The 56,587-nt window shown below is 52.1% G+C and carries 54 protein-coding genes, 2 tRNA genes, 4 pseudogenes and 1 other annotated feature (2 of these 61 cut by a window edge); of the genes and pseudogenes, 35 read left to right on the top strand and 25 right to left on the bottom strand.

The genetic code is table 11. From position 1 onward, the window contains the following. The 8 genes and pseudogenes from HVY19_RS11015 to HVY19_RS10980 form a co-directional block, all read left to right on the top strand. Positions 1–996 carry the 3' portion of an NAD(P)-dependent oxidoreductase gene (locus tag HVY19_RS11015; protein WP_181680640.1) on the top strand. The gene continues 21 nt to the left of window position 1, outside the view, so 996 of the gene's 1,017 nt are visible here — the last part of the coding sequence; the start codon falls outside the window, past its left edge; it ends in the stop codon at positions 994–996. Continuing rightward, entirely contained in the window at positions 974–1,780 is an 807-nt protein-coding gene (locus HVY19_RS11010) for an MBL fold metallo-hydrolase (protein WP_181680639.1), read from the top strand. Before HVY19_RS11015 ends, HVY19_RS11010 begins: the two co-directional genes overlap by 23 nt. Continuing rightward, complete coding sequence (locus HVY19_RS11005; RefSeq protein ID WP_181680638.1) at positions 1,777–3,063, top strand: F390 synthetase-related protein; 1,287 nt, start codon at positions 1,777–1,779, stop codon at positions 3,061–3,063. Before HVY19_RS11010 ends, HVY19_RS11005 begins: the two co-directional genes overlap by 4 nt. After that, complete coding sequence (locus tag HVY19_RS11000; protein ID WP_181680637.1) at positions 3,060–3,677, top strand: phosphatase PAP2 family protein; 618 nt, start codon at positions 3,060–3,062, stop codon at positions 3,675–3,677. The genes HVY19_RS11005 and HVY19_RS11000 overlap by 4 nt, the downstream gene beginning before the upstream one ends. After that, positions 3,670–4,797: a sterol desaturase family protein gene (locus HVY19_RS10995; RefSeq protein WP_181680636.1), complete on the top strand. Its 1,128-nt coding sequence runs from the start codon at positions 3,670–3,672 to the stop codon at positions 4,795–4,797. Before HVY19_RS11000 ends, HVY19_RS10995 begins: the two co-directional genes overlap by 8 nt. Continuing rightward, entirely contained in the window at positions 4,784–5,896 is a 1,113-nt protein-coding gene (locus HVY19_RS10990) for an acyl-CoA desaturase (protein ID WP_181680635.1), read from the top strand. Before HVY19_RS10995 ends, HVY19_RS10990 begins: the two co-directional genes overlap by 14 nt. Beyond that, positions 5,893–6,294: pseudogene (locus tag HVY19_RS10985) on the top strand (NAD(P)-dependent oxidoreductase); the annotation flags it as partial. The gene HVY19_RS10990 and the pseudogene HVY19_RS10985, both read left to right, overlap by 4 nt. Positions 6,295–6,296: 2 nt before the next feature. Next, positions 6,297–6,827, top strand: a pseudogene (locus HVY19_RS10980) (nucleotide disphospho-sugar-binding domain-containing protein); the annotation flags it as partial. A gap of 329 nt (positions 6,828–7,156) precedes the next feature. Here the strand turns inward: HVY19_RS10980 and HVY19_RS10975 are convergent. From HVY19_RS10975 to HVY19_RS10960, 4 genes are all read right to left on the bottom strand, one after another. Continuing rightward, a tRNA-Tyr gene (locus HVY19_RS10975) sits at positions 7,157–7,241 on the bottom strand. A gap of 34 nt (positions 7,242–7,275) precedes the next feature. Further along, positions 7,276–7,360, bottom strand: a tRNA-Tyr gene (locus tag HVY19_RS10970). 159 nt (positions 7,361–7,519) lie between these two features. Next, complete coding sequence (gene purU / locus HVY19_RS10965; protein ID WP_181680632.1) at positions 7,520–8,362, bottom strand: formyltetrahydrofolate deformylase; 843 nt, start codon at positions 8,360–8,362, stop codon at positions 7,520–7,522. A gap of 54 nt (positions 8,363–8,416) precedes the next feature. Further along, positions 8,417–8,872 (bottom strand): YchJ family protein, encoded by a 456-nt coding sequence (locus tag HVY19_RS10960; protein WP_181680631.1) that lies wholly within the window; start codon positions 8,870–8,872, stop codon positions 8,417–8,419. A 109-nt stretch (positions 8,873–8,981) separates the two neighbouring features. On the opposite strand from HVY19_RS10960, the gene rssA reads away from it, so the two are divergent. The 3 genes from rssA to galU all read left to right on the top strand — a co-directional run bounded on the left by rssA (position 8,982) and on the right by galU (position 12,106). Continuing rightward, positions 8,982–9,890 carry a patatin-like phospholipase RssA gene (gene rssA, locus HVY19_RS10955; RefSeq protein WP_181680630.1) on the top strand — a complete coding sequence of 303 codons (909 nt, stop codon included), beginning with the start codon at positions 8,982–8,984 and terminating at the stop codon, positions 9,888–9,890. A gap of 92 nt (positions 9,891–9,982) precedes the next feature. Further along, positions 9,983–10,996, top strand: coding sequence for a two-component system response regulator RssB (gene rssB, locus HVY19_RS10950; protein WP_181680629.1), 1,014 nt, complete (start codon positions 9,983–9,985; stop codon positions 10,994–10,996). A gap of 201 nt (positions 10,997–11,197) precedes the next feature. Next, entirely contained in the window at positions 11,198–12,106 is a 909-nt protein-coding gene (galU, locus tag HVY19_RS10945; RefSeq protein ID WP_181680628.1) for a UTP--glucose-1-phosphate uridylyltransferase GalU, read from the top strand. 137 nt (positions 12,107–12,243) lie between these two features. Here galU and hns read toward each other — a convergent pair whose 3' ends face one another. Further along, entirely contained in the window at positions 12,244–12,657 is a 414-nt protein-coding gene (gene hns, locus HVY19_RS10940; RefSeq protein WP_012132196.1) for a histone-like nucleoid-structuring protein H-NS, read from the bottom strand. A gap of 603 nt (positions 12,658–13,260) precedes the next feature. Between hns and tdk the strand changes: the two genes are divergently transcribed. Continuing rightward, positions 13,261–13,878: a thymidine kinase gene (gene tdk, locus HVY19_RS10935; protein WP_181680627.1), complete on the top strand. Its 618-nt coding sequence runs from the start codon at positions 13,261–13,263 to the stop codon at positions 13,876–13,878. 104 nt (positions 13,879–13,982) lie between these two features. Here tdk and adhE read toward each other — a convergent pair whose 3' ends face one another. Continuing rightward, positions 13,983–16,658: a bifunctional acetaldehyde-CoA/alcohol dehydrogenase gene (gene adhE / locus HVY19_RS10930; RefSeq protein WP_181680626.1), complete on the bottom strand. Its 2,676-nt coding sequence runs from the start codon at positions 16,656–16,658 to the stop codon at positions 13,983–13,985. Between the two features lie 559 nt (positions 16,659–17,217). Here adhE and ychE point away from each other — a divergent pair. The 6 genes from ychE (at position 17,218) to oppF (ending at position 24,352) form a co-directional block, all read left to right on the top strand. Continuing rightward, on the top strand, positions 17,218–17,865 hold the full coding sequence (ychE, locus tag HVY19_RS10925; RefSeq protein ID WP_181680625.1) for an NAAT family transporter YchE: 648 nt from the start codon (positions 17,218–17,220) through the stop codon (positions 17,863–17,865). Between the two features lie 756 nt (positions 17,866–18,621). Continuing rightward, entirely contained in the window at positions 18,622–20,250 is a 1,629-nt protein-coding gene (gene oppA / locus HVY19_RS10920; protein ID WP_181680624.1) for an oligopeptide ABC transporter substrate-binding protein OppA, read from the top strand. Between the two features lie 231 nt (positions 20,251–20,481). Beyond that, entirely contained in the window at positions 20,482–21,402 is a 921-nt protein-coding gene (oppB, locus tag HVY19_RS10915; protein WP_181680623.1) for an oligopeptide ABC transporter permease OppB, read from the top strand. A 15-nt stretch (positions 21,403–21,417) separates the two neighbouring features. Then, complete coding sequence (gene oppC / locus HVY19_RS10910) at positions 21,418–22,326, top strand: oligopeptide ABC transporter permease OppC (protein ID WP_181680622.1); 909 nt, start codon at positions 21,418–21,420, stop codon at positions 22,324–22,326. Between the two features lie 11 nt (positions 22,327–22,337). Beyond that, entirely contained in the window at positions 22,338–23,351 is a 1,014-nt protein-coding gene (locus tag HVY19_RS10905; RefSeq protein WP_181680621.1) for an ABC transporter ATP-binding protein, read from the top strand. Beyond that, positions 23,348–24,352 (top strand): murein tripeptide/oligopeptide ABC transporter ATP-binding protein OppF, encoded by a 1,005-nt coding sequence (oppF, locus tag HVY19_RS10900; RefSeq protein WP_181680620.1) that lies wholly within the window; start codon positions 23,348–23,350, stop codon positions 24,350–24,352. The genes HVY19_RS10905 and oppF overlap by 4 nt, the downstream gene beginning before the upstream one ends. Before the next feature lie 107 nt (positions 24,353–24,459). On the opposite strand, the gene HVY19_RS10895 is transcribed toward oppF, so the two are convergent. Both HVY19_RS10895 and cls read right to left on the bottom strand, forming a co-directional pair. Continuing rightward, positions 24,460–24,789 carry an HI1450 family dsDNA-mimic protein gene (locus HVY19_RS10895; protein ID WP_042283511.1) on the bottom strand — a complete coding sequence of 110 codons (330 nt, stop codon included), beginning with the start codon at positions 24,787–24,789 and terminating at the stop codon, positions 24,460–24,462. Between the two features lie 34 nt (positions 24,790–24,823). Continuing rightward, positions 24,824–26,284 carry a cardiolipin synthase gene (gene cls, locus HVY19_RS10890; protein ID WP_181680619.1) on the bottom strand — a complete coding sequence of 487 codons (1,461 nt, stop codon included), beginning with the start codon at positions 26,282–26,284 and terminating at the stop codon, positions 24,824–24,826. A gap of 141 nt (positions 26,285–26,425) precedes the next feature. On the opposite strand from cls, the gene HVY19_RS10885 reads away from it, so the two are divergent. Then, a complete protein-coding gene (locus HVY19_RS10885; protein ID WP_181680618.1) occupies positions 26,426–26,599 on the top strand; it encodes a YciY family protein in 174 nt (57 codons plus the stop codon). 38 nt (positions 26,600–26,637) lie between these two features. Here HVY19_RS10885 and HVY19_RS10880 read toward each other — a convergent pair whose 3' ends face one another. Then, complete coding sequence (locus HVY19_RS10880; protein WP_181680617.1) at positions 26,638–26,934, bottom strand: YciI family protein; 297 nt, start codon at positions 26,932–26,934, stop codon at positions 26,638–26,640. Positions 26,935–27,156: 222 nt separating this feature from the next. Here HVY19_RS10880 and tonB point away from each other — a divergent pair, with 222 nt between their 5' ends. Further along, positions 27,157–27,867 carry a TonB system transport protein TonB gene (tonB, locus tag HVY19_RS10875; protein ID WP_181684266.1) on the top strand — a complete coding sequence of 237 codons (711 nt, stop codon included), beginning with the start codon at positions 27,157–27,159 and terminating at the stop codon, positions 27,865–27,867. A gap of 82 nt (positions 27,868–27,949) precedes the next feature. On the opposite strand, the gene yciA is transcribed toward tonB, so the two are convergent. The 4 genes and pseudogenes from yciA to HVY19_RS10855 form a co-directional block, all read right to left on the bottom strand. Continuing rightward, positions 27,950–28,351 carry an acyl-CoA thioester hydrolase YciA gene (gene yciA, locus HVY19_RS10870; protein WP_181680616.1) on the bottom strand — a complete coding sequence of 134 codons (402 nt, stop codon included), beginning with the start codon at positions 28,349–28,351 and terminating at the stop codon, positions 27,950–27,952. A gap of 63 nt (positions 28,352–28,414) precedes the next feature. Continuing rightward, positions 28,415–28,954 (bottom strand): septation protein A, encoded by a 540-nt coding sequence (locus tag HVY19_RS10865; protein ID WP_181680615.1) that lies wholly within the window; start codon positions 28,952–28,954, stop codon positions 28,415–28,417. Between the two features lie 55 nt (positions 28,955–29,009). Beyond that, entirely contained in the window at positions 29,010–29,753 is a 744-nt protein-coding gene (locus HVY19_RS10860; protein WP_181680614.1) for a YciC family protein, read from the bottom strand. Positions 29,754–29,781: 28 nt separating this feature from the next. Continuing rightward, a pseudogene (locus HVY19_RS10855) lies at positions 29,782–29,868 on the bottom strand (YkgJ family cysteine cluster protein); the annotation flags it as partial. Between the two features lie 244 nt (positions 29,869–30,112). Here HVY19_RS10855 and ompW point away from each other — a divergent pair. Further along, a complete protein-coding gene (gene ompW / locus HVY19_RS10850) occupies positions 30,113–30,751 on the top strand; it encodes an outer membrane protein OmpW (protein WP_181680613.1) in 639 nt (212 codons plus the stop codon). 50 nt (positions 30,752–30,801) lie between these two features. Here ompW and HVY19_RS10845 read toward each other — a convergent pair whose 3' ends face one another. From HVY19_RS10845 to HVY19_RS10835, 3 genes are all read right to left on the bottom strand, one after another. Further along, positions 30,802–31,308: a ferritin-like domain-containing protein gene (locus HVY19_RS10845; RefSeq protein WP_181680612.1), complete on the bottom strand. Its 507-nt coding sequence runs from the start codon at positions 31,306–31,308 to the stop codon at positions 30,802–30,804. Positions 31,309–31,363: 55 nt separating this feature from the next. Next, positions 31,364–31,864 carry a ferritin-like domain-containing protein gene (locus HVY19_RS10840; RefSeq protein WP_181680611.1) on the bottom strand — a complete coding sequence of 167 codons (501 nt, stop codon included), beginning with the start codon at positions 31,862–31,864 and terminating at the stop codon, positions 31,364–31,366. 85 nt (positions 31,865–31,949) lie between these two features. Continuing rightward, positions 31,950–32,132 carry a general stress protein gene (locus HVY19_RS10835; RefSeq protein ID WP_181680610.1) on the bottom strand — a complete coding sequence of 61 codons (183 nt, stop codon included), beginning with the start codon at positions 32,130–32,132 and terminating at the stop codon, positions 31,950–31,952. Between the two features lie 464 nt (positions 32,133–32,596). Here HVY19_RS10835 and HVY19_RS10830 point away from each other — a divergent pair. Then, positions 32,597–34,068: pseudogene (locus HVY19_RS10830) on the top strand (GGDEF domain-containing protein). A gap of 30 nt (positions 34,069–34,098) precedes the next feature. On the opposite strand, the gene trpA reads toward HVY19_RS10830, so the two are convergent. The 5 genes from trpA to trpE are packed head-to-tail and all read right to left on the bottom strand — an operon-like array spanning position 34,099 to position 40,629. Further along, positions 34,099–34,905 (bottom strand): tryptophan synthase subunit alpha, encoded by an 807-nt coding sequence (gene trpA, locus HVY19_RS10825; RefSeq protein WP_181680609.1) that lies wholly within the window; start codon positions 34,903–34,905, stop codon positions 34,099–34,101. Beyond that, entirely contained in the window at positions 34,905–36,098 is a 1,194-nt protein-coding gene (gene trpB / locus HVY19_RS10820; protein ID WP_181680608.1) for a tryptophan synthase subunit beta, read from the bottom strand. The genes trpA and trpB overlap by 1 nt, the downstream gene beginning before the upstream one ends. 11 nt (positions 36,099–36,109) lie before the next feature. Further along, positions 36,110–37,468 (bottom strand): bifunctional indole-3-glycerol-phosphate synthase TrpC/phosphoribosylanthranilate isomerase TrpF, encoded by a 1,359-nt coding sequence (gene trpCF / locus HVY19_RS10815; RefSeq protein ID WP_181684265.1) that lies wholly within the window; start codon positions 37,466–37,468, stop codon positions 36,110–36,112. A 3-nt stretch (positions 37,469–37,471) separates the two neighbouring features. Continuing rightward, the gene (gene trpD, locus HVY19_RS10810; RefSeq protein ID WP_181680607.1) at positions 37,472–39,067 is read right to left on the bottom strand and encodes a bifunctional anthranilate synthase glutamate amidotransferase component TrpG/anthranilate phosphoribosyltransferase TrpD; all 1,596 of its coding nucleotides are present in this window, start codon (positions 39,065–39,067) and stop codon (positions 37,472–37,474) included. Next, positions 39,067–40,629, bottom strand: coding sequence for an anthranilate synthase component I (gene trpE / locus HVY19_RS10805; RefSeq protein WP_181680606.1), 1,563 nt, complete (start codon positions 40,627–40,629; stop codon positions 39,067–39,069). The genes trpD and trpE overlap by 1 nt, the downstream gene beginning before the upstream one ends. 23 nt (positions 40,630–40,652) lie before the next feature. Then, positions 40,653–40,748, bottom strand: a sequence feature (Trp leader region). A 158-nt stretch (positions 40,749–40,906) separates the two neighbouring features. Between trpE and rnm the strand changes: the two genes are divergently transcribed. The 3 genes from rnm (at position 40,907) to rluB (ending at position 43,384) form a co-directional block, all read left to right on the top strand. Then, entirely contained in the window at positions 40,907–41,788 is an 882-nt protein-coding gene (gene rnm / locus HVY19_RS10795; protein WP_181680605.1) for an RNase AM, read from the top strand. Then, positions 41,785–42,405, top strand: a complete 621-nt coding sequence (locus HVY19_RS10790) for an L-threonylcarbamoyladenylate synthase (protein ID WP_042283457.1) — start codon at positions 41,785–41,787, stop codon at positions 42,403–42,405. The genes rnm and HVY19_RS10790 overlap by 4 nt, the downstream gene beginning before the upstream one ends. Before the next feature lie 100 nt (positions 42,406–42,505). Beyond that, on the top strand, positions 42,506–43,384 hold the full coding sequence (rluB, locus tag HVY19_RS10785) for a 23S rRNA pseudouridine(2605) synthase RluB (protein WP_181680604.1): 879 nt from the start codon (positions 42,506–42,508) through the stop codon (positions 43,382–43,384). Between the two features lie 82 nt (positions 43,385–43,466). On the opposite strand, the gene cobO is transcribed toward rluB, so the two are convergent. After that, positions 43,467–44,057, bottom strand: a complete 591-nt coding sequence (gene cobO / locus HVY19_RS10780) for a cob(I)yrinic acid a,c-diamide adenosyltransferase (protein ID WP_181680603.1) — start codon at positions 44,055–44,057, stop codon at positions 43,467–43,469. Next, the gene (locus HVY19_RS10775; RefSeq protein WP_181680602.1) at positions 44,054–44,812 is read right to left on the bottom strand and encodes a YciK family oxidoreductase; all 759 of its coding nucleotides are present in this window, start codon (positions 44,810–44,812) and stop codon (positions 44,054–44,056) included. The genes cobO and HVY19_RS10775 overlap by 4 nt, the downstream gene beginning before the upstream one ends. A gap of 214 nt (positions 44,813–45,026) precedes the next feature. Here HVY19_RS10775 and sohB point away from each other — a divergent pair, with 214 nt between their 5' ends. Further along, positions 45,027–46,073 carry a protease SohB gene (gene sohB / locus HVY19_RS10770; RefSeq protein WP_181680601.1) on the top strand — a complete coding sequence of 349 codons (1,047 nt, stop codon included), beginning with the start codon at positions 45,027–45,029 and terminating at the stop codon, positions 46,071–46,073. A gap of 47 nt (positions 46,074–46,120) precedes the next feature. Here sohB and HVY19_RS10765 read toward each other — a convergent pair whose 3' ends face one another. Further along, positions 46,121–46,372 carry a YciN family protein gene (locus tag HVY19_RS10765; RefSeq protein ID WP_181680600.1) on the bottom strand — a complete coding sequence of 84 codons (252 nt, stop codon included), beginning with the start codon at positions 46,370–46,372 and terminating at the stop codon, positions 46,121–46,123. A gap of 393 nt (positions 46,373–46,765) precedes the next feature. Between HVY19_RS10765 and topA the strand changes: the two genes are divergently transcribed. The 6 genes from topA (at position 46,766) to acnA (ending at position 54,221) form a co-directional block, all read left to right on the top strand. Continuing rightward, positions 46,766–49,363: a type I DNA topoisomerase gene (gene topA / locus HVY19_RS10760; RefSeq protein WP_181680599.1), complete on the top strand. Its 2,598-nt coding sequence runs from the start codon at positions 46,766–46,768 to the stop codon at positions 49,361–49,363. Positions 49,364–49,578: 215 nt separating this feature from the next. Continuing rightward, positions 49,579–50,553: an HTH-type transcriptional regulator CysB gene (cysB, locus tag HVY19_RS10755; RefSeq protein WP_181680598.1), complete on the top strand. Its 975-nt coding sequence runs from the start codon at positions 49,579–49,581 to the stop codon at positions 50,551–50,553. Positions 50,554–50,856: 303 nt separating this feature from the next. Beyond that, on the top strand, positions 50,857–50,988 hold the full coding sequence (locus HVY19_RS10750) for a YmiA family putative membrane protein (protein WP_220132924.1): 132 nt from the start codon (positions 50,857–50,859) through the stop codon (positions 50,986–50,988). After that, on the top strand, positions 50,989–51,159 hold the full coding sequence (locus tag HVY19_RS10745) for a hypothetical protein (protein ID WP_181680596.1): 171 nt from the start codon (positions 50,989–50,991) through the stop codon (positions 51,157–51,159). Positions 51,160–51,285: 126 nt separating this feature from the next. After that, positions 51,286–51,381, top strand: coding sequence for a small membrane protein YmiC (ymiC, locus tag HVY19_RS20765; RefSeq protein WP_249419072.1), 96 nt, complete (start codon positions 51,286–51,288; stop codon positions 51,379–51,381). A gap of 164 nt (positions 51,382–51,545) precedes the next feature. Next, a complete protein-coding gene (acnA, locus tag HVY19_RS10740) occupies positions 51,546–54,221 on the top strand; it encodes an aconitate hydratase AcnA (protein WP_181680595.1) in 2,676 nt (891 codons plus the stop codon). 56 nt (positions 54,222–54,277) lie between these two features. Here the strand turns inward: acnA and ribA are convergent, their stop codons facing one another. After that, a complete protein-coding gene (gene ribA, locus HVY19_RS10735) occupies positions 54,278–54,865 on the bottom strand; it encodes a GTP cyclohydrolase II (protein ID WP_181680594.1) in 588 nt (195 codons plus the stop codon). A 194-nt stretch (positions 54,866–55,059) separates the two neighbouring features. On the opposite strand from ribA, the gene pgpB reads away from it, so the two are divergent. From pgpB to lapB, 3 genes are all read left to right on the top strand, one after another. After that, positions 55,060–55,824, top strand: a complete 765-nt coding sequence (gene pgpB, locus HVY19_RS10730; protein WP_181680593.1) for a phosphatidylglycerophosphatase B — start codon at positions 55,060–55,062, stop codon at positions 55,822–55,824. Positions 55,825–55,974: 150 nt separating this feature from the next. Beyond that, positions 55,975–56,283: a LapA family protein gene (locus HVY19_RS10725; protein WP_181680592.1), complete on the top strand. Its 309-nt coding sequence runs from the start codon at positions 55,975–55,977 to the stop codon at positions 56,281–56,283. A gap of 6 nt (positions 56,284–56,289) precedes the next feature. Continuing rightward, positions 56,290–56,587, top strand: partial view of a lipopolysaccharide assembly protein LapB gene (lapB, locus tag HVY19_RS10720; RefSeq protein ID WP_181680591.1) — the 5' portion only. 872 nt of this gene lie beyond the right edge of the window; 298 of the gene's 1,170 nt are visible here — the first part of the coding sequence; the start codon lies at positions 56,290–56,292; the stop codon falls past the right edge of the window.

Here is a 56,587-nt window from a genome sequence, read left to right as displayed (position 1 = left end):
GCGACCAGCGGACTGGGGCGCAACGCGGTACAGTCTCTGCTGGAATCTGGCTACACGGTAGTCGCTACCGGGCGAAACCTGACGCAAGGTGAACGGCTGAAAAATGCGGGCGCGACCTTTGTTCCTCTCGATCTGACACAGGCAAGTCCGGAAACCTGCGCCAGACTGATGGACGACTGCGAAGCGGTGTGGCACTGCGCTGCAAAGTCTTCGCCCTGGGGAAACCGTGCGTCGTTCTGGCAGGCCAATGTACAGGCGACACGAACGCTGGTTCAGGCGGCGGGCAGCGTCGGCGTGCCGCGCTTTGTCCATATCTCTACGCCTGCGGTGTACTTCGACTTTCAACACCATTACGACGTGCCGGAAAGCTATTTGGCCAGGGCATTTTCCAGCCACTACGCCAGCAGCAAGTATCAGGCCGAGCGCGAAATTGCCGATGCCGTTGCTCGCTTTGATTCAACAACGTTCGTGATTTTGCGCCCGCGAGGTCTGTTCGGTCCGCACGATAACGTTATTGTTCCGCGCCTGATGCAGCAACTTCAACGTGATGGCGGCATACTGTGCTTGCCGCGCGGCGGTGAGGCGCTGTTGGATCTGACTTACGTCCAGAACGTAGTCCACGCTATGGAGCTGGCGACACACGGCAACGGTCTTCGCTCGGGCAGCATTTATAATGTGACCAACCACCAGCCGCAGCGGTTGGCCGATATGCTCGACGCGCTACTGCGCCAACAGTTGGGACTGCGCTATAAAATCCGCTCTGTACCCTGGCCGGTGTTATCGCTGGCGGCACGCGGAATGGAACTGGTAGGAAAATGCATCGACAAGGAGCCACGGGTAACCCGTTACAGTGCAGGAACGGTTTGCTTTGACATGACGCTGAGTGCCGAAAAGGCAATCGCGGATATGGGATACCACCCTCGCTACTCCATGGAGGAAGGAATTTTGCTCACGGGAGAATGGCTGAGGACATATGGCAAAAGTTACCGCATTTGAGGTTGGGTACTGTACCCACATAGGCTGCATGGCACTCAAGGGGGCCGGATTCAGGGTATGTAAATTTCCCTCCCGTGCCTGGTTGCTTGAAGTCGGTTCCCGGCGTTGGCTGTGGGACACAGGGTATTCTTCCTGGTTCGAACACTACACGCGCGACGGTGTTTTTCGCCTTTATCGTCAGGTCACGCCCGTTTATTTCGACCCCAAACAATCCCTGGCGCAGCAGTTACTCGCACAGGGGGTGGTTGAGGGCGATATCACCGCTATCATCCTGTCGCACTTTCACGCGGACCACGTTGCCGGGCTGCGTGATTTCCCGAACATGGCGTGTATTTGCTCTGGTGTTGGCTGGCAGGAGGTGAGAACGTTGCGCGGGTTCGCCGCACTGCGCCAGGCATTTATACCCGGACTCTTCCCGCCGGAGTTTGAATCTTCTCTGCGTTTTATCGAAAGCTTTGCACGCCTGAGGCTGCCAGAAGCGCTGGCACCCTTTGAGTGGGGTTATATGCTTCCTGAAAGCCAGGGTGAAATTTTCCTCGTCCCGCTTCCCGGTCATGCGGCCGGGCATATTGGCGCGTTCGTCCAGACAGACAATGGCTGGACGTTACTGGCGGCGGATGCGGCCTGGTCGCCAGCAAACTATCGTGAGCTACGCGGCCCCTCACGCTTAGCCAATCTGGTGATGTCAGATCCGGCAAACTATTATCGCACCCTCGAACAGCTTAATCGCCTTTGGCAAAAGGGCAGCGTGGACATTCGCTTGTGCCATGAGGGGGATCTGTGAATCTTTTAGCGCTGCTCTGGCGCTATTTCCGAACGCGCAGGCTGCGGTTTACCAACCGCGTAGCGCTTGAGTGCTGGCAAGATCAGAAGCTCAGTGCCTTCAGGCGAAATGTGTTGTCCAGAAGCCCGTGGTTTCAGCGTTATCTTCCGCTGCCGTTCAGCCAGTGGCCAACAATGGACAAGGCGCTCATGATGGCGCACTTCGACGAGATGAACACAGAGGGGCTGAAGCGTGATGTGCTGATGGCCTGTGCGCTGCAAAGCGAACAAAGCAGGAACTTTAAGCCCCGTGTTGGGCGGTTTAGCGTCGGATTGTCGTCGGGTACCTCCGGCAGGCGGGGGCTGTTTGTCGTGAGCCCGCAGGAACAGCAGATCTGGGCGGCGGGCGTTCTGGCTAAAGCGTTACCGGATGGCCTCTTCGCCAAAGAGCGGGTCGCGTTGTTTCTTCGGGCGGACAATAACCTCTATCAGAGCGTAAATAGTCGCTGGCTGAGCCTGGAGTTTTACGACCTGCTCGCGCCGTTTCAGCTACAGATAGCACGGCTGCAAGAACGAGAGCCAACGATCATTGTCGCCCCGGCGCAGGTGCTTCGCGCGTTAGCGCTGGCGGTGGAGGCGGGGAGGCTGACGCTCTGCGTCAAAAAAGTCATCTCGGTGGCGGAGGTGCTCGACGCGCAGGATAAGGCGCTGCTGAGCCGTGCGTTTGGCAACGTGGGGGAAATCTATCAGGCAACGGAAGGGTTTCTGGCCTCGACCTGTGGCTGCGGCACGTTGCATCTGAATGAAGAGTTTATTCATGTTGAGCCTCAGTGGCTGGACGAACGGCGTTTCATCCCAATCATTACCGACTTTACCCGCACGACGCAGCCCATCGTTCGCTACCGTCTTGATGACGTGCTGGTGGCATGTGAACGGCCATGTCCCTGTGGCAGCGCGGCGCGGGCGATTGAGCGCATCGAGGGGCGTCAGGACGATCAGCTACTGCTGCCAGGGGCATCGGGCAAGACTCAGGCGGTTTTTGCCGATCCCTGCAGCCGCGTGCTGGCAATGACGCTGCCGCTCACGGCGGACTATCGGCTGATACAGACGCAGGCGAATGGTCTGGTGCTAACGTCCGATTGCGACAGGGCGACGCTTATCCGCTGTCGCGAGGCGCTCAACGGCCTGTTTACTCAACAGGGTATTGAGACATCGCAACTGGAATGGCGGCTAGAGTCGCAGGCCCTGCCGGATAACTTTGATGCCAAGCGGCGGCGCATCGTTCGCCAGTGGGGCAGAGAATGAGTGAACTGCTGCTGCGCATCAAACACATGCTGTTCGGCTGGGGTGCGGTCGGCGTGGTTTATACGTTTTGCGACCGATTTCAGGGGGAGGGCTATCGCCTGAAGCCACTAACGATCGACTCGCTGATCCCTTTTTCTCCCAGTGCGGTGTGGCTCTATCTTTCGTTTTTTCTGCTCGTCCCGTTGGGATATTTATTGACGCCTCGTTCCCGTTTGCGCTGGCTTACGCGTGCCACGCAATTGTCGGCGCTGGGGGCAGGGTTGGTTTACCTGATCTGGCCGACGACTATGCTGTATCCCCCGTTCACGGATGAAGGTATATCTTCCTGGCTATTGGGATGGCTGGTCTTCGTTGACTCCAGCCAAAACTGCTTTCCCTCGCTGCACGCGGCACTGACGCTGTTGGCCGTCTGGGCGATAACAGTTGGGCGCAGACGCTGGATAGCGGTTGCCAGCCTCGTCTGGGCGTTCGCCATCGTCTTTTCGATTCTTCAACTGCGAAGGCACTTGTTTATAGATTTAGTCGGCGGGGCCCTACTGGCGTTGGGCTGCGGATGGCTTGCAGCGCGTCTGGATAGTCGCGAAAAAAGAAATAAGGACATGACTTATGAGTGAATTACTGGTTCCAGTTATTCTTATGATGGTGTTCGTCTTTGGCGAAGCCTGCATTTTGCAACTGACCGGGAAACAGCGGGTTGACTGGTTCGACGTCATTTTCAACGTTAACTCCGGCCATATCATGCTGTGGTTGTTTCGCTGTCTGGAAGTGCTGTGCTACAGCGTAGTGTTGAGCCGATTTAGTCTGCATCTTTTTGACGGCGTGTCTGCTGTCTGGCTCTGGCTGTTTACCCTGTTAGCGTGGGACTTCGGTTTCTACTGGCTTCATCGTCTTCATCACCAGTTACGTCCGCTGTGGGCGGTGCACGTCGTTCATCATCAGGGAGAGAATTATAATCTTTCGCTGGGGGTGAGGAATTCCTGGTATTCTTCATTAACCTCGATCCCTTTCTTTTTGCTGCTGGCGCTGCTCGGCGTGCCGCTAAGCGTTTTTCTTGCGGTGTCTATCGCGCACTACACTGTGCAATTCTTTAACCACAACGCGTTGACGCAAAAACTGGGCTGGCTTGAAAAGGTATTCGTTACGCCTACCCACCATCGCGTTCACCACCTTAATGAAAAGCGTTATGCTGACACCAATTACGGTGGCACCTTCATCTTCTGGGATAAGCTGTTTGGCACCTTTTCCCCGACGCCTTCCTTGAAGGACGTTGCCTATGGGGTGAAGGGCAGTCGGTTATCGTCCAACCCGATGCGGGAAAGCAATCTGCCTTTTCTGCGGCTGACTGGACTCTCTCAGACTGACAAACCCCGTGAACGCCGCTACGACAGTTCGTCGTTAGTGATTGTGATGGGTGCATTGCTGCTGTTTGCGCTGGTTTTGGGCTATATCCAGCTTTACGGCTACGGTATCGACAACGTCACGGCAGAGCAGACCCTGCTGTTTCTTCTGCTGGTAGCAGGTTCCGTAGCGCTGGGGGGCGTCAGTGACGGTCAGCGCTGGGGCGTTGTGGCCTGGTGTCTGGTCACGCTGTTATTGCCGCTGCTCTTTTTGGGCGTATGGGGCTGGAGCCATCTCTTCTGGCTTATCACTATGCCGGCCCTGGCCGCACACGGCGTAGCGCTGACGCTTGGCCTGGGGCGCAGGCCGATAAGGAGCGTACATGAATCTGTTTAACCCGACCGGGCCGCTGACCTTTGCCGCTGACTCTCCCTCGTTGGTGAAAATGCTGCAGCGCGAAACGCGTCTCTGGCTGGCAGAACACGGCGACCACCGTTATGCAGACGGCCGCATGCTGCTCAAAATGGTGTTGCTGATGGCCGCCTGGCTGGCCTGCTATGTGGTGGCACTGCATCAGGACGGCGTCACGCTCTTCTTGCTGTGGTATCTGGCGATGATAGCCTGCGCGATGCTGTTGGCGGCTAATGTCGTTCATGATGCATCCCACAATGCGTTCTTTCGGGGGAAACGGGCAAACGTGTGGCTCAATCGCATTGTCACCATTCCGTTAGGACTGGATCCCGACTGTTGGCGGGTCCGCCACGTCAGGTTTCATCACGGGTATACCAATATTGAATACTACGATCCGGACATCGCTGAAAACGGCCTCCTCCGCCAGACGCCCTGGCAGCGCTGGCGCCCTTTTATGCGGGCGCAGCGTTATTACTGGCCGCTCGTCGCGGCGTTGACCTTTCCCTGGTATATCTGGGTTGTTGACTGGCTGGACCGAGGTGGATTGACGCCGGTTACGCGACATCTGATCCAGCACGGCGTTGCCGGGTGGGTTGCATTCCTGTTCGGCAAGGTTGCCCATATGGTCTTTTGCCTCGCATTACCCGCGTGGCTGATGGCAGACAGGTTCAGCTTTTTAACCGTGCTAGCGGTTTACACGATCAGCCAGATGATTTGTTCGTTGGTATTAGTGATGCTGATTATCGGTACACACTGGGCAAAAGGGCGCGTGCAACTTCCTCCGGAAGGGGGAAAAATGCCGGAGGGCAGGTTGGCTCACGTTTTTGCCACCACCTTTGACTGGACGACGCAACCCGTCTGGATGGGCTACTGGCTTGGCGGTATTAATCTTCATCTGACACATCATCTTTTTCCGCACTGGAACCATCGTCACTATCCTGCGCTCAGTCGGATTATTGAAGGCGTCGCGAAAAGGGAAGGTCTGGACTATCAACGACTTTCACTGTCGGATTTACTGTCGCTACAGCAGCAATTTCTGCGGCGAATGGGCGAACGCCCCGAACGAACGGAGGAGGCACCGTGAAGGTGCTGGTTACCGGTGCGTCAGGCTTTATTGGCAGCACCTTTTTGCGCCGTTTCGCCGCCCGTGAGGACGTATCTCTGTGTGGCGTTGGGCGACGTGAGCGCATCGATTTGCCCGCATCCGTACGCTATTGCGCACTGGCGCTCGACAGGCTGGATGAGCTGGATTTCGTGCCCGATGTGGTTATCCACGCGGCGGGCAGAGCGTCACCCTGGGGGACACCGCGAGAATACACGCGGGAAAATGTCGAAACCACCCGCCAGGTGATTGATTTTTGTAATCGCCGCAACCATCCCCGGTTGATATTTATCTCCAGCGCGGCGGTCTACTACCGCTTTGCGCATCGACTGAATATTCGCGAGTGTGATCCCATCGGACCTGGATTTACCAGCGAATACGGATGTAGTTTGAGTTTCCACGCACCTGGCCTGCTTCTGTGGCGTTTATCGGCCCTGCTTTGTATACGCCTCCGACACGAGGTGAGGCCCCGCCCTTTATCGAAGGTAAACGGCATGTGCTGGTGACGCTGGGTACGCATCTCGACTGGCATAAGGATGAGGTGGCAAAGGCGGTGATTACGCTGGCACAGGGACTTCCTGACTGGGAGTTTCACTTTACCGACGGCAATCCGGTGGGTAATGGCAGTCTGCGGCAAGGCAACTTCACTCGCGTCGACTGGGTTGATTACGATCGTTGGCTGAGCCGTTATGATGCAGTTATCCATCACGGGGGCGCAGGGTTCATGTGGTACTGCCTGAATAAAGGCATACCTGCATTGGTGTATCCAGTCGATTACGATCAGTTTGACCATGCGGCGAGGCTTGAATACTGCGGCAAAGGAATATGGATACGCGGTGGATTAAAAGAATTAATGCAGGCGGGAGAGAGGATAAAGGCGTTAACGGCAGCCGGTGGATCAATAAAGGCTTGAGAGGAGAAGGGGAAAGAAGACTCTTCGTGTTATTTGCCGGATGGCGGCGTTGCCTTATCCGGCCAACTGTGACGTGTGGGTTTTGTAGGCCTGAGAAGCGAAGCGCCATCAGGCGATTTGCCGGATGGCGGCGTTGCCTTATCCGGCCTACCGTGACGTGCGGGTTTTGTAGGCCTGATAAGCGAAGCGCCATCAGGCGATGAATCCGTTGGCAACGTTCTCTCGCATTCGCTCGAGTCGAACCCTAGTCGAAGCTTCTCATCCTTCCCGCATGGGCAGAACATTTCATACTGACGTTTTGGTTTGGCTGAGGTGCTACAGAGAAGTGATGGTGGTGGGGGAAGGATTCGAACCTTCGAAGTCGATGACGGCAGATTTACAGTCTGCTCCCTTTGGCCGCTCGGGAACCCCACCAGGGGTATATATTGCGAAAACTTACAAGGATGAATGGTGGTGGGGGAAGGATTCGAACCTTCGAAGTCGATGACGGCAGATTTACAGTCTGCTCCCTTTGGCCGCTCGGGAACCCCACCACGGGGTAATGCGTTTTACTGGCCTGCTTCCATTTCGGGAAGCGGGGCGCATCATATCAAATGACACGCCTCTGTAAAGTATTCCGCAGAGAAAAATAAACTGGTTGCCTGATTTTTACGCGTAAAGCCGCAAAGGTAACCAATTCATTTGTTTGTCGATTAAAGAATGATCGTACGATTACCGTACACAAACACACGCTGGGCAAGAACCTGATACAGCGCCCGGCTTAATACATTCTTCTCAACGTCACGTCCGGCACGCATCATATCTTCTGCCGTATAGGTGTGATCGACGTGAATCACGTCCTGCATGATAATTGGCCCTTCATCCAGGTTGTCATTCACATAATGCGCGGTCGCGCCAATAATCTTCACGCCGCGTTCATAAGCCTGATGGTACGGACGCGCACCGATAAATGCCGGTAAGAATGAGTGGTGAATGTTGATAATCATATTCGGGAAACGCGCAACAAATTCCGGCGTCAGCACACGCATGTATTTCGCCAGAACGACGTAATCCGGCTGGTGGGCTTCTATTGCTTCAGCCATTTTCTGATCATGTTCTTCACGGGTTAAGCCTTCATGACTCACCAGTTCAAACGGAATATCGAAACGCTCAACCAGTGTACGCAGAGTTTCATGGTTACCAATCACCGCGGCGATATCAATATCCAGACCGCCATAATTCGCTTTCATTAACAGATCGCCCAGACAGTGCGCCTCTTTAGTGACCAGAATGACCACCCGACGACGTCCGGCCGGGTTCAGTTCACGAACTGAACCTTCAGGCAGGGCGCTATCAAGATCGGCAAGCAGCGTGGAATCGTTAAAAATGCCTTCCAGTTCGGTACGCATAAAAAAGCGGCCGGTACGGTGATCGACAAATTCATTGTTTTGCACAATATTCAGTTCGTGCTTGTAACAAATGTTGGTAATGCGCGCGATCAGACCCTTTTGGTCGGGACAAATAGTACGAAGCACTTTGCGTTGTAATGAATGCATTGCAGCGGTAATCCTGTTGATAATGTTTGCGTGTTTAATACTGTCTGGCATTGATTAGCCGCAGCACTTTTTAAATTTTTTTCCTGAACCGCAAGGGCAGGCATCGTTTCGTCCAAATTGTGGGCGGGTTCCATCGATATAGTACCACTGACCGTTTTCTTTTAAAAAACGGGAGCGCTCAATAATAGCGCCGGTTTTCCCACGTTCAATAAAACGGGCAACAAAGCTGACAAAACCCGTCGCGTCGGCCTCAGACCAGGTATGTTCAAATACCGTCAGGCCCAGCCATTCAGTATCCGCGAATCCTGCGCTAATTTCATCTCTGAATGCGCCTGCCTGGCAGCTCGGATGCCAGGTTTTAATCAAGTAATCTGCGTCTTTCATCACAAAAGCGCAGTAGCGAGAACGCATGAGATGTGACGGATCGGGCGGTACTTGCTTGCCGGACACATATCGGTAGCAACATAGGCTATACTCGACAGCGCTACCACAGGGACAAAGCTTAGTCACGAATAATCTCCCTGAAAAATAAAGGCGTATAAAAAGCCAGGGTAGCCTATGTTAACTGAGCGTGGGAGATGTTGCTACGCCCATAAGCCAGGGGATGTTTGTTGGTCAAATGAGAAAAATGAAAATAGGTCTGGCGCTGGGTTCAGGTGCAGCGCGAGGCTGGTCGCATATTGGTGTCATTAAAGCGCTCCAACATATGGGCATTGAAATCGACATCGTTGCAGGATGTTCCATCGGTTCGTTAGTCGGGGCTGCCTACGCCTGCAATAAATTGCCTGCACTTGAAGAGTGGGTCAGTTCCTTTAGCTATTGGGATGTTCTGCGTTTGATGGACCTCTCCTGGCGCAGGGGCGGACTGCTGCGTGGTGAACGTGTATTCAATCAGTACAGAAACGTCATGCCCGTCGCGGAGATTGAGCAATGTACGCGTCGTTTTGCAACGGTAGCGACCAATTTGAGTACGGGACGTGAAATATGGTTCACAGAAGGCGATCTCCATCTCGCGGTTCGGGCTTCGTGCAGTATCCCTGGTTTGATGTCGCCTGTTGCGCATAACGGCTACTGGCTGGTTGATGGCGGCGTAGTGAACCCTGTTCCTATTTCTCTCACCCGGGCGATGGGGGCGGACATTGTTATTGCCGTTGACCTGCAGCATGACGCGCATCTGATGCAGCAAGACTTACTCTCCCTTAATGTTAGCGATGACAGTGCCGATAATAATGGCGATGGGCTGCCGTGGCACGCGCGGTTAAAAGAGCGGTTGGGTAACATCACCACGCGTCGTGTCGTCACTGCACCTACCGCCATGGAGATCATGACGACCTCTATCCAGGTTCTGGAAAACCGCCTGAAACGTAACCGTATGGCGGGTGACCCTCCTGACATTTTAATTCAACCGTTCTGTCCACAAATATCGACATTAGATTTTCATCGCGCCAGTGCGGCCATTACGGCCGGACAGTTAGCGGTGGAGAAAAAGATGGACGAACTTTTACCGCTGGTGCGTACCGACGTTTGATGCACCTTTTTTAGCTACACTTAAGCAAATTCTGACAGGCGCGAGTGGTCATAGCATGCCACTATTGAGTGAAGCCAGTCAGGGGAGAAAACATGACGCAGCCATTGGTCGGAAAACAGATTCTCATTGTCGAAGACGAGCCGGTATTTCGCTCGTTGGTTGATTCGTGGTTTTCCTCTATGGGAGCAACGACGGCATTGGCAGCTGATGGGATAGAGGCGCTGGAACTCCTGAATAACATTACGCCTGATTTAATGATTTGCGATCTTGCGATGCCAAGAATGAATGGCCTTACTCTGGTTGAGCAGATTCGCAATCGGGGCGATCAGACGCCGATTCTGGTGATCTCCGCCACCGAAAACATGGCGGATATTGCTAAAGCGCTACGCCTGGGCGTCAATGATGTCCTGCTAAAACCGGTAAAAGATTTGACGCGTCTGCGCGAAACCGTTTTTGCCTGCCTTTACCCGAACATGTTTAATTCCCGGGTTGAAGAAGAGGAGCGTCTTTTTCGTGACTGGGATGCGATGGTGGAAAACCCCACGGCGGCCGCAAAACTACTCCAGGAACTCCAGCCACCCGTGCAGCAGACGATTTCGCATTGTCGGGTAAACTATCGACAGTTGGTGTCCGCAGACAAACCGGGATTGGTGCTGGATATTGCGCCGCTATCAGAAAATGACCTTGCCTTTTATTGTCTGGACGTTACCCGTGCTGGAGACAATGGCGTACTGGCGGCATTACTTTTACGTGCACTATTTAACGGCTTACTGCAAGACCAGCTTGCCCATCAAAATCAGCGTTTGCCGGAGTTGGGAACGTTATTGAAACAGGTCAATCATTTGCTTCGACAGGCCAATTTACCCGGCCAGTTTCCGTTATTGGTTGGCTATTACCACAGTGGACAACAAAACCTTATCCTGGTTTCTGCTGGCCTTAATGCCACATTAAATACCGGGATGCATAATGTCCAAATCAGTAATGGTGTTCCGCTGGGAACGCTGGGCAATGCTTATCTCAACCAAATTAGTCAGCGTTGCGATGCCTGGCAGTGTCAAATTTGGGGGGCTGGTGGTCGGCTTCGTCTTATGTTGTCTGCGGAATGAGCAATCGAGGAGGTGAATGCAAAATGCTTTACCCGGCGTCCTTTTCGGGTGTTACTATCTGCGCCAGTTTATTACGTATTTGTCTTAATTATTCAACCACGCATCCTTTTCGGACCAGAGGCTGGTGTCAGTCCTGATATACTCGGATGCGATACAGATTGATGATCACGCTCAATACATGAACAGTCCAGGAGAATTTAAATGGCTGCCATTAATTCGAAAGTCAAAAAAGCCGTTATCCCTGTAGCGGGATTAGGAACCAGGATGTTACCGGCGACAAAAGCCATCCCGAAAGAGATGCTGCCGTTGGTTGATAAGCCATTAATTCAGTATGTCGTCAATGAGTGTATTGCTGCGGGCATTACAGAAATTGTTTTGGTGACGCACTCTTCCAAGAATTCAATCGAAAACCACTTCGATACCAGTTTTGAACTGGAAGCCATGCTGGAAAAACGCGTTAAGCGTCAGCTGCTCGAAGAAGTGCAATCTATTTGTCCGCCACACGTCACCATTATGCAGGTGCGTCAGGGGCTGGCGAAAGGTTTAGGCCATGCGGTACTGTGTGCGCATCCTGTGGTCGGTAATGAGCCCGTTGCGGTTATTCTGCCAGACGTGATTCTCGATGAATATGAATCCGATTTAACCCAGGATAACCTTGCCGAAATGATCCATCGTTTCGACGAGACGGGTCATAGCCAGATTATGGTTGAACCTGTTGCGGACGTCACGGCTTATGGTGTGGTTGACTGTAAAGGAGTCGCACTGGCTCCGGGTGAGAGCGTTCCGATGGTTGGTGTCGTTGAGAAGCCGAAAGCGGATGTTGCCCCGTCTAACCTGGCCATTGTGGGCCGCTACGTGCTGAGCGCAGATATTTGGCCACTGCTGGCGAAAACACCTCCTGGTGCCGGTGATGAAATTCAGCTGACAGATGCCATCGACATGCTGATCGAAAAAGAAACCGTTGAAGCCTACCATATGAAAGGTAAAAGCCATGACTGTGGCAATAAATTAGGTTATATGCAGGCATTTGTTGAATATGGCATTCGACATAATACGCTGGGTGATGAATTTAAGACCTGGCTTGAAGACGAGATAGGTATTAAAAAGTAACCTCACTTTATTATTAACGTTTTGTAACGGCGCTGTTTCATAGCGCCGTTTTTTTATGCGCAGCGTGCCTAAAAAGGGGTAGATTACGCGCAAAAAAATCCCGCCAGCGGCGGGATTCTGTGCAAGTTAATTGCTGATTAACCCTTGATCAGGAAATCATCCAGCTGTTTACCTTGCTCTTCCATTGCTTTTTTGATCACAGCCGGTGTACGACCCTGACCAGTCCAGGTTTTAGTTTCACCGTTTTCGTCAACATAGCTATATTTAGCCGGACGTGCTGCACGTTTAGCTTTGGTGCCAGATTTAACAGCGGCCATGCTATTCAGCAATTCATTCGGATCAATACCGTCAGCAATCAGCATTTCACGATATTGTTGCAGTTTACGAGTGCGTTCTTCAACTTCTGCCGCTGCCGCGCTTTCTTCTTCACGACGCTCGTTTACAACAACTTCTAATTTTTCCAGCATTTCTTCCAGCGTTTCCAGGGTGCATTCTCTTGCCTGCGCACGAAGAGTACGGATGTTGTTCAGAATTTTAAGTGCTTCGCTCATTTTAGTAATCTCAAACTTATATTGGGGTGGTTTGTTACGCTAATAATAGAGCGTTAAATTCAGATGTGCAATAGCCAGGAATGTAAGGAATTCAAAATTCCGCTTTATTTTTTGGATCCAATAAATATCTGAACTTAAATTTTTCTTGAAGGAACACACAGAAAAGAGCTTATTGGCAGAGCGGTTACTCTATTTTTTGTGCTAAGACAGATGGACTTAGGTCACATTTTTTCGTGCAGTAATAGCGGGGCGGGGTAGCAATATCAACCCTTTGTATTAGCTTTGCTGACGAGTTATCTCTATTAGCTGGGTTCGGCGGTGAACGACTGGAACAATAAATCCTGGGTTTCCATTTAGTCACCGTTGATAAGCACTATTGATGAATATCCCGGCGCAATATGGTGAGAAATGAGATTAGTCGCGTGATGTTTGTTCAATTGTTAATACATATTTCCTCAATAACAATGAACGTTGGCGTTACAGGCGGCGGCTGGCAAGCGCCGTACATATACAGGGTAACCCTGGATGCTGGCACGGAAAATCAGAGAAATTATGGTACACTCCGTCCCGTCTTTATTTCACTCTGTTGAGGGTCTGTGGCCAATGGCGCAGCTATATTTCTACTATTCAGCAATGAATGCCGGTAAGTCGACTGCGTTACTGCAATCTTCATACAATTATCAGGAACGTGGGATGCGCACAGTCGTATATACGGCGGAAATAGACGATCGCTATGGCGCGGGTAAAGTCAGTTCACGCATTGGATTGTCTTCCCCGGCGAAACTGTTTAACCAAAATTCGTCCTTGTATAAAGAGATTGAGGCAGAAAACGCGCAGCAACGTATACATTGCGTGCTGGTAGACGAGTGCCAGTTTCTCACCCGACAGCAGGTCTATGAATTATCGGAAGTTGTTGATCAACTTGATATACCGGTATTGTGCTATGGATTACGTACCGATTTTCGCGGTGAGCTGTTTATTGGCAGCCAATACTTACTTTCCTGGTCAGATAAGCTGGTTGAATTAAAAACGATCTGCTTCTGTGGTCGCAAAGCCAGTATGGTATTACGTCTTGACCAGGCGGGAAGACCGTACAACGAAGGTGAGCAGGTGGTGATTGGTGGCAATGAGCGTTACGTTTCCGTGTGTCGTAAACACTATAAGGAAGCGTTGGAGGAGGGCTCTCTGACCGCCATTCAGGAACGCCACTCTCATCGTTGATTTTGCGTTACAGCACGCCTGAGCGTTATCTCCTGTTGCCACAATAGCAATAAAAAAACGGCCTCAATTGAGGCCGTTTTTACTCGCTTTAAACGGGATTCAGCTTAAGCGGATTTTTTCGCTTTTTTGTCAGCTTTTGGTGCTGCGACAACGTCTTTCTTCGCAGGAGTCCCTTCGCTGTATTCGCGGCCGTAGTAAGTATCCAGCAGAATCTGTTTCAGCTCGGAGATCAGTGGGTAACGCGGGTTAGCACCGGTGCACTGGTCATCGAAGGCATCTTCAGACAGCTTATCAACGTGGGCCAGGAAGTCAGCTTCCTGTACGCCAGCTTCGCGGATAGACTTAGGAATACCCAGCTCAGCTTTCAGGCTTTCCAGCCATGCCAGCAGTTTCTCAATCTTAGCTGCAGTACGGTCGCCCGGTGCGCTCAGACCCAGATGGTCAGCGATTTCGGCATAGCGACGGCGAGCCTGCGGACGGTCATACTGACTGAATGCAGTCTGCTTAGTCGGGTTGTCGTTCGCATTGTAACGGATAACGTTGCTGATCAGCAGGGCGTTAGCCAGACCGTGCGGGATGTGGAACTGAGAACCCAGTTTGTGCGCCATTGAGTGACAAACACCCAGGAAGGCGTTAGCAAACGCGATACCCGCGATGGTTGCTGCACTGTGAACACGCTCACGTGCTACCGGGTTTTTAGAACCTTCGTTGTAAGAGGCTGGCAGGTTCTCTTTCAGCAGTTTCAGCGCCTGCAGAGCCTGACCATCAGAGAACTCAGACGCCAGTACAGAAACATAAGCTTCCAGGGCGTGAGTTACCGCATCCAGACCACCGAATGCACAGAGTGACTTCGGCATTTCCATAACCAGGTTGGCATCCACAATCGCCATGTCCGGAGTCAAGGCGTAGTCAGCCAGCGGATATTTCTGACCTGTTGCGTCGTCGGTTACCACCGCAAACGGCGTAACTTCAGAACCGGTACCGGAAGTGGTGGTGACGGCGATCATCTTCGCTTTCACGCCCATTTTCGGGAACTTGTAGATACGTTTACGGATATCCATAAAGCGCAGCGCCAGTTCTTCGAAGTGAGTTTCCGGATGTTCGTACATGACCCACATGATTTTCGCGGCATCCATCGGGGAACCACCGCCCAGCGCGATAATCACGTCTGGTTTGAAGGAGTGCGCCAGCTCTGCACCTTTACGTACAACGGTCAGGGTCGGGTCAGCTTCAACTTCAAAGAACACTTCAGTTTCAACGCCAGCCGCTTTCAACACAGAGGTGATCTGGTCGGCATAACCGTTATTGAACAGGAAGCGGTCAGTCACGATGAGCGCACGTTTGTGGCCATCAGTAATCACTTCATCCAGCGCGATTGGCAGAGAGCCACGGCGGAAGTAGATCGATTTCGGAAGTTTATGCCACAACATGTTTTCAGCTCGCTTAGCAACGGTTTTCTTGTTGATCAGGTGCTTAGGACCAACGTTTTCAGAGATGGAGTTACCACCCCAGGAACCACAACCCAGAGTCAGGGAAGGTGCGAGTTTGAAGTTGTACAGGTCACCGATACCACCCTGAGATGCCGGGGTGTTGATCAGGATACGCGCGGTTTTCATCATCTGACCGAAGTGAGCAACGCGTTCTGGCTGGTTGTCCTGATCGGTGTACAGACAAGAGGTATGACCGATACCGCCCATTGCAACCAGTTTCTCAGCTTTGTTAACCGCGTCTTCGAAATCTTTCGCGCGATACATTGCCAGGGTAGGTGACAGTTTTTCGTGAGCAAACGGCTCGCTTTCATCAACAACTGTAACTTCACCGATCAGAATCTTAGTGGTTTCAGGTACGGAGAAGCCTGCCAGTTCAGCAATTTTATAAGCTGGCTGACCAACGATAGCCGCATTCAGGGCGCCATTTTTCAGGATGATATCCTGAACTGCTTTCAGCTCTTTGCCTTGCAGCATGTAGCCGCCGTGGCTGGCGAAACGTTCACGCACAGCGTCATAAACGGAATCAACGACAACAACAGACTGTTCAGACGCACAGATAACGCCGTTATCAAAGGTCTTAGACATCAGAACAGAAGCGACAGCACGCTTGATATCAGCCGTTTCGTCGATAACTACCGGAGTGTTACCCGCGCCAACGCCGATAGCCGGTTTACCAGAGCTGTACGCTGCTTTAACCATACCAGGACCACCAGTTGCGAGAATCAGGTTAATGTCCGGATGGTGCATCAGCGCGTTAGACAGTTCTACGGAAGGCTGATCGATCCAGCCGATCAGATCTTTCGGTGCGCCCGCAGCAATTGCAGCCTGCAGCACGATATCTGCTGCTTTGTTGGTTGCGTCTTTAGCACGCGGATGCGGGGAGAAGATAATCGCGTTACGGGTCTTCAGGCTGATCAGAGATTTGAAGATCGCAGTAGAAGTCGGGTTGGTGGTAGGTACGATACCGCAAATAATGCCGATAGGTTCAGCAATAGTGATAGTCCCGAAGGTGTCGTCTTCAGAGAGGACGCCACAGGTCTTTTCATCTTTATAAGCGTTATAGATGTATTCGGAAGCAAAGTGGTTTTTAATCACTTTATCTTCGACGATACCCATGCCGGATTCGGCAACGGCCATCTTAGCGAGAGGGATTCGAGCATCTGCAGCGGCCAGAGCGGCGGCGCGGAAGATTTTATCAACTTGTTCTTGAGTGAAACTGGCATATTCACGCTGGGCTTTTTTTACGCGCTCTACGAGTGCGTTAAGTTCAGCGACATTAGTAACAGCCATAATGCTCTCCTGATAATGTTAAACTTTTTTAGTAAATCATCTGCTCGCTTCGAGAGTATAGACTTTACAGTGTCTGTTTGTGTGACTCTCTAAAAATCAATCACTTACTTAACGTCCAGTTTGCTCTGATTTACTAAAAGAGCTTATGCGTTTTCGTCATTTAACTCTAACGCGTTACTTCCAGGTGGCGTAAGCAAGGTTACTCACTTCTGAGTAGTAATTATGTGATCTGGATCAAGATTAAGCAAAGCTGACACCTTTCAGCAGGCCATTTTAGCCATTAACGCTAAGTGTTGATGAATTGTAGTAATGAATGGAATAAAAGTTAACATAGGTAAAATAAATAAGTAACAGAAAATAAAGATGTCTTTTTCGCGCGTCAGCAGGTGAAATGTGCTATGAAAAGGCGTATCTTCGGCACGGTTTTACCCTGTACTTGTAGAGTGTCCGATTGACGGCTTTTGGCCCGTTCTGGCGCGGCGGCAACGCAACTGCACGACACAGGGTACTTTGTCACTGATAACTTTATTTCTATACGGCTAACGCTTCGGAGCTAACCGTGATTCAGACGCTGTTTGATTTTCCTGTTTACTTCAAGTTTTTCATCGGGTTATTTGCGTTGGTTAACCCGGTAGGGATTATTCCCGTTTTTATCAGCATGACCAGTTACCAGACGGCCGTGGCGCGTAATAAAACCAACCTGACCGCCAACCTCTCTGTCGCGATTATTTTGTGGACCTCATTATTTCTGGGCGATGGAATTCTGCAACTGTTCGGCATTTCTATCGACTCGTTCAGGATCGCGGGGGGCATCCTTGTGGTGACCATCGCAATGTCAATGATCAGCGGTAAGCTGGGTGAAGATAAGCAGAATAAACAGGAAAAATCAGAAACCGCAATCCGCGAAAGCGTCGGCGTTGTTCCGCTAGCTCTGCCACTAATGGCTGGGCCGGGTGCCATTAGCTCGACGATTGTCTGGGGAACGCGTTACCACAGCGTGATGTATTTGTTCGGGTTCTTTGTGGCAATCGCCATTTTTGCCCTCTGTTGTTGGGGGTTATTCCGTATGGCGCCGTGGTTGGTTCGCGTATTAGGACAAACGGGCATTAACGTGATCACCCGTATAATGGGTCTTCTGTTAATGGCGCTGGGTATTGAATTTATCGTAACGGGTATTAAAGCGATATTCCCTGGGCTTTTGAATTAATTCACTTTCATATGAAACGGAACCGTCATGGTTCCGTTTGTCTATTATTCATTGTCACCATCCTCACTTTTAGCCTTCTTAGCGTGAAATCGCTAAAACCCTACACTTCTTAAGCAAAATAAAAAATATTGATTTTATTGGTATTTATTAATGTACGTATGCTTTCTGAGCAGTCCTGTCATGTTATTTATCACACATCATTATCCGGGACTTGCTCAAGGTTTGGCGAAATGATATTAGTTAATTCAATGTCATTATAGATGAATGTGCTAAATAATAATCAATTGTTAAATTTTCATAGTCTATAGCGGTTGAGATGTCTTGTGACGCTTCATTCGTTATGCTTGAATGTTAACTGACTGATTAATTAAGAAAAAATTGAAAATAATCTGCTTCGGACCGTTCCCCGGAAGTCGTTTTTTTTCGCTAAAAGAGAATTGCTTAACAAATCTGTAAATTGTATTGGCGGCAGATCGGCGCATTTGTTATTTTCCGAAGGACTCATTTGCCGCCAAATAGCGCTCTGATGAGAATAATTTTCATCTGAATGTGTAGCAGATAAGAATGCGCTTTCGACAGGGAAAGCGCATACAGAATCGACGCAAGGCGGTCATACGAACCGCCAGAATAAATAAAGTCGGTGATAGCGTGCAGTGAACGACCTGACAGCAGAAAGTCTCCGGTGCTGTTCAGGGATCCTTAACGGGATTAACAGGCTGGTTAAACCAGTAATTATAATGAGGGAGTACAAACACAATGACCAACACGAAGAAAAGTTTAGTGGCTGCAGGGATCCTTTCTGCACTAATCGCAGGCAATGTTGCTCAGGCGGCGAATGTACCTGCCGGCGTGCAACTGGCAGAAAAGCAGACGCTGGTGCGTAATAATGGCTCGGAAGTTCAGTCACTCGATCCGCACAAAATCGAAGGTGTGCCGGAATCGAATATCAGCCGCGACCTGTTTGAAGGGTTAATTATCAGCGATGTTGAGGGCAAACCCTCTCCGGGCGTGGCGGAAAAATGGGATAACAAAGATTTTAAAGTCTGGACTTTCCATCTGCGTAAAGACGCGAAATGGTCTGATGGTTCACCCGTTACCGCGCAGGATTTTGTCTACAGCTGGCAGCGTCTGTCCGATCCAAATACCGCATCGCCTTACGCCAGTTATCTGCAATACGGCCATATCGTAAATATTGACGATATCGTTGCCGGGAAAAAGCCGGTCACCGATCTGGGCGTGAAAGCGATCGACGATCATACGTTTGAAGTCACCCTGAGCGAACCGGTGCCTTATTTCTACAAACTGTTGGTTCACTCCTCTGTTTCACCGGTGCCAAAAGCCGTTGTTGAAAAATACGGTGATAAGTGGACTCAGCCGGCCAACATTGTGTCTAACGGTTCATACAAGCTGAAAGACTGGGTCGTAAACGAGCGTATTGTGCTTGAACGTAATACCAACTATTGGGATAACGCCAAAACCGTTATCAACCAGGTGACCTACCTGCCAATCTCTTCCGAAGTGACTGACGTTAACCGCTACCGTAGCGGTGAAATCGACATGACCTATAACAACATGCCGATCGAGCTGTTCCAGAAACTGAAAAAAGAGATCCCGAACGAAGTTCACGTTGACCCGTATCTGTGCACCTATTATTACGAAATCAATAACCAGAAAGCACCGTTTACGGATGTTCGCGTGCGTACTGCGCTGAAGCTGGCGCTGGACCGCGATATCATTGTCAATAAGGTGAAAAACCAGGGCGATCTGCCAGCCTACAGCTTTACCCCGCCATATACCGACGGTGCGAAACTGGTTGAGCCAGAATGGTTCGGCTGGTCGCAGGAAAAACGTAATGAAGAAGCGAAGAAACTGCTGGCCGAAGCCGGGTATACCGCAGACAAGCCGCTGACTTTCAGCCTGCTCTATAACACGTCAGACCTGCATAAGAAACTGGCCATCGCCGCTGCGTCTATCTGGAAGAAAAACTTAGGCGTGAACGTGAAGCTGGAAAACCAGGAATGGAAAACGTTCCTCGATACCCGCCATCAGGGTAACTATGATGTTTCGCGTGCCGCCTGGTGCGCGGATTACAACGAACCCACCTCATTCCTCAACATGGTACTGTCTGACAGTTCAAACAACACGACTCACTATAAGAGCCCTGCGTTTGACAAAATTATTGCCGACACCCTGAAAGCGACAGATGACGCTCAGCGTACCGAGCTGTACAGCAAAGCAGAGCAGCAGCTTGATAAAGATTCTGCCATCGTTCCGGTGTTCTACTACGTCAACGCCCGTCTGGTGAAACCATGGGTAGGTGGCTATACCGGTAAAGACCCGATGGATAATATCCACGTTAAAGACTTGTATATTATCAAGCATTAATGGCAAAGGGTGGGGCAGTATGGGCTGTCCCACTGTGTCTTTTTCGTCGCTCTGTTCACACCTCTCTGCACGAAGAGAGGTATACCCTAAAAATTTGAGTTGCAGGAAGGCGGCGACGCAGCGAATCCCGGAGCTTACACAAACTAAGTGACTGGGGTTAGCGAGTGAAGCCAACGCGCTTGCAACTTGAAGTATGACGGGTATAAAGGCACACGCCAGAAGGTATGGGTTATGTTGAAATTTATCTTACGTCGCTGTCTGGAAGCCATTCCGACGCTATTCATTCTAATTACTATTTCGTTCTTCATGATGCGACTGGCACCGGGTAGTCCGTTTACCGGTGAGCGCGCGCTGCCAGCAGAAGTTCTGGCTAATATCGAAGCGAAATACCATCTTAACGACCCTATTTCTACGCAGTACTTCAGCTATCTGAAACAGTTGGCGCACGGGGATTTTGGGCCGTCCTTTAAATATAAAGATTACACGGTGAACGATTTAGTCGCCTCAAGCTTCCCGGTCTCCGCGAAGCTGGGTGCCGCTGCTTTTATCCTGGCGATTGTTCTTGGGGTGAGTGCCGGCGTAATTGCTGCGTTGAAGCAAAATACGCGCTGGGATTACACGGTGATGGGGGTCGCGATGACTGGAGTGGTTATCCCAAGCTTCGTGGTCGCTCCGCTACTGGTGATGATCTTCGCGATTACGCTTAAATGGCTCCCCGGCGGCGGCTGGAATGGCGGCGCGCCGAAATTTATGATTCTGCCGATGGTGGCATTATCGCTGGCGTATATCGCCAGTATCGCCCGTATCACCCGAGGTTCAATGATTGAAGTGTTGCACTCAAACTTCATTCGCACCGCGCGTGCTAAAGGGTTGCCGATGCGGCGTATTATCTTTCGCCACGCGCTGAAGCCGGCGTTACTGCCCGTGCTTTCCTACATGGGTCCCGCGTTTGTCGGGATCATCACGGGTTCAATGGTCATCGAAACGATTTATGGTCTGCCAGGTATCGGGCAACTGTTTGTGAACGGTGCGCTGAACCGTGATTATTCACTGGTGCTGAGCCTGACCATTCTGGTAGGGACGTTGACGATTGTATTTAACGCGATAGTCGATGTGCTATACGCCGTAATCGACCCGAAAATTCGCTACTGATCACTGGAGCTCGCGATGATGTTAAGTAAGAAAAACAGCGAAGCGCTGGAAAATTTCAGTGAGAAGCTGGAGGTCGAAGGGCGTAGCTTGTGGCAGGATGCACGTCGTCGATTCATGCATAACCGTGCGGCGGTTGCCAGTCTGTTCGTCCTGGTTCTGATCGCGCTGTTTGTCACGTTCGCGCCGATGCTGTCGCAGTTCACCTACTTCGATACGGACTGGGGAATGATGTCCAGTGCCCCGGATACCGAGTCCGGTCACTATTTTGGTACCGATTCGTCCGGCCGTGATCTGTTGGTTCGTGTCGCCATTGGCGGACGTATTTCACTGATGGTCGGCATTGCCGCAGCGCTGGTCGCCGTGGTAGTAGGCACCCTGTATGGCTCTCTTTCCGGCTATCTTGGCGGCAAAATCGACTCCGTGATGATGCGTCTGCTGGAAATTCTCAACTCCTTCCCGTTTATGTTTTTTGTCATTCTGCTGGTGACCTTCTTTGGGCAAAATATCCTGCTGATCTTTGTGGCTATTGGCATGGTGTCCTGGCTGGACATGGCGCGTATTGTGCGCGGGCAGACATTAAGTCTGAAGCGCAAAGAGTTCATTGAAGCGGCGCAGGTTGGCGGTGTTTCGACGGCTAATATTGTGCTTCGCCATATCGTGCCTAACGTGCTCGGTGTGGTAGTGGTCTACGCCTCATTGCTGGTTCCCAGCATGATTTTGTTTGAATCCTTCCTCAGCTTCCTGGGACTGGGTACGCAGGAACCCCTGAGCAGTTGGGGCGCGTTGCTGAGTGATGGTGCAAACTCAATGGAAGTTTCACCGTGGCTACTGCTGTTCCCGGCAGGTTTCCTGGTGGTGACCTTATTCTGTTTTAACTTTATTGGCGATGGCCTGCGTGATGCCCTCGACCCGAAAGACCGTTAAGGAGTGCAGCCATGAGCGTAATTGATACTGCAACCGCGCCGCTCGCGGAGCAAAGGGCTAACGCACTGCTGGACGTAAAAGATCTTCGCGTAACCTTCAGTACACCGGATGGTGATGTCACTGCCGTCAACGACTTGAACTTTACGCTGCGCGCCGGGGAAACGTTAGGGATTGTTGGCGAGTCCGGCTCTGGCAAATCACAGACGGCGTTTGCCCTGATGGGGCTACTTGCAGCCAATGGACGGATCGGTGGCTCCGCGACCTTCAGTGGACGCGAGATCCTCAATCTGCCGGAACGCGAGCTGAATAAGCTGCGTGCCGAACAAATCTCGATGATTTTCCAGGATCCGATGACCTCACTGAACCCTTATATGCGTGTGGGGGAACAACTGATGGAAGTGCTGATGCTGCACAAAGGCATGAGCAAAGCCGAGGCCTTTGAAGAGTCGGTGAGAATGCTGGACGCAGTTAAAATGCCCGAAGCACGCAAGCGGATGAAGATGTTCCCGCATGAGTTTTCCGGTGGGATGCGTCAGCGCGTGATGATCGCTATGGCGCTGCTGTGCAGGCCAAAATTGCTGATTGCTGACGAGCCGACGACTGCGCTGGATGTGACCGTGCAGGCGCAAATTATGACCCTGCTGAATGAACTGAAGCGGGAGTTTAATACCGCCATTATCATGATTACCCACGACCTCGGCGTTGTTGCCGGAATTTGTGACAAGGTGCTGGTGATGTATGCGGGCCGCACAATGGAATACGGCAGCGCGCGCGATGTTTTTTATAAGCCGGTGCATCCTTATTCGATTGGCCTGCTCAACGCCGTCCCGCGTCTGGACGGTGAGGGCGATGAAATGTTAACCATACCAGGGAATCCGCCAAACCTGCTGCGCCTGCCGAAAGGGTGTCCTTTCCAGCCGCGCTGTCCGCATGCGATGGATGTTTGTAGCACTACGCCGCCGCTGGAGGAGTTTAGTCCGGGAAGGTTGCGCGCCTGCTTTAAACCGGTGGAGGATCTGGTATGAATGCTGTAGATGAAAAACGTAAAGTCCTCCTCGAAATCGCTGACCTGAAGGTCCATTTCGATATCAAAGATGGCAAACAGTGGTTCTGGCAGCCGTCGAAAACCCTGAAGGCCGTGGATGGCGTGACCCTGCGGTTGTACGAAGGGGAGACCCTGGGCGTCGTGGGGGAATCAGGCTGCGGAAAATCAACCTTTGCCAGAGCGATTATCGGCCTGGTAAAAGCCACAGATGGAAAAGTGGCCTGGCTCGGCAAAGATCTGCTGGGGATGAAACCCGAAGAGTGGCGTGACGTGCGCAGCGATATTCAGATGATTTTCCAGGATCCTCTGGCGTCCCTGAATCCGCGCATGACCATTGGCGAAATCATTGCGGAACCGCTGCGGACATATCATCCGAAACTGCCTCGTCAGGAAGTCCGTGACCGTGTCAAAGCGATGATGATGAAGGTGGGGTTATTGCCTAATCTGATCAACCGTTACCCTCACGAGTTCTCAGGTGGGCAGTGTCAGCGCATAGGTATTGCGCGGGCGTTGATTCTTGAGCCGAAGTTGATCATCTGTGATGAACCTGTCTCTGCGCTGGATGTTTCGATTCAGGCGCAGGTCGTCAACCTGTTGCAAAAACTTCAGCGTGAAATGGGCTTGTCACTGATTTTTATTGCCCACGATCTGGCGGTGGTCAAGCATATTTCCGATCGCGTGCTGGTGATGTATCTGGGACATGCTGTGGAACTGGGAACCTATGACGAGGTGTACCACAACCCGTTGCACCCTTATACCAAAGCGTTGATGTCCGCAGTGCCGATCCCGGATCCCGATCTGGAAAAAAACAAGACCATTCAACTGCTGGAAGGGGAACTCCCCTCACCAATTAACCCGCCGTCAGGCTGCGTGTTCCGCACCCGCTGCCCGATTGCCGGGCCGGAATGCGCCAAAACGCGTCCGGTTCTGGAGGGCAGTTTCCGCCATGCGGTTTCTTGCCTGAAAGTCGACCCGCTATAAAAAAAGAGCTGCGATGGCGGCTCTTATAGTGTATGCCTGATGGCACTACGCGTATCAGGCATACAATTTGCAGCCCAGAAAAAGCGCTTACACCACCATCCGGCGGATTATTCGCGCCAGAGGATGTGGCAAAGCTTGTGGTCTTTTTCTCGACACAGCAAAACGCGGGCAAAAATATCGTTAATTTCGCCGTCTTCGCTATCCGCCAGACCAATGACCACTTCCGCGAAGAAGTCCGGGTTCAGATCGTAATCGACATGTTCCTGCCAGTCTTCGGACGGATCAAAAAGCTCGGCGCCGCCGCGCTCCTCAAACTGTAAATTGAACAGAATGATATCAGCCGGGTCGAGGTTATCGGCTGCCAGTTCGAGAAAAATATCATAAGCCTGCTCAAGCGTTTCATCTTCAGTCAGGCGATTGTTTAAATCCATATCCATAGTGACTACCTGTTAACCTTCTATTGGGCACGTTTTACAGCAACGGACTGAAGAAGTAAAACAGTCGCTCGGTGATTCGCTGCCAGAGTGGTCGTTTTAACCACTGATGTACGTCAAGCAGACGGGAACGGGAGAGATAATCGTCCTGTACTGCGGCCAGATCGCCGCCGAACCCGATGTCGTCGATGACCAGCGTGATCTCAAAATTGAGCCACAGGCTGCGCATATCGAGATTAACCGTTCCCACCAGACTCAGTTCACCATCAACCAACACGCTCTTGGTATGGAGTAATCCGCCTTCAAACTGGTAAATCTTAACGCCGGCCGCCAGCAGTTCAGAAAAGAATGCGCGACTTGCCCAACCGACGAGCAGTGAATCGTTCTTCAGCGGCAGAATAATGCTGACATCAACCCCGCGCTGAGCAGCGGTACAAATGGCATGTAGCAAATCGTCGCTGGGAACGAAGTAGGGGGTGGTCATGATCAAATATTCACGTGCCGAGTACGTGGCAGTCAGCAGCGCCTGGTGAATGAGGTCTTCCGGAAACCCCGGCCCCGAAGCGATAGTATGAATCGTGTGTCCACTGGCCTGCTCAAACGGCATCACGTTGGCGTCTGGCGGTGGCGGCAGGATCCGTTTACCGGTTTCAATCTCCCAGTCGCAGGAATAGACAATCCCCATTGCGGTGGCGATAGGACCTTCCATTCGCGCCATCAAATCTACCCACTGACCGACACCGGCGTCCTGCTTGAAAAAGCGCGGATCCACCATATTCATACTGCCGGTGTAGGCGATATAGTTATCAATCATCACCATTTTCCGGTGCTGACGCAGGTCCATCCGGCGCAGGAATACACGGAAGAGATTGACCTTCAGCGCTTCAACCACTTCGATGCCCGCATTGCGCATCATGGCCACCCAGGGGCTGCGGAAAAATGCCACGCTGCCTGCGGAATCAAGCATCAGACGGCAGTGGATACCGCGTCGAGCGGCAGCCATCAACGATTCAGCAACCTGATCCGCCATTCCGCCAGGCTGCCAGATATAAAACACCATCTCAATGTTATGCCGCGCCAGTTGGATATCGCGGATCAGCGCCTGCATGACGTCATCTGAATCCGTCAGAAGCTGGAGTTGGTTGCCTTTAACGCCTGCAATCCCCTGACGACGTTCACAGAGTTTGAACAGCGAGGAGGCAACGCTGCTGTTTTCTTCAGCGAAGATATGTTTACAGGCTTTAAGGTCGGTAAGCCATTTCGCCGTAGATGGCCACATGGCGCGCGCGCGTTCTGCGCGACGTTTTCCGAGGTGGAGTTCCCCCACAGACAGATAAGCAATGATCCCTACCAGCGGCAGAATATAGATGATCAGCAACCAGGCCATCGCGGAGGGGACCGCACGACGTTTCATCAAAATACGTAGCGTTACACCGGCAATGAGCACCCAGTAGCCCAGAATGATCAGCCAACTCACCACCGTGTAGAAGGTTGTCATAGTTTAAAAATCCTTTTGAAAGCGCATTGTTAAGAGTTTACGCGCCAGGATTCATCTGGCAAATAAAAACACCGGAAAAGCGCTAGTCTGCCTGGCGACGAGGGGTATAATGCCGACTCTTGCATTGTAAGAGTAGGTATCATGAAGCGTAGTAGAACGGAAGTGGGACGCTGGCGAATGCAGCGTCAGGCGAGCCGCCGAAAAGCGCGCTGGCTTGAAGGGCAATCGCGTCGCAATATGCGCATCCACACAATCAGGAAGTGTATCCTGAATCATCAGCGTAACTCGCTGCTATTTGCGATCCACAGTCTCTGAACGAAAAGGGCACCGTTCGCGGTGCCCATTGACACTTCTCAAAACGTCTTCTTAAACGGTTTTACAGAAACCTGCGCGTAAACCCCTGCTGCAACATAAGGATCGGCATCAGCCCAGGATTTTGCCTCTTCCAGCGAGTCGAATTCGGCAATGACCGTTGATCCGGTAAAGCCTGCGGCACCGGGATCGTTGCTGTCCACGGCAGGCATCGGGCCTGCGGTCAGGAGACGGCCTTCATCGCGTAGCAGTTGTAAACGTGCCAGATGTGCCGGGCGAACTGAAAGACGCTTTTCAAGCGAGTTGTCAAAATCTTGCGCGTATATGACATAAAGCACGTGGAGCTCCTTGTTCGGTGAAAGACGTTAAATACGTTATTTTAAAGGCCTGGTAACTGCAACGGAAAGATAGCGACTTTGTTAAGACCATTCTTGTAATGAGGTTTTTTTAGGAATATTTTGCGTTTTACGTGCCACAGAGCGTGATGGCTTATTGAATATGATTGCTATTTGCATTTAAAATCGAGGCCTGGTTTTTCTACTGAAACGATTATGACTTCAATGACCCTTGATTTACCTCGTCGCTTTCCCTGGCCAACGCTGCTTTCCGTCGGAATTCACGGTGCTTTAGTGGCGGGTCTGCTGTATACCTCGGTACATCAGGTTATTGAACTGCCGGCTCCCGCGCAGCCTATCTCGGTAACAATGGTTTCGCCTGCCGATCTTGAGCCACCGCAGGCGGTTCAACCACCGCCGGAACCGGTTGTCGAGCCTGAGCCGGAACCTATTCCTGAACCGCCAAAAGAAGCACCGGTGCTCATTGAAAAGCCGAAGCCAAAGCCTAAACCTAAACCGAAGCCGGTGAAAAAGGTGCAGGAGCAGCCTAAGCGTGACGTCAAACCCGCTGAGCCGCGCCCGGCATCGCCGTTTGAAAACACCGCGCCGGCACGCCCGACGACCAATACTGCGCCAGTAACCAGTAAACCGGCGGTTAGCGTACTGTCAGGCCCTCGTGCACTGACCCGTAATCAGCCGCAGTATCCGGCGCGCGCGCAGGCGTTGCGTATTGAAGGTCGGGTGAAAGTGAAGTTTGATGTGACATCAGACGGACGCGTTGAGAACGTGCAAATTCTCTCGGCACAGCCTGCCAATATGTTTGAACGTGAAGTGAAGAATGCGATGCGCAGATGGCGTTATGAAGCGGGTAAGCCGGGTTCCGGGCTGGTGGTCAACATCGTGTTCCGCCTGAACGGCACCACGCAAATCAATTAAGGTCGGTTTGCAATCGGGCCTACAGTGTCTTCACCTGTAGGCCCGATCAGCGAAGCGCCATCAGGCGCGATATCCCTCGGGATTATTCGGTTACCGGAAGCGGGCGAGGCTTGCCATCTGGATCAACCGCGACATAGATAAACAGCGCTTCTGTTGCCTTGTAGCGCTGCCCGAGCGGTTCAGAGGCGACCTTTTTGACCCAAACCTCGATATTAATGCTCACCGACGTCGTCCCACGCTTAACGCAACGCGCATAACAGCAGACGACGTCACCGACCGCGACGGGGCGGAGAAACGTCATCCCTTCAACGCGAACGGTCACCACGCGCCCATGGGCGATCTCTTTTGCCTGAATCGCACCGCCAATATCCATTTGCGACATTAGCCAGCCGCCAAAAATATCACCGTTGGCGTTGGTATCGGCAGGCATCGCCAGAGTTCGTAAAACCAATTCGCCCTGCGGAGTAGGATTTGTTGTTGTCATTCTAAAACCGACTATTGAATAAAGAGTAGAGAAAAGCCAGACCCGTAGGTCTGGCTGGAATGCTTACGACTTATCTTCCTGGGGCAGGTAGCGATAGATATAAACGCCACTCAAGAGGGTAAAGATAAGCGTCAGTGCGGTCAGACCGAACACTTTAAAGTTAACCCAGATATTCTCCGGGAGCCAAAACGCGATGTAGATGTTTGCGAGACCGCAGAGAATAAAGAAGATGGCCCAGGCGATATTGAGTTTTGACCACACATGCTGAGGCAGCGTCAGTTCTTTACCCAGCATGCGTTGAATCAACGGTTTTTTCATTACCCACTGGCTGAACAGTAACGCACCGGCAAACAGTCCATAAATGACCGTGACCTTCCATTTGATAAATTCGTTGCTATGGAAACCGATGGTCAGCCCGCCAAAAATGGCGACCATTATGAAGGTAATCAGCGCCATCTTCTCGATTTTGCGATAGCGAACCCAACTGTAAATCAGCACAATCGCCGTCGCGATAATCAGTGCGTAAGTTGCGGCAAAGATGTCATACATTTTGTAAAACACAAAAAAGACAACCAGCGGCAAAAAATCAAGAAACTGCTTCATTCTTCGATACCGTAATTAAAAGCGTCAGGCGCAATTGCCGATGACGCATAGAGGGTTATTGGCGAATCAACATATACAGACGGAACAGGTAGATGAGCAATACGGCTGAGATCAGATTGCTCAGGGTATTGGCGATCACCGCGCCCACGTCAGGGTTAAATGCTGCAAAGCTTGAGGCAAATAACAGCAATAGTGTTTTAGCCAACAACCAGCCCATCACTGCCGGTGCAACCAGACGCATATTTGACCATGCCATACGCACACTGTTACGCATCGCGGCAAACACCCCCATTTTATCCTGCACGGCCATAATCGGTGCCAGCGAAAGCAGAATCGCCAGAAGAATGCCGGGAACCACAACCAGCATAACGCCGATCTGGACCAACAGGGTAGTCAGGAGAATCAGGACAAATAACTTAGGCAGTACGGGTGCGCTGGCACCGATTGCGCGTAAGGCACTTACCCGATGACCAGCGGAGACCAGTTGAATCATCAGCAATACACCGCCCGCCAGAATGGCGTTGCCAATAAGTCCTGAAAAGGTAGATGCCGCAGAGGCGCGCAGCATGATTTGCTGCTGCTCAGGCGTCATGTTCTGCACCAGCTCAAACAAGCCGGTACTCCCCGCAAGGTTTTCCCCTTCACTCAACTGCGCAATTTGCTCAGCACTGGGCGAGAAAGCATTCCCTGACACCATCGTGATAAGTGCGCAGAGCAGCGATATCAGCAGAATGGTTGCAAATTGATTACGGAAAAAATTTCCGGTGTCACGGTAAACGGACTTCGCCGTGATAGACATGCACTCTCCTTGAGTTATGCAGGTGTTATTAAGCGGGCAATTGTACCCTGGATAAGTGGGCAGTGGCAGCATGAACGCTTGTATGTAAAAGCATATCTTTGTAAAGCGACGGTAATGTCAGCGCTTTTGACCTTGGTTGTACAACTTCTGTTCCAAAAGCAACGGGCAAATGCTTCCGCAATGAAAATATTGCAAAATTGATCTGAGCGACAATAACCAGGATTTTGAATGCTACTTCTAAATTAATCTGGATCAATAAAGGTTAAATTACAGGATTAAATGTGATCTATGTTTGATCACTTATTACTCCATTATGGGTATATTCTTCACGCATTTATAACCATAACGATGGAGCGGGTATGAAAAAGTTAACAATTGCGGCATTGGCAGTCAGTACACTTCTCTCCGGTAGCGTTTATGCACATGAAGCGGGGGAGTTCTTTATTCGTGCGGGCTCGGCAACGGTAAGACCGACAGAGGGTGCCGGCGGTACTCTGGGTTCATTAGGTGGCTTTAACGTCAGTAACAACACGCAGTTGGGTCTGACATTCACCTACATGGCGACTGACAATATTGGTGTTGAACTCCTGGCGGCGACACCGTTTCGCCATAAAGTAGGTACCAAAGCCACCGGTGATATCGCCACCGTACATCACTTACCGCCAACGCTGATGGCGCAGTGGTATTTTGGTGATTCAAGCAGCAAACTGCGTCCCTACATTGGCGCAGGGGTCAACTACACCACGTTCTTTGACGAAGAGTTCAACGACAACGGCAAAGATACGGGTCTTTCCAACCTGAGCCTGAAAGATTCCTGGGGTATGGCGGGGCAGGTGGGGATGGATTATCTGATCAACCGCGACTGGCTGATTAACATGTCCGTGTGGTACATGGATATCGACACGACCGCATCCTATAAGCTGGCGGGTGCGCAACAACACGACAACATCCGTCTTGATCCATGGGTGTTCATGTTCTCGGCAGGTTACCGTTTCTAAGCCGCACCAAAAAAAAGACCCCGTCGAAACGGGGTCTTTTTTGTTACTGACTATTTTTTGGCTTCTACGCCGTCCGCGTCTGACCGCAGTAAAAACTGCTCTGTGGTCTGCGGGATATGATTGATAAGCCACTCAGCCATCTGTTTTTCCTCATTGAGGATCGATTCCAGGGCTGGTATTGACGCGGTATCACCCGCTTTTTTGGCGGCGGCCAAAAGGGAGGTATAGCAGGCAATTTCGAATTGCTCAAACACGTAACCGCTAATAGAACCTTTGACAATTTCATCAGACGGAAACATTCCGCCAATAGATTGCCCCAGCGCCGCCATTTTACTCATCGAATCTTTTAAAACGGAACGGGAAATACCGTTGCGGTCCAGAATTTCTTCCAGAAGCGTTATTTGCTGCTTCGTTTCACTAATATGCTGCTGAATTCGCGAGCGAATATCGGGGTAATTATCTATACGACCAGCCATTGATTCGAGCATAGATTCGGCTTGCTTTTCCATAGCATGAGCATCGCGTAGCCAGTCATGATAATGTTCAATATGGTTCATATTTATATCCTCTGAATTATTCAGATTATTACACTTTAATTACGTGAGTGAATATTCAGGACTTATTACCCGCTTTCTGATTAATATTGTTAATAGCCAGATCGCTGAGTTTCAAATCTGTCGCTTTCTCTTCTTCCAGCGTTTCGTTAAGTAGTTTTACCGCTTTACGTAAGCCCAATTGTTCGGCAAGCGTTGCAAGCGTACCGTAACTGGCGATTTCGTAGTGTTCAACTTTTTGTGCAGCGGCAATGAGGGCGGCATCACGCACTTCGTTTTTCTGAGTGCTCTCGATGACTTCATTAGCCTCTTCGATTAATCCCTCCATTGCAACACACTTCATCCTTTTGATTTTGATGGATGATTCCGCTTCAACGAGCTGATCAATACGTTCAATTTGCCCCTGAGTCTCTTCCAGGTGTGCCTTAAACGCCTGGCTCAGCTTGTCGCTTGACGCCTCTCGGGCTAGTTTCGCCAACGCTTTGGTCAACTGTTTTTCTGCGCTGTAGGTGTCTGATAGCAGGTGAATAAAAACATCTTCAACTGTATTCATATTCATAAAGTTTCTCCTGGGAAATAACTGCGAGCCGAAAGGCCCGCAGAGTGCTTCGATAAAAACACGTGATATTTAACGGTTATTTAAATCAGGATTTATCTGATTTACTGCCACGGTGGCTATTCTCGCCGCCTTTTTTCCCTGCTTCAGATGCGCGTTGCGGATCATTTTTAAAATTACCGCCGCTATGTTGACCACCTTTACGTCCTGCTTCTGATGCTTTATCACGATCTTCTGCGAAGTTTCCTGAACCACCACGATGCTCGGCCATATTAATACTCCTGTTTCGTTGGTTTGTAAGGATGTTATTTCGTGACTTGTCTCGACACCCTTCTAACGTTAGCTGTTATCTCTCGTTAGTCAAATTAATAAGCGAGGTAAGTGAACCGTCGAATTATATTTCTCTGGCAACTGAAGTGAGTTTAGTCCTTTATATAAGTAACTTAACGCGAGATAATTTAAATATGAAGAATCACCTGCTTTACAATCTTTTGCTCTGGGGTGCAACTGTACCGACCGGCACGTGACCTAAAGATGTCCCGTATGGTCTAAAATGGTAGTAAGCATCAGGTGCGGGGAATGCCATGGTTGTTAATTTAACCAGAGAATGAATGTGGGAATAGATTGCGGTGCTGGCGTCCTCCCTATGAGTGAAGAATGACCGTTAAGACCTGTACGTCGTAAACGAGATCGAATAACGTATCGAGCATTATCTATCGATGCTCAGGATGCCCCGTGAATATTGTGCAGGACAGTTTAAGAAACAGACAGGCACTGTGCATTGCAGGACTCATTACGCTGCTGGGTATTTCGTTGTTCCTGTTTATTATTTACGTACAGCGCCTTGCTGACGTTAATGAAGGGATGAGCCGGTTTCAGGTGCAAATGCTGGACATCTTTAATGATAATGAATTGATAGCGGATGCTACAGGAGTTCGTTATCGGGAGATCAGTCAGGCAGAAAATTGCGGCGAGATGTCTCAGTTCTCTCGGCAGGAAGAGGCGGTCTGGAGCATCAATGTCGACGCGACGGCAGGGAATTCTGCCAATGGTGCGATCGTCACCCGTCGACTCGATAGCAATGCGCTGTGTATGTACGCTGCCGCTGAGTTTATTCGTAACAAAATGATGACGCTTAACCCCGGGCGCTTCAATGCCAACCGTTACATTATTGCAAATGATGCCAGCTATTTTTACTGGTTTAATCCCGCGAATGCCCGCTATTTCGATTTTAATCAATCGGAAATGGCTCAGGATCTCACGCGCTTTTTTTATCCTCCAGTCGACTTCTACACCCGGTTGCTGCAAAAAAATATCAAAACCAAGGCCTTGAGTTCCACCGACTTTTATACAGATAAAATTACCGGCGAGAAGGCGTTCAGCGTCGTCAGCTATATCTATGATCTCTCTGGAAAAGAGGTTTCGGATAATATTGTCGGCTATCTGGTGTACGACCACTCGAAACCCGAGCTTCAGGGCTCTCTCAGGAGCGTTTTAGACGACAGGATCACCGATGGCCTCAATGTCTCGCTGGTAAATACGCAAAAAGCAACGACTCTCTGTGCCTGATGGGGGATTGCCGCCAACATTTAGGAATTGCGTTCAGGGTGTTATCAGAAAAGTATGTCATCAACTACGCCGTCGCTTTTGGCCGTTTCGCGATGAAAGACGCGCAGGCGGGTTTGGCGATTCTCCTGACGCCATTCCTGTTTATCTTTATCAGCTTATACCTCAAGTCCTGGCTCAATGAGAGTGATCTTAAAATCTATATCGATTCACTGACCGGCTGTTTTAACCGAAAAATGCTCGATATCATCAAGCGTCGGGGACTCGTGGGCAGTTCGGTTGTGCTGGTGGATTGTAATAAATTTAAAGCGATTAACGACACCTGGGGACATGTCGCCGGGGACAGAGCACTGCAAATTATCGCCAATCGTATGCTGTCTAATACGCGCACCAGTAACGATCAGGTGATCCGCACCGGAGGGGATGAGTTTGTGATCGTACTGTATCGTTCAAAAATCAGTGATGCTGTAGCGATTGCTGAACGGATCGCCGGGCAGATCGAAAACTACCGCTTTGAGGTGAAAAACCATGTGGTTCCGCTGTCAATCTCCTGGGGTGTGGCGGAAGTCAACGGCGATATTGATACGGCCATTCAGGAAGCGGACGCTGAAATGTATAAGATGAAACAGGCCAGAGGCTAAGGCCACCCGTATTCGCGGGTGGCCTGATTGTTAACGACGCGTAGCGGCCTTCATACCGGTGACAAATGCCTTCAGGTCTGACAGCATCTGCTCGGGTTTCTCGACGTTGTTTTCAATGATTTTGACAATGGCCGAGCCGGAAATGGCCCCGGCAGCGCCCGCTTCTATGGCTGCGGAAACCTGCTCTGGCGCAGAGATACCAAACCCTTGTAGCGACGGCGCGGCGTTGTACTCCTTCAGCTTCTCGACCAGATGATGTAGCGGCAGCGCGGCACGGTTTTCAGCGCCGGTGACGCCTGCACGGGAGAGCAGGTAGGTGTAACCGCGACCAAAAGAGGCAATCTGGCGGAGTAAATCGTCATCGGCATTTGGTGGACAGATAAAGATCGGCGCGATGTTGTATCGCAGCGCGGCCTGTCGGAACGGTGCGGATTCTTCCACCGGCACGTCAGCCACCAATACGGAGTCCACACCCACCTTTTCACACTGCGCATAAAACGCGTCAATGCCCCGATTGAACACCAGGTTGGCATACATCAACAGACCAATCGGGATTGTCGGGTGTTTCTCACGAATCATCGCCAGCATTTCAAAGCACTGCGTTGGCGTCACCCCTGCGGCAAAAGCGCGCAAGGTGGCATTTTGAATTGTCGGACCATCCGCGAGAGGATCAGAGAACGGGATCCCCAGTTCCAGCGCATCTGCACCCGCTTCAATCAGCGTGTCGATGATTTTCAGCGACTGTTCAACGCCCGGGTCGCCGAGCGTGACGAAGGGGACAAAGGCGCCTTCCCGGCGGTCGTTCAACTGTGCAAACAAAGTGTCATAGCGTTCCATCAGATTTCCCCTCGCGCTTTCAGAATATCGTGTACCGTAAAGATGTCTTTGTCGCCGCGACCGGAAAGGTTAACCACCAGTAGCTGCTCTTTTTCCGGATCCTCGCGCATCATCCTCAGGGCGTGCGCCAGCGCATGCGATGATTCCAGCGCCGGGATAATGCCTTCGTGCAGACAGAGGGTTTTAAAGGCCTCCAGTGCTTCATCATCGGTAATTGAAACATAATCGGCGCGGCCAATGCTGTTCAGGTACGCATGCTGTGGACCAACGGACGGGAAATCCAGACCTGCAGAAATTGAGTAGGACTCCTCAATTTGTCCCTCTTCGGTTTGCATCATGGGGGCCTTCATGCCGAAGTAGATCCCAACACGACCATGCTTCAGCGGTGCACCGTGCTCGCCGCTTTCAATGCCATGACCGCCCGGCTCAACGCCAATCAAACCGACGCTGGTATCATTAATAAAGTCAGCAAACATCCCAATGGCATTTGAACCACCGCCGACGCAGGCGATCACTGCATCCGGCAGGCGACCTTCTTTTTCAAGAATTTGCGCTTTTGTCTCTTCGCCAATCATCCGCTGGAATTCACGCACAATGGTCGGGAACGGATGGGGGCCAGCTGCAGTACCCAGCATGTAGTGCGCCGTTTCATAGCTACCGGACCAGTCGCGCAGCGCCTCGTTACAGGCATCTTTCAGGGTTGCAGAACCACTGTGTACCGGAATCACTTCCGCGCCCATCAAACGCATACGGAATACGTTTGGCGACTGACGCTCAATATCTTTCGCGCCCATGTAGATGCGACATTTCAGGCCGAGCAGGGCGCAGGCGAGTGCCGAGGCCACGCCGTGCTGACCGGCTCCGGTTTCGGCAATAATCTCGGTTTTACCCATCCGTTTTGCCAGCAGCGCCTGACCCAACACCTGGTTGGTCTTGTGCGCACCGCCGTGCAGCAGGTCTTCACGCTTCAGGTACAGCGTGGTTCGCGTTCCGGCGGTAATATTTTGACATTTGGTCAGCGCGGTAGGGCGTCCCGCGTAGTTTTTCAGTAGATCGGTAAACTGCGCCTGAAACTCAGGGTCTTTTTGTGCACTGACAAAAGCTTCTTCCAGCTGGCGCAGTGCAGGCATCAGGATCTGCGGCACATACATACCGCCAAACTCACCGAAATAGGGGCTTAATAATGTTGTCATCTGTTTCTTCCTTAATATGCGCGCAGTGTCTGAAAGACCGAGGCCAGCAGGCGTGCATCTTTGATGCCCGGCTGTGACTCTACACCAGAATTAAAATCAAGACCGGCACAGCCGGTTTGTGCTGCCTGTACGCAGTTGTCTGCGCCTAAACCACCCGCCAGCAGGACGTTATCCAACGGTTGTCCTTGTAATAACGACCAGTCGAAACGTTGGCCGCTGCCGCCCTGGCCATTGTCGAGCACGTATTTATCGACATGCTGATAATCGCGCGCGGGGAGTGACTCACCCACGCTCAGCGCTTTCCAGATTTGCACGCGTTCAGGTAGCGCTTCGCGTAATGCATCGACATAGGCTTGATCTTCATGCCCGTGGAGTTGAACCGCGCAGAGTGCCAGCGAGTTTGCTTTTTCGCAGACGTCGGCAATGTCGTTATTGCGGAACACCCCGACATAATGCAGTGGCGCACCGGACTTCACCGCCTGCGCTTGCTCAACGGTGACAAAACGCGGTGACGAAGGGACGAAAATCAAACCGCCATAAATGGCACCAGACTCATACGCCGCTTTAGCATCTTCGGCGCGTGTTAATCCGCAGACCTTATTTTCGCCAAATAGCACGCGGCGAACGGCGGCGTTCAAATCATCATGTGCCATCAGTGCCGAACCAATCAGGAAGCCGTTGGCAAAATGGCTGAGTTCACGCACCTGACCGTAGGTGTTAATGCCGGATTCGCTAATCACCGTCACGCCCTGTCCGAGTTTCGGCGCAAGCTGACGGGTACGGTTTAAATCAATCGACAGGTCACGCAGGTCGCGGTTGTTAATCCCGACGACCTTCGCACCCAGCGCAATGGCGCGCTCCAGTTCCTCATCGTTGCTGACCTCGGTCAGTACGCCCATGCTGAGGCTGTGGGCGACGGCAGCAAGCTGGCGATACTGCTCGTCATCCAGTACGGATAGCATCAGCAGACAGGCGTCTGCCTGGTAAAAACGGGCAAGGTAAATCTGGTAAGGGTCGATAATAAAATCCTTACACAGAATAGGCTGCGGCGCGATTTGACTGACGATCGGCAGGAAGTCAAAGCTCCCCTGGAAATATTTCTCGTCGGTCAGGACGGAAATTGCCGACGCGTAGTGTTTGTAGATCCCGGCAATGCGAGCCGGGTCAAAATCATCGCGGATCACACCCTTCGACGGAGAGGCTTTTTTGCACTCCAGAATGAACGCGGTGCGAGCTCCCTGTAAGGCATCATAGAAATGACGCGAACTTGGTTGAACGTCATTTTGAAAACTGGCCAACGGTTGTTGTTGCTTACGGGCTTCCACCCAGATCGCCTTGTCTGCGACGATTTTCGCTAAAACGGTTTGCATCATTTACCCTCTTGCCGCCAGTGCGGTGACTCGGTCATAAGCGGAACCACTGCGCAATACGTCGATCACGGTTTGCGCATTAGCCTTGAGATCTTCTTCACCATGCAGTCGCATCAACATTGCGACGTTCGCGGCAACGGCAGCCTCATGGGCAGCGTCACCTTTACCTTGTAGCAAGCGTGTCAGAATGTCACGGTTTTCTTCCGGCGTGCCGCCTGCCAGTTGCTCCTGGTGATAAGCCGTCAGGCCAAAGTCTTCCGCCGTTAATTGATAACTCTTAATTTCGCCGTCATGCAGTTCCGCCACGATGGTGGGCGCATGCAGGGAAACCTCATCCATTCCACCGCTGTGTACCACCGCCGCACGCTGGTAGCCAAGTACGCGCAGCGTTTCGGCTATCGGTAGCACCAGCTCCGGGCTGTAGACGCCAATCAACGCCAGCGGCGGATGCGCCGGGTTAATCAACGGCCCCAGCACATTGAACAGCGTGCGCGTCTTTAACTGTTGGCGCACGGGCATCGCGTGGCGAAAGCCGGTGTGATACTTCGGCGCAAACAGGAAGCAGACGCCAAGATCGTCTAACGCCTGGCGCGACTTATCGGCATTCATATCCAGGTTTATCCCAAACGCTGCCAGCAGGTCGGAAGAACCCGATTTACTGGAAACGCTGCGGTTGCCGTGCTTGGCGACCTTAAGACCACACGCGGCGGCAACAAAAGCGCTGGCGGTGGAAATATTAATGCTGTTGCTGCCGTCACCGCCGGTGCCGACAATATCGGCGAACAGGTAGTCCGGACGCGGGAACGGTGCGGCATTTTCCAGCAGAGCGGTCGCCGCTCCGGCGATCTCCAGAGGATGCTCACCGCGAATTTTCATACTCACCAGCGCGGCCGCCAACTGCTCGGGTTTCAGTTCACCGCGAACGACCGCAGAGAATAACTGATGACTCTCCTGCTGACTCAGCGTTTGTGCCTGATACAGTTTCTCAAGTATCGGTTGAAGCGTATTGGTGGATTCCAGTTTTTGCTGCGCCCAGGCCAGCGTCTGCTCCAGCAAAAGCGCCCCCTGGCTGGTGAGAATTGACTCAGGGTGGAACTGAAAACCGCAGACGCGATCGGTGTCGTGGCGCACGGCCATCACCATGCCATTGAAATGGGCATTGATGGTCAGTCCGGCAGGAACGTTGCTGCCAATCAGCGAATGATAACGGGCGACCGGCAACGGATTCGACAACCCAGCAAACATCGCCTGACCGTCATGTTCAATGCTGGATGCCTTACCGTGCAGGATTTCCCCAGCCTGGCCCACATAGCCGCCGTAGGCTTCAACAATCGCCTGATGACCAAGGCAGATGCCGATAATTGGCAGCTTACCGCGCAGACGCGTCAGCAGTTCTGGCATGCATCCCGCTTCGCTGGGGGCGCCGGGACCCGGTGAAAGCATCAGCACCGGGTTTTTCATGGTGGCCAGGCGGTCAATTAGCGTCTGGGCAGGAATGTGGTTGCGGTAAATGACCACGTTATGACCATGAGTACGCAGCTGATCTGCCAGGTTGTAAGTAAAGGAATCGATATTGTCGAGCAGCAGAATGTCAGCCATCAGAATGTCTCCTGAGCATGATGCGCAGTGGCAATCGCACGCAGAACCGCGCGCGCTTTGTTACGGGTTTCATCGGCTTCTGACTGAGGAACAGAATCCAGCACAATGCCGGCGCCGGCCTGCACGGTGGCGATCCCGTCTTCTACCAGTGCGGAGCGGATGACAATGCAGGTATCCAGATCGCCGTGGGCGGTGAAATAACCCACTGCACCGCCGTAGCTGCCGCGACGACGGCCTTCAGCCTCGGCAATCAGTTGCATGGCACGGACTTTCGGTGCGCCGCTCAGGGTGCCCATATTCATACAGGCACGATAGGCATGCAGCGCATCAAGATCGCTGCGCAATTCGCCCACCACGCGGGACACCAGGTGCATGACATAGGAGTAACGATCGACCTTGGTGAGATCCGCAACGTATCGCGTGCCCGGCGTACAAATACGCGCCAGGTCATTACGCGCCAGATCCACCAGCATTAGATGCTCGGACAACTCTTTATGGTCGGTACGCATTTCCAGCTCGATGCGACTGTCGAGATCGCGGTCCAGTGAGCCGTCAGCGCGACGACCACGCGGACGCGTTCCGGCAATGGGATAGATTTCGATCTGACGGCTGGTGGCGTCGTATTTCAGCGAGCTTTCTGGTGACGCGCCAAACAGCGTGAATTCATTGTCCTGCATAAAGAACATGTACGGGCTGGGATTGCTTTTCTTCAACACGTAGTAGGCCGCCAGCGGTGACGGGCAGGGCAGAGAGAAGCGACGTGAAGGGACTACCTGGAATATTTCCCCGGCGCGAATGGCTTTCTGCATGCTACGCACCACGGCACCGAATTCGTCATCGCTCTGATTACATTCGCAGCGCATTTGCGGTACGGAGACAACCGGCAACGGAGGCGCAGGTTCATTCAACTGCTGGCTCAGGTGCGCAAGGCGTGCGATAAGGCGCTGTTTTTCGCCGTCATTCGGTGTAAACAAACTGGCCTGAATTCGGGTGCTCTTTTTCTGATGGTCGATCACCATTAGCGTTTCGGCCAGATAGAAGCAGTAGTCAGGGCAGCGGTTGCCCGCGTCAAGCTGGGGTAATGATTCGAAACCGGCAACCAGGTCATAGGCAAACAGCCCGCCGAAGAACATCGCTTCGCGCTCTTCGCTCGGCATCTCGACCAATTGCTGAAGAAGGCGGAAAGCGTCAAATACCGAGAGCGAGCACAGGCGCGCATCTTCATCCAGTAAGTTACTGACAGGCGGGAAATGCAGTACGCGTCTGCCAGGCTGCTGTTCATTTTCCACGCCTGCGGGGAGGGCAGCATCCAGCAGCGCCAGCAGTGCCGAGCCGTTTTCGCTCAAGGCCTGAATAGTGACAGTGTCACCGAGTGCGGTAATGCGTAACGCGCTGTCGACCAGCAGCAGGCTTTTCAGATCATCTTTGCTGTCAATATCCGCGGATTCCAACAGCAGCGTTGCCGGACGGTCACCGCACACCTGGTGAAATAATGCGGTCGGGTTCTCACGGTAGGCGGCGTCGCAAGTAATGAGTTCGAGTGTTGGTCTTGGTGATTGCATTTTTGTTCTCATTTATTTTGTTCAAAAAAAAGCCCGCTTGAAAAGGCGGGCTGGGTATCTGGATGGCGTTAACATGCACAATACACTGCCCGAAATCAGGAAGTGCGCCACCAACCGTGCAGAACAAATGCGACTGTCATTTTCGATACCCTTTTGCGTGTGAACTTTCGTACTAGTTAACTAGTTCGATGGGTTATTGTCAACAGCTGATTTCAGTTAATTTGTCAGAACCGTTATCATGCGCATGAAACTCAATTAATAAAGACGGGAGTTCGCCTTGAGCGACACGAATTACGCGGTGATTTATGACTTGCACAGTCACACTACGGCATCTGACGGACAGCTAACGCCGGAAGCGTTGGTCCATCGGGCGGTAGAGATGCGTGTAGGTACGCTGGCAATTACCGATCACGATACGACGTCCGCTATTACGGCGGCAAGTGCAGAAATTTCACGTTCCGGTCTGCCGCTACAGTTGATTCCCGGTGTAGAAATTTCTACCGTCTGGGAGAACCATGAGATTCACATTGTCGGTCTGAACATCGATATCGAAAACCCGGAACTGTGTGCGTTTTTGGCGCAGCAAACCGAACGTCGTCAGCAGCGCGCGCGTCTTATTGCCGATCGTCTGGAGAAAGCGCAGATTGCCGGCGCCTGGGAAGGGGCACTCCGACTCGCTGCGGGTGGGGCGGTCACGCGTGGACATTTTGCCCGTTACCTGGTGGAGTGCGGCAAAGCGACAACGATGGCGGACGTCTTTAAAAAGTACCTTGCGCGCGGGAAAACAGGATATGTTCCGCCGCAGTGGTGTACAATAGAACAAGCTATTGATGTCATTCATCATTCTGGCGGTAAGGCAGTACTGGCTCATCCTGGGCGGTACGACCTGAGCGCTAAGTGGCTGAAAAGATTAGTGGCATATTTTGCCGAACATCGCGGTGATGCGATGGAAGTCGCGCAATGCCAGCAATCTCCCAATGAGCGTACACAACTGGCCGCGCTTGCCCGTCAACATCAGCTATGGGCTTCGCAAGGCTCTGATTTTCATCTGCCGTGTCCGTGGATCGAGTTGGGTCGCAAGCTCTGGTTGCCTGCAGGCGTAGAAGGCGTCTGGCAGACCTGGGAACAGCCGCAGAACACCACAGAGAGGGAAGTATGAGTCAGTTTTTCTATATTCATCCTGATAACCCGCAGCAGCGTTTGATCAACCAGGCGGTTGAGATTGTGCGCAAGGGCGGGGTGATTGTTTACCCTACCGATTCCGGCTACGCGCTTGGATGTAAAATTGAGGACAAAGGCGCGATGGAGCGTATTTGTCGTATCCGTCAGCTGCCGGATGGTCACAACTTCACCCTGATGTGCCGTGACCTGTCTGAGCTGTCGACCTATTCATTTGTGGATAACGTGGCATTTCGCCTGATCAAAAACAACACGCCCGGCAACTACACCTTCATTCTGAAGGGCACGAAAGAAGTGCCGCGCCGTCTGTTGCAGGAAAAACGTAAAACCATCGGCCTGCGCGTTCCGTCTAACCCGATTGCGCTTGAACTGCTGGAAGCGCTGGGCGAGCCAATGCTCTCCACGTCGCTCATGCTGCCAGGCAGTGAATTTACCGAGTCCGATCCGGAAGAGATTAAAGATCGCCTGGAAAAACAGGTGGACCTGATCATCCACGGTGGCTATCTGGGACAACAGCCGACCACGGTCATTGATTTAACCGATGACGCCCCGGTTGTCTTGCGCGAAGGTGTCGGAGACGTTAAACCTTTCTTATAAGGGTGCGACTCTGTATACTACGCGGCCTTAAAATGGCGCTGTACGGCGCCGTTGATTCTCCTGTTCGACGCCTGTGAAGGCGACACCTAAAGGAAGCTCTATGAGCGAAAAGTTACAGAAAGTGCTGGCGCGCGCTGGCCACGGCTCACGTCGTGAAATTGAAACCATTATTCAGGCAGGTCGCGTAAGCGTTGACGGCAAAATTGCTACGCTTGGCGATCGCGTAGAAGTGACGCCAGGTCTGAAAATCCGCATCGACGGCCACCTGATTTCAGTGAAAGAGTCCGCGGAACAGATCTGCCGCGTACTGGCCTATTACAAGCCGGAAGGCGAACTGTGTACCCGTAACGACCCGGAAGGGCGTCCGACCGTATTTGATCGCCTGCCGAAACTGCGCGGTGCGCGCTGGATTGCTGTAGGGCGTCTGGACGTCAATACCTGTGGTCTGTTGCTGTTTACCACCGATGGTGAACTGGCGAATCGTCTGATGCACCCAAGCCGTGAAGTTGAACGTGAATACGCGGTACGCGTGTTTGGTCAGGTTGATGAAGTCAAGCTGCGTGATCTCAGCCGTGGCGTACAACTGGAAGATGGTCCCGCAGCGTTCAAAACCATCAAATTCAGTGGCGGCGAAGGCATTAACCAGTGGTACAACGTCACTCTGACGGAAGGACGTAACCGCGAAGTGCGTCGTCTGTGGGAAGCCGTTGGCGTGCAGGTGAGTCGTCTGATCCGCGTGCGTTACGGTGATATTCCGTTGCCGAAAGGACTGCCGCGCGGCGGTTGGACGGAACTGGATCTTGCCCAGACCAACTATTTGCGTGAACTGGTGGAACTGGAGCCAGAAACTACGTCAAAAGTGGCGGTGGAAAAAGATCGTCGTCGCATGAAGGCGAATCAAATTCGTCGTGCGGTGAAGCGTCACAGCCAGGTGAGCGGCGGTGGTCGTCGTTCGGGCGGACGTAATAATAACGGTTAATCGCCTGCCTGTAGGCCCGGGAAGCGACAGCGCCACCGGGCAATCTGTGCCGGATGGCGGCTACGCCTCATCCGGCCTATACTCAATAATCTATTCCCATCTGGGCTTTTACGCCCGCTTCAAAGGCATGCTTAACCGGACGCAATTCGCTGACGGTATCCGCCAGTTCCAGAATATCCCGATGACAGCCGCGCCCGGTGATGATCACCGTCTGGTGATGCGGACGCGCGTTCAACGCGTTGATCACCTCTTCCAGTGGCAGGTAGTCATAGGCGACCATGTAGGTCAGCTCATCCAGCACAACCATATCGAGGGTGGGGTCAGCCAGCATCCGCTTGCCGTGTTGCCATACGGCCAGACAGGCCGCCGTGTCCGCTTCACGGTTCTGCGTGTCCCAGGTGAACCCGGTCGCCATGACCTGAAATTCCACGCCGTGGGGTTCCAGTAGATTACGCTCACCGTTCGGCCAGGTGCCTTTGATAAACTGCACGACACCGACTTTTTTGCCATGACCAACGGCGCGTGTTGCGGTGCCAAAGGCGGCGGTGGTTTTTCCTTTCCCGTTGCCGGTGAAAACAATCACAATGCCGCGCTCATCCTGCGCCTGGGCAACGCGGGCATCGACCCGCTCTTTTACGCGCTGTTGGCGCTGCTGATAACGTTCATCACTCATTGTGAGATTCCTGGTTTACGGCCCGGCTGGGCGTCGAAGGTCATGCCGGTTTTGCGGCGGCTGTCGTCGCCCATTAGCCACAGATACAGCGGCATAATATCAGCGGGAGTTTTTAGCTTTTGCGGATCTTCCGTCGGGAATGCACTCGCGCGCATACCGGTACGCGTTCCGCCAGGATTGACACAGTTCACCCGCAGCTGGCTTTGATACTCATCAGCGAGAACTTGCATCATCCCTTCCGTGGCAAATTTAGAGGTGGCGTAGGCTCCCCAGTTTGCCCGTCCTTCACGACCTACGCTGGATGAGGTAAACACCAGCGAACCTGCATCTGACTTCAGTAATAAAGGAAGCAATGCCTGAGTAAGCATGAAGGTCGCATTGACGTTGACCTGCATCACCTGCTGCCAGACCTGCGGATCCTGTTCGCTCATCGGGCAGATATCGCCCAATAACCCGGCGTTGTGTAAAACGCCATCCAGGCGCGGATAGTGCCCCGCAATGCGTTGGGCAAGCTGGTGGCACTCCTCAGATGTGCAGGTTAACAGATCGAGGGTAAACCATTGCGGCAGGTTGCCCGTCTGCTGTGAGATTGTCTCGGCCACGTGTCGTAACTTCTCATCGTTACGGCCGAGCAAAATGACGATGGCGCCGTAACGCGCGTAGGTCTGGGCGGCCTCACGGCCGATTCCATCGCTGGCACCGGTGACAAGAATGATGCGATCCTGAAGAAGATCTTGCTTTGGTTGGTAATGCACGGTGACTCCCCGGCGACATGCAAGGTCGCTCTGCTTATCATTGGCTTTTCGGGTTTATGCCTGAAACCCCGCGCTTTTTCAATCAGTCAACGGCGATAACGCCATAAAATGAACACGTTGTCATACTTTCTGCACCCGCGATATCCAGCGAGACGACGCCTGATGGCTGATGTACACTGAGCCGAAGCTAAGCTGTATAACCAAGGTGGGACTCGTGGAATTATTGTCTGAATATGGGCTGTTTTTGGCAAAAATCGTAACCGTTGTACTGGCTATCGCGGCGATTGCCCTCATTATCGTGAATGCGGCGCAGCGTAAACGTCAGCGCGGTGAACTGCGGGTGACCAATCTCAGCGAGCAGTATCGGGAGATGAAGGACGAACTGGTGATGTCGCTGATGGACACGCATCAACAGAAACTTTGGCACAAAGCGCAAAAGAAAAAGCATAAACAGGAAGCGAAGGAAGCCAAAGTGCGTGCCAAACAAGCAGAAGAAAGCGCTACAGAAAAACCGCGTGTCTGGGTACTGGATTTTAAAGGCAGTATGGATGCGCACGAAGTGAGCGCGCTGCGTGAAGAGGTGACCGCCGTGCTAGCGGTGGTGAAGCCGCAGGATCAGGTGGTTTTGCGCCTGGAAAGTCCGGGTGGTGTCGTCCACGGCTACGGCCTTGCCGCTTCGCAGTTGCAGCGCCTGCGCGATAAAAACATTCCACTAACCATTACTGTCGACAAAGTGGCGGCCAGCGGTGGTTATATGATGGCCTGCGTGGCGGATAAAATCGTCTCCGCGCCTTTCGCCATTATCGGTTCAATTGGCGTGGTTGCGCAGATCCCCAACTTCAATCGCTTCCTGAAAGGGAAAGATATTGATATCGAACTGCATACCGCCGGGCAGTACAAACGTACCCTGACGCTGCTGGGTGAAAACACCGAAGAAGGGCGGCAGAAATTCCGTGAAGATCTGAACGAAACGCATCATCTGTTCAAAGATTTTGTGCAGCGTATGCGTCCGACGCTGGACATTGAGCAGGTTGCCACCGGGGAACACTGGTACGGTCAGCAGGCGCTGGAAAAGGGCCTGGTGGATGAAGTCAATACCAGCGACGAAGTGATCCTGAGCCTGATGGACGGACGCGAAGTGATGAATGTGCGCTATATGCAGCGTAAAAAATTGATGGATCGCTTCACTGGCAGCGCTGCTGAAAGCGTTGACCGTCTTCTGCTGCGCTGGTGGCAGCGTGGTCAGAAGCCCATGATGTAACATGTATTGCCGGTTGGCGCTGCGCCATCCGGCAATCTGTACCGGCGTTAGTCAACCAGGTGATACTTCTCAGAAAGTACGTGTGCCAGATGTTTGAACATATTAAACACAGCGGTGCTTTTCGGCGTCGGTAAACCTTGCTCGTCTAAAAAGTAATCCCCACTGAAGACCAGAACGCCATTACGTTGGGTGACGCCGGTGGCAACAATGCCTGCCAGCGTATCTTCATGCTCCCGGATGATTTTGTTAGCTTCAACCAGCAGCGTTTCGCGATCGATTGGTTGCGTTTCTTTATGCATTTTTTACTCCTTAAACAAGGATATTAGTCTACGCTGAGTGCCGTTGGTGGGCAAATATTCCCTGAGCCTAAGCAGGGGTTTGTCAACGTTTGCTTACTGGCGAGTTTTATTTTTGCATGCTAATAAAGTTGCGTAACGAATTTTATCAGGTACAGTGTGACGCTTTCGTCAATCTGGCAACAGATTTGCTTGACATTCGACCATAATTCCGTCGTGCTATAGCGCTTATGCGCCAAAAAGCCTGTTAACTCAGTCACCTGTCTGTTCTTTGTACAGAATCAGGACAAATGGTTGAGATCCGCTGATGCAGAAACCATATTTGTTTCACGTCACCAGCGACAGTAATTCAACGGCGACGCATTCCTGGAAGAATCAAATTAGGTAAAGGTGAATATGGGTAAAGCTCTTGTCATCGTTGAGTCCCCGGCAAAAGCCAAAACAATCAACAAGTATCTGGGTAGCGACTACGTGGTTAAGTCCAGCGTGGGTCATATCCGTGATTTGCCGACCAGTGGCTCAACCGCTAAAAAGAGCGCCGACTCTACCTCCACCAAAACGGCTAAAAAGCCCAAAAAGGATGAACGTGGCGCGCTTGTCAACCGAATGGGAGTTGACCCGTGGCACGACTGGGATGCGCACTATGAAGTGCTGCCCGGTAAAGAGAAGGTTGTCTCTGAACTGAAACAGTTGGCAGAAAAAGCCGACCACATCTATCTCGCAACCGACCTTGACCGCGAAGGGGAAGCCATTGCATGGCACCTGCGGGAAGTGATCGGGGGTGATGACACACGCTACAGCCGCGTCGTGTTTAACGAAATTACCAAAAACGCGATTCGCCAGGCGTTCGAAAAGCCGGGTGAACTGAATATTGACCGCGTTAACGCCCAGCAGGCGCGTCGCTTCATGGACCGCGTTGTGGGGTACATGGTGTCTCCGCTGTTGTGGAAAAAAATCGCCCGTGGTCTGTCAGCCGGTCGCGTACAGTCAGTTGCTGTGCGACTGGTTGTTGAGCGTGAACGCGAAATCAAAGCGTTCGTTCCGGAAGAGTTCTGGGAAATTGACGCCAGCACCAACACGCCGTCGGGTGATGCTCTGCCGCTGCAGGTCACTCATCAGAATGACAAGCCGTTCCGTCCGGTTAACCGTGAGCAGACGCTTGCTGCGGTGAGCCTGCTGGAAAAAGCCAGCTATAGCGTGCTGGAGCGTGAAGACAAGCCGACCAGCAGCAAGCCAGGCGCGCCGTTTATCACCTCTACATTGCAACAGGCGGCCAGTACCCGTCTGGGCTTTGGGGTGAAGAAAACCATGATGATGGCACAGCGACTGTATGAGGCGGGCTATATCACCTATATGCGTACTGACTCGACGAATTTGAGTCAGGATGCGGTGAGCATGGTTCGTGGTTATATCAGCGACAACTTCGGTAAGAAATACCTGCCGGAGAGTCCGAATCAGTACGCCAGCAAAGAAAACTCGCAGGAAGCGCACGAAGCGATTCGTCCTTCCGATGTGGCCGTGCAGGCGGAAGCGTTGAAAGATATGGAAGCCGACGCGCAGAAACTGTACCAGCTGATCTGGCGACAGTTTGTGGCCTGTCAGATGACGCCTGCGCAATACGACTCCACCACGCTGACCGTTGGCGCGGGGGATTTCCGCCTGAAAGCCCGTGGCCGTATCTTGCGTTTCGACGGCTGGACGAAGGTTATGCCTGCGCTGCGCAAAGGCGATGAAGATCGTACGCTGCCAGCGGTGAGTAAAGGTGATGCGTTAACGCTGATCGAACTGACGCCCGCGCAGCACTTTACCAAACCGCCAGCGCGCTTCAGCGAAGCGTCTCTGGTAAAAGAGCTTGAGAAACGCGGTATCGGCCGTCCGTCGACCTATGCGTCAATCATTTCGACCATTCAGGATCGCGGCTATGTGCGCGTGGAAAACCGTCGCTTCTATGCGGAAAAAATGGGTGAGATTGTCACCGACCGCCTGGAAGAGAACTTCCGCGAGCTGATGAACTACGATTTTACCGCACAGATGGAAAACAGCCTCGATCAGGTTGCCAACCACGAAGCGGAGTGGAAAAGGGTTCTCGACACCTTCTTTAGCGACTTTACCCAACATCTGGAAAAGGCCGAGAAAGATCCGGAAGAGGGCGGGATGCGCCCGAATCAGATGGTGCTGACGAGCATTGATTGTCCAACCTGCGGTCGCAAAATGGGCATTCGTACCGCCAGTACGGGCGTGTTCCTCGGCTGCTCCGGCTATGCGTTGTCGCCAAAAGAACGTTGCAAAACCACCATTAACCTGGTGCCGGAAAACGAAGTCCTGAATGTGCTGGAGGGTGATGACGCTGAGACGAACGCCCTGCGTGCTAAACGTCGTTGTCAGAAGTGTGGCACCGCAATGGACAGCTACCTGATTGATCCGAAGCGTAAGCTGCATGTCTGTGGCAATAACCCGACCTGCGATGGCTACGAGATCGAAGAGGGTGAGTTCCGCATTAAAGGCTATGATGGCCCGATTGTTGAGTGTGAAAAATGTGGTTCTGAAATGCACCTGAAGATGGGGCGTTTTGGCAAATACATGGCCTGTACCAACGACGAGTGCAAAAACACCCGTAAGATCCTGCGTAACGGTGAAGTTGCGCCACCGAAGGAAGATCCGGTACCGCTGCCTGAGTTGCCGTGTGAAAAATCGGATGCTTATTTCGTGTTGCGTGATGGTGCTGCTGGTGTGTTCCTTGCAGCCAATACGTTCCCGAAATCCCGTGAGACGCGAGCGCCGCTGGTTGAAGAGTTGTATCGCTTCCGCGACCGTCTGCCGGAAAAACTGCGCTATCTGGCCGATGCGCCACAGCAGGATCCGGAAGGTAATAAGACGCTGGTGCGCTTTAGCCGTAAAACCAAGCAGCAATATGTTGCAGCGGAAAAAGACGGAAAAGCGACCGGATGGTCCGCCTTCTTCGTCGACGGCAAATGGGTTGAAGGTAAGAAGTAACCCGTTTTCGTTCATGAAGCTGATAAGGGTCGCGCAAGCGGCCCTTTTTTTGTTTATATAGCCGCCTTATTATTTTTTATTCACATCTATACAGCACTGCTATAAATGATATAGTGGTTATAGTTAATCTCTTTTTTATTATAAAATCGTATTAGCAGCTCGCGAGAGTGAGTGGCAAAACGATGCCCTGATGGCGCTAATCTGGATGGTTTAACATGAAATTACAGCAGCTTCGCTATATTGTTGAGGTGGTGAACCACAACCTTAATGTCTCCTCAACGGCGGAAGGACTTTATACCTCTCAACCAGGCATCAGTAAGCAGGTCCGTATGCTGGAAGATGAGTTAGGCATCCAGATTTTTGCCCGTAGCGGTAAGCACCTGACTCAGGTGACGCCAGCCGGTCAGGAGATTATTCGCATTGCGCGCGAAGTCTTGTCCAAGGTTGACGCGATTAAAGCGGTTGCCGGTGAACATACCTGGCCGGATAAAGGCTCACTGTATATCGCGACAACGCATACGCAGGCAAGGTATGCGCTGCCCGGCGTTATCAAAGGGTTTATTGAACGCTATCCGCGCGTTTCCCTGCACATGCATCAGGGCTCGCCGACACAAATCGCTGAAGCTGTTTCAAAAGGCAATGCCGATTTCGCCATCGCCACCGAGGCGCTACATTTGTACGATGATCTGGTCATGCTGCCTTGCTATCACTGGAATCGTTCAATTGTGGTCACGCCAGAGCATCCTTTGGCGGGTAAGGCATCGGTTTCTATCGAAGAGCTGGCGCAGTACCCGCTCGTGACGTACACCTTCGGCTTTACGGGGCGTTCTGAACTGGATACCGCGTTTAACCGCGCCGGATTAACGCCGCGCATTGTTTTCACCGCGACCGATGCCGACGTGATTAAAACCTATGTCCGTCTGGGCTTAGGGGTAGGGGTGATAGCCAGTATGGCTGTTGACCCGATCACCGATCCCGACCTGGTTCGTGTTGATGCACACGATGTCTTCAGCCATAGCACGACAAAGATCGGCTTCCGCCGCAGTACGTTCCTGCGCAGTTACATGTATGATTTCATTCAGCGTTTTGCACCGCATCTGACGCGTGACGTGGTGGACACTGCCGTCGCGCTGCGCTCAAATGAAGAAATCGAGGTCATGTTTAAAGATATAAAATTACCTGAAAAGTAATCATCAGCGAATTATGTTCGGTATCTTATTTTCCGGAGATACCGAACAGGTTGTGCATCTATTTAAATGTTGTTCACAAAAGCCGTAAATTTTTCACAAAGTAGTGTCTAATTCCCCGTCTCGCAAATTTCCCTTTCCAAATATTTATTTTCCGTCAAAAGATTGATTTATTCACTGGAAACGATTCGTAAATTCGCTGGATTTTTGACTAAAGTTTCTTTAGGATTTGTCTCAACTATTGATTAATTGTACCGATTGTTTGGTGCCTGAATGATAAGCGATATCGATTGTACGGGGTCTGTAATGCCATCTGAAAACCAGGAACCGCGCCGGGACCCTGAACTGAAGCGTAAAGCCTGGCTTGCCGTTTTCCTTGGCTCTGCGCTGTTTTGGCTGGTGGTAGCGCTGGTTATCTGGAACCTCTGGGGGGCATAAATGGTTGTTCAGGAACAGCAGCAGCGCGTTTTAGCGCCTTGTCAGCCCTGTGATGCCGTACCGGAGTCACAGAAAGTGCGCAAAAACACCGTCCCTGAGTCATGGAAGTTGACCCAGCAGCAACAGGCTTTTATTGATTTATTCGCGGAAGACGAATCCCGAAAACAATAACAGGCATCATTTCTGTTTTATTTTGTACGTGCTATTCATTTGCCGTACGCCTTTCATTAATACACCACAGCAATAAGTGTTGAGTCACGCTCAGCAGAATACATTGGACATACGTTGGTGTCGCCTATGCTTTTATCAAATATGAAATACTGGTCCTGGTTGGCCGCGTTCTCGGTATCGCTGCTTATGTGGGCTGAACTCATCTGGCTGGTGGTCAGCTAATCGAAACCTCGCTACGGCGAGGTTTTCTTTTGGCCTTTTCTCATCGTTTTTGCCGCTTTTACCATTTTGGGTTGTTATCAAAACGTTACAGTGGGTATGTGTTATCTTTAATATTCACCCTGAGGAGAATCAGGGCTTCGCAACCTTGTCATTAAGGAGGAGCTATGTCGTCAACCCTACGAGAAGCCAGTAAGGACACGTTGCAGGCCAAAGATAAAACCTATCACTATTACAGTCTGCCGCTTGCCGCAAAAACGCTGGGTGATATTACCCGGCTCCCGAAGTCACTCAAAGTCTTACTGGAGAATTTGCTGCGCTGGCAAGATGGTAATTCCGTTACCGACGAAGATATCAAGGCCCTGGCGGGCTGGCTGAAAAATGCCCACGCCGATCGTGAAATTGCCTACCGGCCTGCGCGCGTATTAATGCAGGATTTTACCGGCGTTCCGGCGGTAGTCGATCTTGCCGCTATGCGCGAAGCGGTTAAACGACTTGGCGGCGATACGGCCAAAGTAAACCCATTGTCGCCGGTTGATTTAGTCATCGACCACTCCGTGACGGTGGATCGGTTTGGCGATGATGACGCTTTCGAAGAGAACGTGCGCCTTGAAATGGAACGCAACCATGAGCGCTATGTCTTTTTGAAATGGGGGCAACAGGCGTTTAGCCGCTTTAGCGTCGTGCCGCCGGGAACGGGTATTTGCCACCAGGTCAACCTGGAGTACCTTGGCAAAGCCGTCTGGAGTGAATTACAGGACGGCGAATGGGTCGCTTACCCGGACACACTGGTCGGTACCGATTCCCACACCACGATGATCAATGGTCTCGGTGTTTTAGGCTGGGGTGTTGGCGGGATAGAAGCGGAAGCGGCCATGCTGGGGCAGCCTGTATCAATGCTCATCCCGGACGTTGTCGGCTTCAAACTTACGGGCAAACTCCGTGAGGGGATCACCGCAACAGACCTGGTCCTGACGGTGACCCAGATGTTGAGAAAGCATGGCGTGGTGGGTAAATTTGTTGAATTCTATGGCGACGGCCTGGATTCACTGCCGCTTGCTGACCGCGCCACGATTGCCAATATGTCGCCGGAATATGGCGCGACTTGCGGGTTCTTCCCAATTGATGGCGTGACGCTGGAGTATATGCGTCTGAGCGGGCGCAGTGAAGATCACATCGAGTTGGTTGAGAAATACGCCAAAGCGCAGGGCATGTGGCGCAACAGCGGTGATGAGCCGATATTCACCAGTACGCTGGCCCTGGACATGAATGGCGTTGAAGCCAGCCTCGCCGGACCGAAGCGTCCGCAGGATCGCGTTGCGCTTGGCGATGTGCCGAAAGCGTTTGCCGCCAGCAATGAACTGGAAGTGAATACTGCGCAGAAAGATCGACAACCGGTGGACTACGTCCTTAATGGTCAACAAGACCAGTTGCCAGACGGCGCAGTGGTGATTGCCGCAATAACCTCATGTACCAATACGTCAAACCCGAGCGTCTTAATGGCCGCAGGGTTGCTGGCGAAAAAAGCGGTCACGCTTGGGCTAAAACGCCAGCCCTGGGTAAAAGCCTCTCTGGCACCGGGGTCTAAGGTCGTTTCTGACTACCTGGCACAAGCGAAACTCACGCCTTATCTTGATGAACTGGGATTCAACCTGGTGGGATATGGCTGCACGACCTGCATTGGTAATTCCGGCCCGCTTCCTGAGCCGATAGAAACGGCGATTAAGAAGGGCGATCTGACCGTGGGCGCAGTGCTTTCGGGCAACCGTAACTTCGAAGGGCGTATTCATCCCCTGGTGAAAACCAACTGGCTGGCATCGCCGCCGCTGGTGGTGGCCTATGCGCTGGCGGGCAACATGAATATCAACCTCGCGACTGACCCCCTCGGTCATGACCGCAAAGGCGATCCGGTCTATCTGAAAGATATCTGGCCGTCGGCCCGGGAGATTGCCCGTGCCGTTGAGCTGGTATCATCTGACATGTTCCGCAAAGAGTACGCAGAAGTGTTTGAAGGAACGCAAGAGTGGAAGGACATCCGGGTTGACCGCTCCGATACCTACGGCTGGCAGGCTGATTCCACCTACATTCGCCTGTCACCGTTCTTTGACGACATGCTGGCCGAACCTGCTGCGGTGACCGATATTCATGGCGCACGGATCCTGGCCATGTTGGGTGACTCTGTCACGACTGACCATATCTCTCCGGCAGGCAGTATTAAGGCTGACAGCCCAGCGGGTCGCTATCTGCAAAGTCGTGGCGTTGAACGCAAAGATTTCAACTCCTACGGTTCGCGACGGGGCAACCATGAAGTGATGATGCGCGGTACCTTTGCCAATATACGTATTCGCAATGAAATGGTTCCCGGCGTGGAAGGCGGCATGACACGTCATCTGCCCGGTACAGAGGTACTTTCAATTTACGATGCCGCGATGCGTTATCAGCAGGAGAGCACGCCGTTAGCGGTAATTGCCGGCAAAGAGTATGGTTCGGGGTCAAGCCGCGACTGGGCCGCGAAAGGGCCACGACTGCTCGGGATCCGCGTTGTTATTGCGGAGTCATTCGAACGTATTCACCGTTCTAACCTGATTGGCATGGGCATTTTACCACTGGAATTCCCGCAGGGCGTGACGCGTAAAACATTAGGGTTAACGGGAGAAGAGGCGATAGATATTGTCGATCTGCAAAATCTGAAGCCGGGGGCGACGGTGCCTGTGACGCTGACAAGGAAAGACGGGAGTAAAGAGGTGGTACCGTGTCGCTGCCGCATCGACACCGGAACCGAGCTGACGTACTACCAGAATGACGGCATCTTGCATTACGTGATTCGTAATATGCTGACGTAGTTGCCGTGACACTGCCGGAGACGGTGCATTCGCATCGTCATCCGGCAAGGGGGGCATTACTTCAGCAAATGCCCCATTTTGGCGGCTTTGGTGTCAAGATAATGCGCGTTGTTGGGGTTGCGCCCAACAATCAGCGGCACACGCTCAACAATATTGATGCCCGCTTCGGTGAGTATTTCTACTTTCTTGGGATTATTGGTCAACAGGCGAACTTCATCGACGCCCAGCAGCTTAAACATATCTGCACAGAGGGTGAAGTCGCGTTCATCGGCGGCAAAGCCCAACTGATGGTTGGCTTCTACCGTGTCATATCCCTGGTCCTGTAATGCATAAGCGCGGATTTTATTGAGCAGACCAATGTTACGACCTTCCTGGCGGTGATAAAGCAGGATCCCGCGGCCCTCTTCCGCAATATGGGAAAGAGCAGCTTCAAGCTGAAAACCACAGTCGCAGCGCAGGCTGAACAGGGCATCACCCGTCAGACATTCAGAATGGACACGCGCCAGAACTGGCGTCTGGCCTGAAATATCACCAAAGACTAACGCGACGTGATCGTGCCCGGTTGCCAGTTCTTCAAATCCCACCATAAGGAAATCGCCCCATGGGGTTGGCAGTTTGGCTTCTGCCACTCGTTTAAGCTGCATGTGTTTCTCCAGATAATGCCGGCACGCGATGTTGTGCCGTTGCCTGTTGGCTTATCTTCTTATTTTGCCATAAGGCGACGGCGTTCACCTAATCAGTGCCGCGCAAACGGCAGGGGAATGGCACAAATCTGTCAATTTACCCGTCTACGGCATTTTCGGTTATGATTGTGGGACTTAACAGGAATGAGGTGTTAATGCTGTCAATTGCGAAACGAACTGCGGCCGGGACGGGACTCCTGTTGGTGATGCCTGTCGTTGTATGGATTTCCGGCTGGACCTGGACGCCAGGACAGGAGACCTGGTGGTTAAAGGCAATGTACTGGATGACCGAAACGGTGACGCAACCGTGGGGTGTCATCACCCATGTTCTTCTCTGCGCCTGGTTTTTCTGGTGTTTACGCTTCCGCTTAAAAGCAGCGGTGATGCTGTTTGCTATTTTGGGAGGCGCAATCGTAGTGGGGCAAGGGGTTAAATCATGGGTAAAAGACAGAGTCCAGGAGCCCAGACCCTTTGTGATCTGGCTGGAAAAAACGCACCATATTCCGGTTGATGAGTTCTACACTTTAAAACGTACTGAGCGCGGGAATCTGGTAAAAGAACAGCTCTCGACTCAGCAGGATATCCCCGTGTTCTTACGCAAGCACTGGCAAAAAGAGACCGGGTTTGCTTTTCCGTCCGGGCACACCATGTTTGCCGCAACGTGGGCGCTTTTAGCCGTTGGGTTACTTTGGCCGCGCAGAAGAACGGTCACCATTGCCGTTTTATTGATCTGGGCAACGGGCGTCATGGCCAGTCGTATGCTGCTGGGGATGCACTGGCCGCGTGATTTGGTCGTGGCGACGCTGATATCCTGGGTCGTGGTGACGCTGGCGACATGGCTTGCTCAGCGAATTTGTGGTCCTCTGACGCCGCCGCCGGAAGAAGCCCGCGAGATAGCCGAACGCGAGCATGAAAGCTGATCAAGGTTGATTTTACTGATTTTGCCCTTAAATCATGAGAAAGCTGTACGCTTCCCCATTTCGCGCACGCTGTGAAAATGGTAATTTATAGGGCTCAATGCGGTAAGTTGAACACGGTTTATTCGCTTCAACCACATAACGGGAAGTAATGTGAAATATTTACTCATTTTCTTACTGGTGCTGCCGATTTTTGTTATTTCGGTAACACTGGGCGCACAGAACGACCAGCAGGTCACGTTTAATTACCTGCTGGCTCAGGGAGAGTATCGAATCTCTACCTTACTGGCCGTATTGTTCGCTGCCGGGTTTGCCATTGGCTGGTTAATCTGCGGTCTTTTCTGGCTGCGGGTTCGGGTATCTTTGGCGCGAGCAGAGCGCAAACTGAAGCGTCTGGAAAGCCAACTGGCGCCTGCGACTGACGTTGTGGTGACACCTGCGACTCCGGTCGTGAAGGAATAATTCGTTATGCTGGAGTTGTTGTTTCTGCTATTGCCTGTTGCTGCCGCCTATGGCTGGTATATGGGACGCAGAAGTGCGCAACAAACAAAGCAGGATGAAGCTAACCGACTCTCGCGTGATTATGTCGCTGGGGTTAACTTCCTGCTGAGTAACCAACAGGATAAAGCGGTAGATCTGTTCCTCGACATGTTAAAAGAGGATACCGGTACCGTTGAGGCTCACCTGACTCTCGGAAATCTGTTCCGTTCTCGTGGCGAAGTCGATCGCGCCATCCGCATCCACCAGACCCTTATGGAAAGTGCGT

The sequence above is a fragment of the Citrobacter sp. RHB25-C09 genome (assembly GCF_013836145.1).
In the GTDB taxonomy this organism is placed as follows: Bacteria; Pseudomonadota; Gammaproteobacteria; order Enterobacterales; family Enterobacteriaceae; genus Citrobacter_A.
This window is presented reverse-complemented; position numbering and strand designations above follow the sequence as displayed.

What these genes read in the sequence shown, in the direction of transcription:
- HVY19_RS11010 (WP_181680639.1), top strand. Translation starts at nt 974, where the DNA reads ATGGCAAAAGTTACCGCATTTGAGGTTGGGTACTGTACCCACATAGGC.
- HVY19_RS11000 (WP_181680637.1), top strand. Translation starts at nt 3,060, where the DNA reads ATGAGTGAACTGCTGCTGCGCATCAAACACATGCTGTTCGGCTGGGGT.
- HVY19_RS10995 (WP_181680636.1), top strand. Translation starts at nt 3,670, where the DNA reads ATGAGTGAATTACTGGTTCCAGTTATTCTTATGATGGTGTTCGTCTTT.
- HVY19_RS10990 (WP_181680635.1), top strand. Translation starts at nt 4,784, where the DNA reads ATGAATCTGTTTAACCCGACCGGGCCGCTGACCTTTGCCGCTGACTCT.
- purU (WP_181680632.1), bottom strand. Translation starts at nt 8,362, where the DNA reads ATGCATTCATTACAACGCAAAGTGCTTCGTACTATTTGTCCCGACCAA.
- rssA (WP_181680630.1), top strand. Translation starts at nt 8,982, where the DNA reads ATGAGAAAAATGAAAATAGGTCTGGCGCTGGGTTCAGGTGCAGCGCGA.
- rssB (WP_181680629.1), top strand. Translation starts at nt 9,983, where the DNA reads ATGACGCAGCCATTGGTCGGAAAACAGATTCTCATTGTCGAAGACGAG.
- galU (WP_181680628.1), top strand. Translation starts at nt 11,198, where the DNA reads ATGGCTGCCATTAATTCGAAAGTCAAAAAAGCCGTTATCCCTGTAGCG.
- hns (WP_012132196.1), bottom strand. Translation starts at nt 12,657, where the DNA reads ATGAGCGAAGCACTTAAAATTCTGAACAACATCCGTACTCTTCGTGCG.
- tdk (WP_181680627.1), top strand. Translation starts at nt 13,261, where the DNA reads ATGGCGCAGCTATATTTCTACTATTCAGCAATGAATGCCGGTAAGTCG.
- adhE (WP_181680626.1), bottom strand. Translation starts at nt 16,658, where the DNA reads ATGGCTGTTACTAATGTCGCTGAACTTAACGCACTCGTAGAGCGCGTA.
- oppA (WP_181680624.1), top strand. Translation starts at nt 18,622, where the DNA reads ATGACCAACACGAAGAAAAGTTTAGTGGCTGCAGGGATCCTTTCTGCA.
- oppB (WP_181680623.1), top strand. Translation starts at nt 20,482, where the DNA reads ATGTTGAAATTTATCTTACGTCGCTGTCTGGAAGCCATTCCGACGCTA.
- oppC (WP_181680622.1), top strand. Translation starts at nt 21,418, where the DNA reads ATGATGTTAAGTAAGAAAAACAGCGAAGCGCTGGAAAATTTCAGTGAG.
- HVY19_RS10905 (WP_181680621.1), top strand. Translation starts at nt 22,338, where the DNA reads ATGAGCGTAATTGATACTGCAACCGCGCCGCTCGCGGAGCAAAGGGCT.
- oppF (WP_181680620.1), top strand. Translation starts at nt 23,348, where the DNA reads ATGAATGCTGTAGATGAAAAACGTAAAGTCCTCCTCGAAATCGCTGAC.
- HVY19_RS10895 (WP_042283511.1), bottom strand. Translation starts at nt 24,789, where the DNA reads ATGGATATGGATTTAAACAATCGCCTGACTGAAGATGAAACGCTTGAG.
- cls (WP_181680619.1), bottom strand. Translation starts at nt 26,284, where the DNA reads ATGACAACCTTCTACACGGTGGTGAGTTGGCTGATCATTCTGGGCTAC.
- HVY19_RS10885 (WP_181680618.1), top strand. Translation starts at nt 26,426, where the DNA reads ATGAAGCGTAGTAGAACGGAAGTGGGACGCTGGCGAATGCAGCGTCAG.
- tonB (WP_181684266.1), top strand. Translation starts at nt 27,157, where the DNA reads ATGACCCTTGATTTACCTCGTCGCTTTCCCTGGCCAACGCTGCTTTCC.
- yciA (WP_181680616.1), bottom strand. Translation starts at nt 28,351, where the DNA reads ATGACAACAACAAATCCTACTCCGCAGGGCGAATTGGTTTTACGAACT.
- HVY19_RS10865 (WP_181680615.1), bottom strand. Translation starts at nt 28,954, where the DNA reads ATGAAGCAGTTTCTTGATTTTTTGCCGCTGGTTGTCTTTTTTGTGTTT.
- HVY19_RS10860 (WP_181680614.1), bottom strand. Translation starts at nt 29,753, where the DNA reads ATGTCTATCACGGCGAAGTCCGTTTACCGTGACACCGGAAATTTTTTC.
- ompW (WP_181680613.1), top strand. Translation starts at nt 30,113, where the DNA reads ATGAAAAAGTTAACAATTGCGGCATTGGCAGTCAGTACACTTCTCTCC.
- HVY19_RS10845 (WP_181680612.1), bottom strand. Translation starts at nt 31,308, where the DNA reads ATGAACCATATTGAACATTATCATGACTGGCTACGCGATGCTCATGCT.
- HVY19_RS10840 (WP_181680611.1), bottom strand. Translation starts at nt 31,864, where the DNA reads ATGAATATGAATACAGTTGAAGATGTTTTTATTCACCTGCTATCAGAC.
- HVY19_RS10835 (WP_181680610.1), bottom strand. Translation starts at nt 32,132, where the DNA reads ATGGCCGAGCATCGTGGTGGTTCAGGAAACTTCGCAGAAGATCGTGAT.
- trpA (WP_181680609.1), bottom strand. Translation starts at nt 34,905, where the DNA reads ATGGAACGCTATGACACTTTGTTTGCACAGTTGAACGACCGCCGGGAA.
- trpB (WP_181680608.1), bottom strand. Translation starts at nt 36,098, where the DNA reads ATGACAACATTATTAAGCCCCTATTTCGGTGAGTTTGGCGGTATGTAT.
- trpCF (WP_181684265.1), bottom strand. Translation starts at nt 37,468, where the DNA reads ATGCAAACCGTTTTAGCGAAAATCGTCGCAGACAAGGCGATCTGGGTG.
- trpD (WP_181680607.1), bottom strand. Translation starts at nt 39,067, where the DNA reads ATGGCTGACATTCTGCTGCTCGACAATATCGATTCCTTTACTTACAAC.
- trpE (WP_181680606.1), bottom strand. Translation starts at nt 40,629, where the DNA reads ATGCAATCACCAAGACCAACACTCGAACTCATTACTTGCGACGCCGCC.
- HVY19_RS10790 (WP_042283457.1), top strand. Translation starts at nt 41,785, where the DNA reads ATGAGTCAGTTTTTCTATATTCATCCTGATAACCCGCAGCAGCGTTTG.
- rluB (WP_181680604.1), top strand. Translation starts at nt 42,506, where the DNA reads ATGAGCGAAAAGTTACAGAAAGTGCTGGCGCGCGCTGGCCACGGCTCA.
- cobO (WP_181680603.1), bottom strand. Translation starts at nt 44,057, where the DNA reads ATGAGTGATGAACGTTATCAGCAGCGCCAACAGCGCGTAAAAGAGCGG.
- HVY19_RS10765 (WP_181680600.1), bottom strand. Translation starts at nt 46,372, where the DNA reads ATGCATAAAGAAACGCAACCAATCGATCGCGAAACGCTGCTGGTTGAA.
- topA (WP_181680599.1), top strand. Translation starts at nt 46,766, where the DNA reads ATGGGTAAAGCTCTTGTCATCGTTGAGTCCCCGGCAAAAGCCAAAACA.
- cysB (WP_181680598.1), top strand. Translation starts at nt 49,579, where the DNA reads ATGAAATTACAGCAGCTTCGCTATATTGTTGAGGTGGTGAACCACAAC.
- HVY19_RS10750 (WP_220132924.1), top strand. Translation starts at nt 50,857, where the DNA reads ATGCCATCTGAAAACCAGGAACCGCGCCGGGACCCTGAACTGAAGCGT.
- HVY19_RS10745 (WP_181680596.1), top strand. Translation starts at nt 50,989, where the DNA reads ATGGTTGTTCAGGAACAGCAGCAGCGCGTTTTAGCGCCTTGTCAGCCC.
- ymiC (WP_249419072.1), top strand. Translation starts at nt 51,286, where the DNA reads ATGCTTTTATCAAATATGAAATACTGGTCCTGGTTGGCCGCGTTCTCG.
- acnA (WP_181680595.1), top strand. Translation starts at nt 51,546, where the DNA reads ATGTCGTCAACCCTACGAGAAGCCAGTAAGGACACGTTGCAGGCCAAA.
- ribA (WP_181680594.1), bottom strand. Translation starts at nt 54,865, where the DNA reads ATGCAGCTTAAACGAGTGGCAGAAGCCAAACTGCCAACCCCATGGGGC.
- pgpB (WP_181680593.1), top strand. Translation starts at nt 55,060, where the DNA reads ATGCTGTCAATTGCGAAACGAACTGCGGCCGGGACGGGACTCCTGTTG.